Raw genomic sequence first — 49,853 nt, 5'->3', positions numbered from 1 at the left:
TGTCAGATACACTCTCCTTAACTTTGGTAGGTTATGGGTTGAGTATATCATGACATGTCCTTTTATAGTGTCTCGCTTAATTTTACAATCGAGGTTTGGAAAGAAGGGATTATTTGCAAAAGGTGGATCATGAATGGTTGGAAGCGGCAGTCGATCTTGGTCTGTCACCTCAACCATTTCATATTGAAATGGTATCTTCGGCTTCATTAGATGAATTGCAACAAAAAGGTTACGCCAAAAGACTCACATTACATAAACCTTCTCATGCATCAACTAAAGTGACCGAATTGTTTGATATTGTCGATCAAACGGTTTATATACGGGATGACCAACCAGAACATATCAAAATACTGATTACCGCACATTGCTTAGCACATGCAGATTTTATAAATCAAAACCATTATATAGTCACCATGATACAAGCATTTAAAGAACAATATCCTGTCATGCGACGACAATTTGAACAAGCAAGAGAACAACTAAGCCATTATGATTTCTTATCGTTAAATCATTCTTTATATGATTTATATCAATTTATTCATATTCATGAAGAGGACGTTGAGTGGATTCTAACGAACATGAATTTGAATGCGCCACTTGTGAAATTATGGCGTGTGTTCGATTTCGAAAATCTCTTATTTAAAACGATAGGCCAAACAAGTCTCATGAATGAAGGTTGGGCTACCTTGTATGAGCGTCTTTTATTAAGACATAATCATTCATACACCCCTGCTGTAGAAAAAGTAGTCAATGAAAAGAATCGCCCGTATCCTACTGGTATTAATTTATATCGTTTAGGTGAAAAACTATGGGAGGAAGTTGATGAAAACCAGCGTTTTAGAATACGCTCAATAGCAACTGACTCCTCTTTTTTAGAGCGATTTTACTCACCAACCATTCACTATAACGATCTTATATCAATCCTTCATCCCAGTCAGAAAGGAGCAAGAAATAACTATCCGTCTGTTAAACAACAGCTTCAAGTAACAGCTCGTTACCAAGGAAAATTACGGATTGATTTAGATCGTGAATCTACATTAAATAAAAATGAAGTCACTTTTCGCTACCCAAAAGAACAGTATCATGACATTAAAATCCGAAAAATCATTCAATCTCTAGAAGCACTATTAAAACACCGCGTTTATATAAAACCAATTTAATGGTCATTCACTAAGACTAATAGCCTGTGGTCATTGTTTGGATTTTAAGAAAAAATGCTCATAAAACATTGTCAATTACACCCCCCTATGCTAATCTTAAGTAAGAATTGTCGAATTTAGAAAATTCATTATTCAATGAACTTTTGGATTATTAAAGAAGTGGATCTAAAAAAGGGGGAGTAACGATGGGGAAGTTACAAAAATGGCGAGAAGAATGGCTTGAAAAAGGAAGGCGACGAAAACAATCGAAACGTGAAACTGAAAGCGATATACATAAAACAAGATTTTTTTCTAATTTATCAATTGGTAAGAAGTATGGTTTAGTTCTTATATTTACTTTATTACTGTTCACAATTGCTTCAGGAATTGTTTTTATGCAAGCTTACAATTCCGATCAGACTATTAATGAACAGGTAGGATTAAGTGAAGCAGCTATTGAAGTAGGTGAAATGGAATCCCTATTTCGTGGGAAAGATATTAGAATTAGTGATTATGTGATGTTGAAAACGAATGACCATATTAATGAATATCGTAGTATGAACGAGGAATTTGTGGCTATAGCTGAAGATGTTGGAAATCGTCTAGGTTCTGAACAGCAAGGCCTTCTAGATCAAATTTTAACGAACAATGAAGAAATTACGAATATTGTTGAAGAAGAAATTGTTTATGCTATTGGTGAACGTGACGAACAAGCAGCATTAGGTGGTCGTTCAAAAGTTGAATCTATTCGTACTGAAACGACTGGTATGATTGACGAGCTTCGTCAAATGGTGATTAATGATTTTAGCGCTTCAGCTGATGATACGCGCTCAGCTATGCTTGAGATTCAAACAGTTTTAGTGACGGGGATTATTGTTGCTGCAATTATTGCTATAATAGCACTAGTCTTAATTAGTCGAAATGTTAATAAAAATATACACTCTGTTGTTGAAGTCGCTGATCAAATTTCAGAAGGTGATTTATCAGTTGAAGATGTGCAATATCAAGGAAATGATGAACTAGGAAGACTAGCATCGTCGATTAATACCATGAAATCGAATTTACGTGAAATCATTTCAAGTGTTTCCACTGCTTCTGAATCCGTGACCAATAAAGGGGAAGCTATGACAGCATCGGCTCGAGAAGTTAGCGAAGGTAGTGAACAAATCGCTTCAACTATGCAGGAACTTTCGTCTGGGACTGAAACCCAAGCCCAAAGTGCTTCTGCTTTATCGGAAATGATGGAACAATTAGTACGGAAAGTACAGGCTTCATATGATGGTGGCGAACATGTTTCACACGCTTCAGAGGAAGTGTTAGAGATGACACAAGAGGGTCGATCGATGATGAGTGAGTCGGTTACTCAAATGAGTCAAATCCATCATATTGTTGAAGATGCAGTTGAGAAAGTCAAAGGTTTGGATCGACAATCAAACGAAATTTCTAAATTAGTCCAAGTGATTGAGGATATTGCTGATCAAACTAATCTACTCGCATTGAATGCAGCGATTGAAGCGGCACGTGCAGGTGAACACGGGAAAGGTTTTGCAGTTGTTGCTGATGAAGTCCGTAAATTAGCTGAGCAAGTCAGCCATTCTGTCGGTGATATCACAGGTATTGTTGGCTCTATACAAACAGAATCGAAACAAGTCACTCAGTCATTAGAATCGGGTTATCAAGAAGTCGAACAAGGCTCAGAGCAAATCAAACACACAGAGCAGACCTTTATTCAAATCAACGACGCTATTAATAATGTCGTGAGTCAAATTCAAGAGATTACGTCTAACTTAAAAGATGTATTAAATGATAGTCAAGAGATGAATAAGTCAGTCGAGGAGATTGCATCGATTTCAGAAGAATCAGCTGCTGGTGTGGAACAGACAGCATCATCAGTTGAAGAAACGAATAGCTCGATGGAAGAAATTTCTCGGGCGACTGATGATTTAACGAAATTAGCAGAAGACTTAAATAGCCAAGTTCAACAATTCAAGCTATAATAGAAGGAGAGACTGAAAATTCAGTCTCTCCTTTCTAACATTTTAAGCGAGGTGGTTGTGTGCGACTCGTATCGATCTGTCCCAGCAATACGGAGATCTTAGCGTATTTAGAAGCAACTGATCAATTAGTGGGTGTTGATGATGATAGTGATTGGCCTGAAGCTGTCAATGAATTACCTAGAGTAGGAAGAGATTTAAACATTGATATAGAAGCGGTCCGTGCATTGAAGCCAGATTTAGTATTGGCTTCATTAAGTGTACCTGGTATGGAACGAAATATTGAAAAACTAGATGAGGCTCAAATTCCTTATATTATTCTCGATCCTAATTCATTAGACGAAATTGCACAGGATTTACTGACAGTAGGGAAGGAAATAGGAAAAGAGGCTAAAGCACAAACAGTTTATGACCAATTTAAGTCCCACTTAGACAAATATCGAGCCATTTCCCGGGAAATAAAATATCCGAAAGCGTTATATTGGGAATGGTGGCCGAAACCATTATTCACACCAGGCAAACTAAACTGGTTATCTTACATAAGTGAATTAGCAGGTGGTTATAACATTTTCAAAGATTATGATCAGGCGAGTGTACAAGTAGAATGGGAAGAGGTATTAGAGCGAGATCCTGATGTCATTTGTATGGTATGGGTTGGTGTTCAAGAAGCTAAGATGAACCCAGCGATTATAAAAAAACGGGAACAAGCTAATACCTTATCAGCGATTCAAAACGAGAATATTCATGTGTTGGAGGAATATTTATATTGCAGGCCATCACCACGATTAATAGAAGGTTTAGAGAAAATTGCCTACTTATTACATCCGACGCATTATCCCAAACCAACTAAAGATTAAGATGAGAGAAGGTGTCAACATGGGGGAAACATCAATGATGACAGATGAGGGAGTTGAACAATCAAAACTACTAGCGATTAAGCGTGGTTCTTTTGCTGGATTTCCTATCTTTTTAGGTTATTTACCCATTGCGATTGCTTATGGTGTCTTAGCACAACAATCTGGTTTAACAACATTTGAGACAACGATGATGAGTGTTTTAGTCTTCGCAGGGGCAGCGCAATTCATGGCAGCAAATATGTTTGCTCAAGGGGCTATGCTCGTACAAATTGTCATTGCGACATTCGTTTTGAATTTTCGTCATTTCATTATGAGTATGTCCTTTATTAATAAGGTTCGAGAGTTTCCGATGCGATGGAAATTCGGGTTAACATTAGGTTTAACAGATGAAACATTTGCCGTATCATCCTTAAATGGTCATGAAGCTAAGAAAGAACATAGTACTTTTTATTTTTTAGCTTTAATTTTAATAGCTTACATAGGATGGGTGTTTGGAAGCTTTTTAGGAGCTATATTAGGTGATGCTCTACCTGCAACATTAAGTGACAGTATGGGGATCGCTTTATACGCAATGTTTATAGGATTGTTAGTGCCATCGATTAAAAAAGAATGGCGTGTTGGGATCATTGCAGTAGCTGCAATGGGTGTTAATTATGTTTTAATGAATATACTTGCAGTTGAAGTAGGCTGGGCTATTGTCATTTCAACGATCTTAGCAAGTTTACTTGGAATTGTCGTCATGAAGGAGGATGAGGCATGATTATAGCAACAATTATAGGTATGGCGATTGTGACGATGGTGCCTCGGTTTATTCCGGCTTTTATTATGGAGAAGGTTCAACTTCGCCCTTGGCTCAATCGTTGGCTAAATGCGATTCCATTTGCAGCATTAGGGGCTTTGATTTTTCCTAGTATTCTAACGGTAATACCAGATCAGCCTTGGATTGGTTTAGCAGGAGGTTTAATAGCTGTTGTTATTGCATTATTTAATGTAAATGTTATCTTTGCAGTGTTAGGTGCAATTGCGACCGTATTTTTATTGACTTTTTAAAAAAGAGTGAGGGATACTCATGAACATAAGACGAGCACGTGTTGAAGATGCTGAACAAATTGCAAAGGTTCATGAACAAACATGGATTGAAACATATCAACCGATCATTGAACAAGATGATTTGCAACAAATAACGTCATTTGAGTACCGTAAGATTATGTGGGAGACCGCATTACAAACGAATCATCACGTATTTGTTCTAGAAACGTTATATGAAGAGATTGTAGGCTTTATTGCAGGAGGTAAAGTAAGGACAGATTACTTAGAAGTTGAAGGAGAAATTTATAATATATACGTGTCACCTGATTATCAAGGTGGTGGCTATGGAAAAGAACTACTACGTGCTTTTGTAGAGGAATGTGAGACGATCGGCTATCAATCGCTACTCGTGTGGATCCTAACCGATAACCCGAATGGAGAATTTTATGTGCGCTTGGGTGCGCGGCCGATGGAGGCAGAAAACGTGACGATTGGAAAGGGTACCTATGAAGAAACGGCATATGGGTGGTATGATCTCCAGATGTTAAAGCAACTTTTGGAATCTTCACATTCTAAGTCTTAAATTTTATGCTCATAACAAGATTTAATATTAAGCTGTGAGAACAATTTAATAAAATTGCTAAAACTTACTAGTCCCAAGCTAGTAAGTTTTTTTTATGTAAAATTAAAAAAAGTATATATAAAATTGCATAAATTTTCTTACAACCCCCAATAATGATTGGTCGAATTTCGTAATGTATAAGTAATAATACATAGAAAGGATGATCACATGAAAATGAAATCTTTTGTCTACTCATTATCAGCCGCAACGTTGACGGGAGCTCTGTTTCTATCTCCAATCGGCACATTTGCGAACGAAAGTGTAGATGATTCTGAAACAACAGAACAAGACCAGGATGAACAAAAGGAAGAAAAGGCAATTGAAGAGCAATTATTTACTTATTACACACAACTATCTGAGGAATTGTCGAAAGCCATCGAAAATGAAGACACTGAATTAGCTCAAGACATTTTAGCTTGGTCAGTAGAAGAACTTGAATCTGCTTATGAAGCTTATGAATCAGGCGATCTCGAAACAGCCCAGACAAAACTAAACGAAGTTTTAGCTGTATTAGAGGAAGCAAGACAAGCAGAGGAATCTGAAGAATCAGATGAAACTAACAATAAAGAAGGCACAGAAGAAGAGGACGAATCATCTAATGAAGAAGAGAAAGAAGAAAGTGATGAGGAAGAATCTTCTGATGAAGAACAAGTTGGACAAAATGTATTGTCTCTAGCAACAGCAATGGAAGATAAGAAGAACCCAGTTGCTAAAGCGGCCCTAAAACGTAATATTGAGCGTTCATTAGAGCGTTTAGAATCGAAATATGATGACGATCGTTTAGCATCATTATATGAATCGTTAAATGAAATTACTGATGAATTTGCAGAAGATAACAGTGAACAAGATGAATCCACTGATAATAAAGAAGAAAATAACCAAGAAGACTCAACTGAAGAAGAGCAAAACAACGATGAAGGCACATCAGAAGAGGAACAGAACGATGATGGAACTGAAGATAATAAAGAAAATGAAGAAGTAGCACAAGAAGAAAAGACTAAATCAGATGAAGAACAAGACGAAACAAAAGGTGACGTCACACAAAATCAATTAGTGGAAACAAATGAGGAAAATGAAGAAAAAGATGAACAAAAAGAGCAAAAAGAAGAAAAAGGTAAACAAGGACCGCCGGAATTTGTGAAAGAAAAGAAAGAAAAAGCTTCAGAAAACAAAGCCCAAGGAAAAGCAAAAGGTAAGGGCAAAGCTAAAGGCAAAGGCAATGGAAAAGGCGGACCGAATGGCAAATAATCGCGGATCACTTTGCTAGGCAAAGTATCTATATAACACCTCTCTCCCAATAAGCTAGACCCTGATGTTTTTAAACATCAGGGTCTTGTTTTTAGTTAAAAAATTTGGTTAAAACCTAACACGCGAAAAGAAAATTTGAATAAATTACATTAAAGGTTCAGAAAATTGTTGCAATTATCTTAAAAATTTAGGATAATAGAAAAAAGGAGTAAGGGGGAAGGGGCCATGAAAAAACAAGTTACCTCTTATGTACTCGTGAAAAATCAGTTTCCAAGTGAAACGACATTCAAAGCGTATCGTGACATTCCTTATGAGGTTAAGTTAGCATCACGACTATTCTTAGATGAAATAACTTACACCTTTAACAAACAACGTCTTGAAGAACAAATCAATGATGCGCTTGACACTGGCGATGTTCAGTCATTCAATGAACTTAGCCAACAGTATGGTAAATATGTAAAATAAGCTGAAATGGACTCAGAAGCTGCCTGATTTTAGGCAGCTTTTTATTGTGAAATGAGTACGAATTTGTATGACGTATGTTAAAATTGTGTCGTAAATAATCAAAACTTAACAATGTAAAAAACATTGAAGAGTGATTTGAATTTAAAAAGAAAATGATAGGGGAATGATTGTGAAACGTATTATAGGCATCTTTGGTATGGTATGCATCATTGGAGTGATGAGTGCATGTCAAACAGAATCCGAAGTAAAAACAGGACAAGAAGTAGCAGCAAGTGAAGAAGCCTTAGAAAACAAATCCAATATTGAATTATCGGGTGATGATGAAACAAATGAAGCTAATGAAGAACAAAAATCAAATGAAACAAATGGTGGGGATGTAAAAGTAGTTGATGAACCAACGGCTATGGATGTTGTTGTTAATAAGCAACGGAAGTTACCAGAGGGTTATGAACCACCTGATTTAACAACACCAAATGTTGAGTTTCATGTTGTGAATAATGAGCGCAAATATATGCGAGCTGAGGCCGCTAAAGCACTCGAAGATTTATTCCGAGCAGCTGAACAGCAAGGTCATCAATTAGTTGGCATTTCAGGCTATCGTTCTCAACAAACACAAGCTGCAGTATTTGCTTCTAATGTTGATCGAAACGGTCGTGAACATGCCCTGCAATATTCCGCTCAACCAGGTCATAGTGAACATCAGACAGGATTAACAATGGATATTTCAACAGCACAAAATGATTACGCTCTTACAGAATCATTTGGTAACACAGCAGCTGGACAGTGGGTGGCAGATAATGCGCATAAATATGGTTTTGTCATTCGTTATCCTGAAGGAAAGAGTGATATAACAGGCTATGGTTATGAACCTTGGCACTTACGTTATTTCGGAGAATCAATTGCGACAGAAATTCACGAGGCCGATGTGACAGTGGAAGAATATTATGGTTTAGTTGAGTAAATCGTTTAAATTCACAGAAAAAATGCTTATAATAAATAGTGGTTATGTTCGTAAATTTAAAGGAGGATCTAATCATGGAATATCGTATTGAACACGATACATTAGGTGAAATGAAAGTACCAGCCGATAAGTATTGGGGAGCACAAACGCAGCGTAGTTTACAAAATTTCCCGATTGGTAATGAAACGATGCCAAAGGAAATTATTGAAGGTTTTGCTACTCTTAAAAAGAGTGCTGCTCGGGCAAATGAATCACTTGGTTTATTAGACCAGGATAAGGCTAATGCTATTGCACATGCTGCTGATCGTGTATTAGCAGGGGAATTATTTGACCATTTCCCACTTGTTGTGTGGCAAACAGGTAGTGGGACACAATCGAATATGAATATGAACGAAGTGTTAGCTTTTGTAGGGAATGAGTGGTTAGCACAACAAGGAAAAGACACACGTCTACATCCGAATGATGACGTCAATAAATCACAAAGTTCTAATGATACGTATCCGACTGCATTACATATCGCAGCCGTTAAAAAGGTTGAGGATCACGTATTACCAGCTTTAATACAGATGAAAAACACATTAAAAGAAAAATCTGATGCATTTTATGACATTGTGAAAATTGGCCGTACGCATTTACAAGATGCAACTCCACTAACTTTAGGACAAGAAATTAGTGGTTGGCATCGTATGTTAGAAAAAACAGAATCCATGATCAATGATTCATTAAAATATGTACGTGAAATTGCATTGGGTGGAACGGCTGTTGGGACAGGGATTAATGCTCATCCTGATTTTGCTGAAGTCGTTGCAGATAAAATAAATGACGAAACGAATGGCGAATTCATCTCAGCACCGAATAAATTCCATTCTTTAACGAGTCACGACGAACTTGTGCATACACATGGAGCACTTAAAGGTTTAGCAGCTGATGTGATGAAGATTGCTAATGATGTGCGCTGGCTTGCTAGTGGCCCGCGCTGTGGTATAGGTGAAATTGAGATTCCAGCGAATGAACCAGGAAGCTCAATTATGCCGGGTAAAGTTAATCCAACACAGAGTGAAGCGATTACGATGGTTGCAACACATGTAATGGGTAATGACGCTGCCATTGGTGTTGCAGCAAGCCAAGGTAACTTTGAACTTAACGTTTTCAAACCTATGATTGCTTATAACTTCTTGCAATCTTGTCAACTTCTTGGTGACAGCATGAAGTCATTTGACGAGCGCTGTTTAGTAGGACTAGAACCGAATGAAAAAGAAATTAATAAAAATGTTAACGATTCACTTATGCTAGTGACTGCATTGAATCCTCATATTGGTTATGAGAACGCAGCAAAAATTGCCAAACACGCTCATGAGCATGATCAAACATTGCGCGAAGCGGCGGAAGATACAGGGCTGCTCTCGGGTGAGGAATTTGATCGCCTTGTTAATCCTAAAGAAATGACAAAACCTAACGCAAAATAACAAGATTTACCGTTATAATTGAAAGCCTCCTGTTTACAATAAAGGTTACACAGGAGGTGAACAACATGGCGCAAAACAACAATTCAAATCAACTCGTTGTACCTGGTGTTTCACAAGCTTTAGATCAAATGAAAACGGAAATCTCTCAAGAATTTGGTGTACAGCTTGGACCAGATTCAACGTCACGTTCAAACGGCTCTGTTGGCGGTGAAATCACAAAACGCCTAGTTCAAATGGCTGAACAACAAATGGGCGGCGGACCACAAGCCTAGCCATGAGAAACGGATTGAATAGGATGAGGAGGGTCTTACTAAAATAAGACCCTCCTTTTCTATTGTGATAACGAATAGCACAATTAAAAGCCTAATAATCAAGGGAAAATATATACTTATACAGCGATTTTAAGTTGATATACGGCGAAAACTGACCTTATACAGCGATTTTTCCAATCGATACAACGAAATACAAAGCATATACGGCGAAAACGAAATTCGGGTGTAGATCATAAAATTGAGCTAGGCCGCGGCCTAGCTCTCATCGTCATCTGCTTTTGCAAATGGTTTATTATTTCGACGAATGTCGTGAGATTGTTCGATTTGACTTTGACCATCTTTAGGATTCACTTGGCCACCAGCTAACCCTTCATTTAACATGCGTTCGACATCTAAATCGAATTCGCTTCGCGGGTCTTTTTCTTGGTTTTTCTTAGATGCCATCCAACACCCTCCTTTATCGTTTAGGTTAACCTGATACAAAAAAATCATGTGTGTAAAATCGCAATGCTAAATCAAATATGCTACAGTATGTAAAGTGAGATTTGTTATGAAAGCTGGTGATAATATGACTGTACTTTTAGTGCTAATGATGGTAGTTGTAGGCGCATTAATAGGTGGCATGACGAACCACTTAGCGATTAAAATGCTATTTAAACCATATAAGGCGAAATATATTGGTCGTTTTCAATTACCGTTTACACCAGGATTGATTCCCAAGCGCCAAGAAGAGTTAGCTGAACAACTGGGTTATTTAGTAACATCACATTTAGTGACACAAGACGCTTTAAAAGAAAAGTTAGTCAGTCCATCGTTCAATCAACAAGTGACAGAAGCTGTATCGCTTAAATATGATGAATGGTGTGAATCTGAAAAACGCACAATCGATCTTTTAAATAATGTGAAATCAGACTGGTCAGCGGAGCAAATTGAGGCCAATTTAACGAAGAAGATTGCTGAACAATTACGCCATATCTATGACCGTGAACAAACGAAGACGTTGCATGAAATATTGCCTGATCAACTGACGCAGACGATCGATGAATCTTTGCCTCAAGCAACACGATATTTATTAGAACAAGTCGATCAATACGTGAATAGTCGAGAAGGTCAAAGAAAAATATCTGAAGCGGGGGCTAGTTTCTTACAAAGTCAAGGCTTTCTAGGAAATATGGTGTCGAATTATTTAGGTGAAGAAGGACTAGTTGAGAAGATTACTCCTGCGATTAATCAATTCATCCGTTCTGATGATACACATGAGACGGTGGAAACGATGCTTCGAGCCGAATGGCATAAGTGGCAGCATCTTGATCTTGCAAGCATGCGACACAAGTTATTGCACGATCAGATTGAAGATCAAATGGCCAATTACATCGTTAATGAATTAGATATTAGGAAATACTTACATGAACCCGTTTCAACATGGTTAAAGACATTCGAATATCAAGCAAAACACGATATTATCCCTAACCTTGTCACGCTCATGCTTAATCAAATAGCTGCTCATCTTGAAACCATTATGAAGCAAATCGATTTAAGTCAAATGGTAGAAAAGCAAGTCAGTCAATTTGATGTGAAACGTTTGGAAAAAATGGTCTTAGACATTTCAAGACGTGAATTAAAGATGATTACGTATTTAGGAGCTTTACTTGGTGGTACAATTGGCTTAGTGCAAGGGTTGATTGTGATTTTTGTCGGATAATTGAGTTTTGACTATACAGCAGGGTAAATCTCTGTTAAAGTAGGGTTCGAATATGTGCAAGTTTCTAGGAGGTATATTGTGTCAAATATTTATGATTTAGCTTACGATTTAGAAAAAGGACTTCGCGAAAGTGAAGAATTCCAAGCGCTAAAAGAAGCGTATGAAAAAGTAATGAACGATCCAACAACGAAGCAAATGTTCGATAACTTCCGTGATACACAGCTTGAATTGCAACAAAAACAAGCTCAAGGTGAAGAAATCACACAAGAAGAAGTTGAAAATGCTCAACAAGTTGTTGAACTTGTTCAACAAAACGAAGATATTTCTAAGCTTATGGAAGAAGAGCAGCGCCTTAATACATTAATTGGCGATGTCAGTAAGATTATCACGAAGCCGTTAGAAGAACTTTACGGTGAAGATGAACAACAACAATAAATAATGATAGGCTGTCGCAACTGCGGCAGCCTCTTTTTGTCTTATCGATGAAATAACACTAAACGTCCATCTGGTGATACACAGCGATGAGTCGACTCTTGATAGCCGTGTTCAGCTAGACGTTCTTTACCAATCTTTGATGCTTCCTCATCGTTTTGTGCTTCAATTGTATCGTCTAATAAGTTCTCTCCCTTTTGTGAAAAAACCGTTAAAAAATAAGTCTTCATGTTTGTCCTCCTCAAGTTTAGTTAGGCTACTTTAACTATATGGAATTTCCGTAGTTTTGTAAATAGTCTGACGCCTTAAAAGCATTTAATAGTAATCGAACGTGCATTCGCTTTTATCTTTTGGTAAAATACATAGTAAGGAGGATCACGATGAAACAGCCGATTCGATTTATACATACAGCCGATTTACATTTAGACAGTCCTTTTAAAGGGATGCGTGAAGTACCAGAAAATATCTTATATGATGTGCAGAACGCGACGTTAAAGGCGTTTGAACGTTTGATTGAACTAGCGGTAAATGAACAAGTTGATTTTGTAGTAATTGTTGGCGATCTATTTGATGTTCAGTCCGCTTCTTTAAAATCACTTGTAACGCTAAAACGAGGACTATCACAACTAAATACGTACGGGATTAACGTTTATATTAGTTTTGGTAATCATGATTACGATATGATGCGTAAAGTTGATTTAACACTACCAGAAAACACATATATTTTTCCAACCGAAGAAGTGTCGGTGACAACATTCAGAAAAGGCGAGACTGAAGCTCACTTATATGGGTTCAGTTATGAATCCAGAGCAGTAAGAGAACCAAAAGTGCATGAATACGAGCGAATTGACCGGTCGGGTTATCATATTGCGACTTTACATGGGAGTCTAAAATCAAATGAAGAGCACGATCAGTACGCGCCATTTCAGTTGGAAGATTTGAAAGCAAAACCATTTGATTATTGGGCGCTCGGGCATATTCATAAGCGTGATTTATTAGCGCAAAGACCTTATATCGTCTATCCAGGTAATATCCAAGGTCGTCATATGAAGGAAACAGGGGAGAAAGGTTGTTATGTTGTGGAATTAACGGAACAACAAACTAACCTCTCCTTCCATTCATTACATGATGTGCTTTTTTTAGATGAACAAACGACCGCCTCATCAAGTGATAAAATCGACGATCTTGTCAAAGTGTTGGCTGATTATAAGGATCAATTAAGGCATCAACACGGTAAGGTTTGGTTACGTCTTCAAGTCATCGTACCAGATATTCTTCAAGGCTATGAAACAGAGTTGTTACAGTGGCTAAATGAGCAGGAAAATCAAGCATCTAACTGGATATGGTTAACTTTTTTAGAGTTAAAAACGAGTGTTTCCTACGATCGTAACCAGCTTAAACAATCGAATCAATTTGTTGGTGAAGTGATTAAATTATCAGAGGAACATGATAAAAACCAAGTGACGACTTATTTAACCGATTTACTTCAACATCGCCAGTTCAAAGATCATATCGGAACATTTAGTGATGAAGAACTATCAGATATTCAAGACCAAGCAGAACAATTAGTCATCAATCAATTACTGAATGATAGAAGGGATTAATGTGTGGATTAAGCAATTAGAAGTGGTGTCATTTGGGAAATGGCATCAAAAAACGATCGATTTAACAAGTGGATTTAATTATTTATACGGTAATAACGAGTCAGGTAAATCATCACTACGATCATTTATCACGTATATCTTATTTGGATTATCAGCTTCTGAGCGTGAACAATATACGTCATTATTGGATGGGCAACTAGGTGGTCGGCTCATTTTAACAGATGGAGTAGATGAATACACGATTGAGCGATTTTCTCATCGTAATCGAGGTAAGAGAGTAGGATATTTAGCTGGAGAAGTCGTTCAGGATAAAGAAGTCGAGCGATTATTGGATCATGTGGATCATTATATCTATCAAGCCATTTTCTCCTTCCAGGATCGTGATCTTGAAGCCATTCGACATCAACAGTCAGATGACATTGGGAAAGTATTATTCAATTTAGGTTTAACAGGCTCTGAAGATATTGTTGAGATTGAACAAGGCTTAACGAAAGAGAGCGATAAACTGTTCAAGAAACAAGGTCGTAAACCTCCTATTAACCAAGCTTTGCAGCAATTAAAAGCTATCAATGAAGAAATTGAGAAAGCACAAATAAAAGAACAAGAACACGCTACACTTTATCAAGAAGCCAAACAATTGGAATTAGATATCCAAGCATTAAAAGATGAAGATGAACAGTTGAATCAACAAATCAAAGATAATCAACAATTGCTTCAAGTTTCTTCTTCCATTGATCGTGTTCAATTACTGGATCAGGAAATGGCATCATTGCTCAATCATTCACATTTGTCCCAAGATGTCATTGATCGATATGAGGATGTTAAAGCGAAACGTCAAACCTATGATGACCGCGCTCGAGCGATTATGGCTAAGATGAGTGAAGCGAAAGAAGAACGTAATCGGCTAATGGCTCAATCAAAAAAAGCCCATTTTCCATTCACACTTGATGAAATACAAGCGTGGACGGTGGAATGGGAATATAAGAAACAGCAGTATGATGATTTATCTAGTCAAATTCAATCAAAACGCGCACAATTACAAAAGCTGAATTTGCCAGTTGATGAATCTGAATTAAGATCATTATCTGTAAGTGATTATACGAAACAAACATGGTCACGAATTGCTTATGACTTACATGCGAATGCAGAAAAATTAAGTGACTTAGAACGTCGTAAACGAATTAAATTAGATGAATTGAGATCATTAGAATCTAAGCAGCAAGATAATCAAAAGAGATTACTGACAGAAGAGGAACGTGCTACGAACTCACGAAAACTTGAGCATGTTAACCAACAGATTTTTATTGGTCAAACTGGTGCCTCACGTGGTAGCTCTTCACGTAACCGTCAAACTTCTTTAAAACAGACATCATTTATGGTAGGTAAATGGTTGGCGCTTGCTTTAGCGATTGGGTTTGTATTAACTGGTGTCATGGGTTGGATGAATGTTTTTAGTTATATGTATGCTGGCATCAGTGGGGTAGCAGTTTATGTCCTGCACATTCGACTGCAGCGAAGCAATGATCAACAGGTAAGTCATTCAGGTAACTCAGAAGAAGAGGTATATTTAGAACAAGAAAAAAGCGAAATAGAACGTATCATAGCGAATGATGATCAGCTTATCAATGATAATCGCGACCTTCAAACCAAAATCGATTACGTGAACAGTGAATTACGTGAAGTTGAAAGTGGACGATTGTCGATTGAAGAAATCATTGATGATCTTGAATTCAAACAAAACCAAGAAATTAATCAACATCCTTGGTTAGAACGCTATGAACTCGAACAATGGGAAGATATCGCCCAACAATTGATTAATGCTAAACATATATTGAGTGATATCGATCAATTAGTTGAATCACAACGAACGACCGAATCTTCACTAGACTATATCAAGGAACAAATGCAACGCTTTTTATCTTATTATGTGAATGATTTGAATTGGCGCGACGACCAAGCTGGCTTATCATTAGTGCGTGAATATTTAAATCAAGAACGTGATATAACAAATCAAATAGATCAGCATCATCATTGGTTAGAAGAATTAGAGAAGCAATTACAAGAGTTAAAAGACGAATATGCCCCATATGAACAAGCAATGGAGGATATGTTGTCGGAAATTGATGTAGAAAATGAATCGGAGTTAGAAGATGTCATTCAGGCGTTTGCCACTTATCAAGAGAAAGACCAGAAGAGGACGGAAGCATATAAAGCTGTTAAACAATTATTCGGTGACAGTACAGAAGAGGTGATTGCTCAGTCTTATAACTGGGATCACTTACAAGAGGTGCTTCAGAACAATCGACATCGAAAAGAGACAGGAGAGGCACAGTTAGAGGAAAAACGACAACGCCTAGCTGATTGTACGGCACACATTAGACAAATAGAAGAAGATGGTCGATTATCTGATCTTATTCATGAACGATCGAAAATTGAAGATGAAATTAAAACATTGTCAAAACAATGGGCAGCTTTAAAAGTAGCTAAAGGACTTATTCAAGACACAAAGTCAAAGTATCAATACGATTACTTACCTCATGTATTGACTCAAACCTCTCAATTGTTTAATAAATTGACTCAAGGAATCTATCAAACCGTTCGATTTTCCCAAGAGGAATCTTTAATGGTACAGCGATATGATGATGTATGGTTTGATGTGAGGCAATTGTCAGACGGGACTGCTGATCAACTCTATGTTGCTTTAAGGTTCGCTTTAAATGAGTCTTTAAGAGATACCAAAGCATTTCCGTTTATATTGGATGATGCGTTTGTCCATTTTGATCATGAACGCAAACAAGAAATGATGAGGATCCTATCCCAGCAAGCAAAGAAACAACAAATTATTTATTTTTCATTTGAAGAGGGACCATCATCTACACCTTATCATGTGATACATTTAAATTAGCGAAGAAGATAATAGTTTAATAAAAGGAGTGCGATGATATGACACAAGGCGTAGCTAATCGAGAAGTTGGAGATCAATTTGAAGGTTACTTATTAATTAAATCCGTTGATAAAGGAGTAGCGAGTAATGGTAAGCCCTTTTTAACGATTGTGTTTCGGGACTTAAGTGGTGAAATCGAGGCTAAATTGTGGGAAGCGGCGAAAGAAGACGAAGAAATGTTTCTTGCGGAATCAATCGTTCATGTGCAAGGTGAAATTCGTCAATTTCGCGGCAAGCATCAATTGAATATACGCCAAATTCGTCTGGCTAATGAGATGGATGGTGTTAAAGTAGAAGACTTTATCGAGAAAGCACCTGTCGATTTGGAAGAAATGAAAGATTATTTAACACAAACCATCTTTGCGTTGGAAAACCCTAATATTCAACGGATCGTCAGACAGATTTTGAAAAAGTATAACGACGATGTGTTTGTTTACCCAGCTGCAACAAAGAATCATCACGAATATGCTTCTGGACTGATGCACCATGTTATTAGCATGCTTAAAATCGCTCAATCACTCAAGACGCTCTATCCTAATTTAAATATGGATTTATTGTATGCGGGTATTATTTTACACGATATCGGTAAAGTCAAAGAGCTATCTTCACCAGCTTCACCATCTTATACACTTGAAGGTAAAATGCTTGGTCATATTTCAATGATGGTCGAAGAAATTAAAGTGACGGCTCAAGAATTAGGGATCGAAGGTGAAGAAGTGATGCTACTACAACATCTCGTTTTAAGCCATCACGGTAAAAATGAATGGGGAAGCCCGAAAACGCCGATTGTTCGTGAAGCTGAAATATTGCACCAAATTGATATGATTGATGCTAAGATGAACATGATGAATCGGGCACTTGAAAAAGTGGAACCTGGTGAATTTACTGACCGTATTTTTCCAATGGAGAACCGTCAATTTTACAAGCCAACAATTTAGGTATATAAAAAGTTCCGAAACAGCTTTTAGACATGTTTCGGAACTTTTCTGTGTTAACTATATTATTCGTCTTCACTTTCGTTTTCTGAATCAAAGATATGGTCTAAGTCATCGTCTTGTATGGACACATCAGCTTCATTCATCACGTCATCAATAATTGAATTGAGTTCATCTTGTGAGACTTGAGAAGCTAATAATGACTCTCGAATTTGACTTTCCATGTTTTCGAAAGAATCTAATTCCACATCAGCTTCACGTTTGTCCTCAACTAAAATTACGTGCCAACCATGCTGTGTTTCGACAGGCTCACTAATTTCCCCGACATCTAGTGAGAAGGCTGCGCGTTCAAATGGTAATACCATGTCACCGCCAGTGAAATAGCCAAGATCACCACCTGAGCTAGCAGAACCGTCAGTTGAGTACTCTTCAGCAAGAGCAGTGAATTCTTGACCATCTTCATATTTTTGAATGACTTCTTCTGCAGTGCTTTTGTCCTCAACTAAAATGTGGCGCGCTTTTACTTCTTGTTGCATATTTTCATAACGCATGCGCACATCTTCATCTGAAACATCTAGGTCATCCGTTGCTGCTTTGAATTCAAGTTGACTCATATAAAAGTCGTTACGAAAATCTTCTTCATTTTCATAACCTTGTTGGGCTAAGAATTGTTCGAATTGAGGCCCTAATTGTGATTTAAATTCTTCTATATCTTGGTCAACTTCTTCTTGAGACACGTCATATTGCGATTCAAGAACCATTTCTTTCGTAATTTGCTCTAATACTTCCTCGCCGTGACGTTCTTTCAGTTCATTATAGAACTCGTCCTTTGTGATATCACCTGATTCAGATTCTACAACTACTTCCTCCTCTGATTGACAGGCAGTAATAAATAAAATACTTGCAAAGAGTAGTACGATCAGTTTTTTCAACTCTGATTCCCCCATTTTTCTATATGTACAATCATAACTATACCATAAATATTTTAAAGTGGCATTAATCAAGTTGACACATGCCTATTCGCTTGAGCTTTCACAACCATACAATAAGATAGATATGGATTAGGGGGTGAAAAAATGAGTTATGGAAAAGATTATTACAGCGGATTTTCTCTAATTGTTGTGCTGTTCATTTTACTCATCATTGTGGGCGCCGCTTGGTTCTAGAAACTCATAAAAAAGGTTGATCTTCATTTGAAGATCAACCTTTTTTTATAGAAAATTCACTTCATAGTAAGATGAGATGAGTAAGACAAGCATTGAAATGTTAATCATACGATAAACTTTAACGCTTTTTTCGTTAGACATCTCAGATTTTGTACAGAATTTCTGGGTCATCGTATTAAATGCATAAAAAATAAACAACGCAAATGGTACATAAAACAGTAGCAATGTTTCCCCTCCTAATGACTTACGATCATACTACGCTTGTGGAGACTGAACGAGAATATCATAATTGTGTTTTGACTTTTCTACAATACATTGTTTTGGTGCTCTAATAAAGAATGATAACATTAACCAATCTGTAAGGGAAATACCCAGATGAATCGCAGTAAATACAATCAAGATTGGATAAAATGTCGGTAATACGATTGCGCCAGCTAACAATGGTAGTGTCAGCACAATGGTAGGTGCTAACATCATAATAATGGACGTGCGTTTCGATAAACTTGAACGCATCTTAAATTTTAACATTGGTATATAGCGGTATTTAAAATACCATTTTAACGTAAATTCCTTACTCGTAAAGGTAAGTGGAAAAGCGTGAGCTAATTTATGCAAAATAGGTAATGTTAATAGCCCTAACAAAACTTGCCAAAGTGCGGGTTCATGTAACGACACATTATGGTGAATAATCGAAAATGGAACAAATAGGACTATAAATGACATAATACTGAAAAAAACCGATAAGATTTTCAGTCGATTATGGCCGAATTCTTTTGAAATGTTGATCGTTTTCCAACAAGTCATGATAGGGCCTCCTTTATCTTTGAATTTAGGCGTTGCGTAGCCTTGTAACGACTATTACAAGGGTGATAATACGCCTTACAAAGAAAAAATTCAACCCTTTTGACAAAAAAATTACACCTTCTTAATATTCCGCTTTAATACTTGCGATGGAGCGGTCTAAAATGTCTAGATATTCCTCGCCATAAATCTCTTTCACAATAGCTTCTAACTCTTGGAATTCGGGAAATCTACCATATAAATCTTTTAAAGGTAGTGAAGCTTGCATAACGGTGTTTTTATCTGTTCCTTGAGCATGGGCTTCCATCGTTTCTTCAAAAAGACGTTTGCCGGACTCTGTTAACTCAATATACGTATTTCGTTTATCTTCTTCACGTTTTGAAAATGTGAGGAGCTCACGTTCTTCAAGTTTTTTGGAAAAATTAAAAGCTGTAGACACATGCATAATCCCAAATTTAGATATTTCCGATATGCTTGCGCCATCTAAATGATAACAGATCCATAGTATATGATGTTCGTTTAAGTTTAAGTCGAATGGCTTCACCCAGTTTTGCCAATCTTTTTCGATTTGCTTCCAAACAGCCTTCGTTAACTGTGCCATTTTGTGTGAATAAAGAATAGCTTCTTGTAATGAATAATTTTGTTCACTCACGACAACGACCCCTTTTTATTGGTATTAAAGTATATCTTTATAGTTTACCCGAAATGACTCATGGAGTAACGCTATTTAATGATAAAGTTCAATTTAAGACTTCAGTGTGTATGACTTGAGTTTTGTTATAGTTTAACATAATATAAAGAAAACGAGTTGTAGGAATTTTTTAACATCCAACAACTCGCTTTAGTAATTATTAGTATTCTTTATGTAAGTCGTTAAAAACATCTTCTAGTGCATCGTGAAATTTTAAAGCTTCTTGTAACTTAAGATTTGTTTGTTTATCTTTTTCTGATTTTTTACAGAATTGTTTCTCAATCTGTTCTAGATTAGCTTTTTGTTTGGCAATGGCTTCTAACCAGCGATTAACATAAGCGTTCATGAACTTCTCATAGAGATCCTTTTCAGCCTGGTATAAGTCTTTTCGGACACCTTTCTTCCAAACACGTTCTACTAGATTGAAGTTTAGTAAGGTGTGAATGGCATTGCTCATAGCAGTCTTGCTTTTTCCTAGAGCATTTTTCATATCATCCAACGTCATCGGTTCTTCACTTAAGTAGAGAATAACAAATAATTGTGATTCTGTTGTGTTTAACGAAAACATCTCTAACGTTTTCGAAAACTCGCTAATCATATTGTAATGAAAAGCTTCAAGGTCTTCGTCCCTTTCTTTTGATTGCATACCAAAGAGCCTCCTTAGGACATCTAATTTCAATCTACACTACTTTCGTACAAAAACAAACCAGGAAAATTGATAGTATTTGCTAGTATAAGAGAGAAAAAACTAGTATTTCGTCTGATAAGTTTGTTCAGTTTTAACTTTACGGAATAAATAGAGCTATGTCGCTCTATGTCCAAGTTGAGTTTTTTTGTCGAAAGTAATATAGTTAGAAGAGTGATTGTTACAAAGTGATTACAACATAAGTTATATGATTAAAGTGATTGAGGAAGAGAGAGGTGTAAACCAGTGCCGATTAAAGTCGAAAATTTATCGAAGATTTTCGGTAAGAGAACAAAAGAGGCAACAAAATTGTTAGACGAAGGTTACTCCAAAGAAGAGGTCCTCGATAAAACCGGTTGTACTGTCGGTGTTAACCGAGCAACTTTTGAGGTAGAAGAAGGAGAAGTCTTCGTAATCATGGGTCTTTCAGGTAGTGGTAAGTCGACATTAGTACGACTTTTAAACCGCTTGATTGAACCGACAGAAGGTAGCGTTGAAATCGACGGACAAAATCTAGCTACCATGAATAAAGAAGATTTACGTGAAATCCGTCGTACGAAAATGAGTATGGTATTCCAACGTTTTGCGTTATTCCCATTCAGATCTGTGCGTGAAAACGCAGAATTTGGCCTTGAAATTCAAGGTATGGATAAAGAAGAACGTTCTAAAAAAGCTGAGGAAGCACTTGAACTCGTTGGTCTAGGCGGTTATGTTGAACAGTTGCCAAGCCAATTATCAGGTGGTATGCAGCAACGTGTAGGTCTTGCGCGTGCTTTAGCGAATGATCCAGAAGTTCTTCTAATGGATGAGGCATTCTCAGCATTAGACCCACTTATTCGTAAAGATATGCAAGATGAGCTACTAGATCTACAAGAAAAAATGCAGAAAACGATTGTCTTTATTACACACGACTTAGACGAAGCGTTACGTATTGGTGATCGTATTGCATTAATGAAAGACGGTTCGATTGTTCAAATTGGTTCTCCAGAAGAAATTCTGACTAACCCAGCGAACGATTACGTTGAGAAGTTCGTAGAAGACGTCGACCGTTCAAAAGTTTTAACAGCAGAACATATTATGAAACGTCCTGAGACTGTTGACTATGATAAACATGGTCCACGTGTTGCGCTAGAAAGAATGCGTGAACAAGGGCTTTCATCGATCTTTGTAACAGACCGTTCTCGTAATCTTAAAGGTTATGTAACAGCGGATGAAGCACGTCAAGCACGTGAAGATGGTGTTCAGAAACTTAGTGAAATTATGAAAACTGAGGTTCCATCTGTCGATAAAGAAACACAAATTAATGAGATTTTTAATATTATTCACGATTCACCCGTACCAGTCGCCGTGACAGAAGACGGAAAACTTCGCGGTATTATCGTACGTGGTGCTGTAATCGCAGCATTAGCTGATGGAAATGAGGTGGACGCAGACGATGCTTGATAATATACCACAAATACCAGTAGCAAAATGGATAGACCTTGGAGTAGACAAAATTACAGATTGGTTTTCATTTATTTTCGACCCTGTTCAAGAAGGGTTTGGGTGGTTGCTTGATACATCTGCTGAATATCTAAGCATGGTACCACCGATTATAATTATTATTCTTATTGCACTTATTGCCTTTTTCTTATCAGGCAAGAAGTTTGGTTTAGCAGCATTTTCAATTGTTGGTTTGATTTTTATTCATAACCAAGAACTTTGGGAGCAACTTATGTATACCTTCACATTAGTCTTCTATGCCAGTTTAATTTCTGTCATAGTTGGTATTCCTTTCGGGATTCTAATGTCGAAGAGTAACATAGCTCAAAATATAATTACACCGGTACTTGACTTCATGCAGACAATGCCGGCATTCGTTTACTTAATTCCGGCCGTTGCCTTCTTTGGTATCGGAATGGTTCCAGGTGTGTTTGCATCATTCGTATTCGCAACACCACCTGTTGTTCGTTTTACAAACTTAGGTATCCGCCAAGTTTCAGACGAATTAGTAGAGGCTTCAGACGCTTTCGGTACAACTGGAAGTCAGAAGCTCTTTAAAGTTGAATTACCAATGGCGAAAACAACGATTATGGCTGGTGTGAACCAGACTGTGATGTTATCACTATCAATGGTTGTTATCGCTTCGATGATCGGTGCGCCAGGCTTAGGCCGTGACGTACTATCTGCACTGCAACGTGCTGAAGCAGGAACAGGATTCGTTGCCGGTTTCGGTATCGTAATCCTTGCGATTATCATCGATCGCTTTACCCAAAGCTTAAATAAGGGTAAATAAATTAAGGAAGCTCTTCTCTCCTGTAATGGGAGAGGAGTTCCAATATATTATATTAAGGTAAAGGGGAGTTGTTTTAACATGTTAAAAGGAACATGGAAAAGCTTAGGCCTTGTAGCTATGCTTGCGTTAATCATGGTGATTGCCGCTTGTGGTAGTAGCGATGAAGGTTCTGGCTCAGATTCAGAAGGAAATGGTGAAGACACAGAACAATCAGAAGATAGCGGCTCAGATTCAGAAGGTTCAAGTGAATCTGGCGACATCACTCACGAAGGTGAAATTGAGCTAGTTTACGTTGAGTGGGCAACAGAGATTGCATCAACTCACGTAATTGGTAAAGTATTAGAAGATCTAGGTTATGATGTTACATTAACTCCACTAGATAACGCTGTTATGTGGCAGTCAGTTGCAAGTGGAGACGCTGATGGTATGGTAGCTGCTTGGTTACCAAATACTCACGGTAATCTTTACGAAGAGCATTCAGATTCAATGGTAGAACTTGGCCCTAACTTTGAAGGTGCTAAAATTGGTGCTGTTGTACCTGAATATGTGGAAGCAGACTCATTAGAAAACCTAGGTGAGTATGGTGATGAGTTTAATGAAACATTCACTGGTATCGAACCAGGTGCTGGTGTTGTACAAGCTACAGAAGATGCAGTGGAAACTTATGAAGGCTTAGATGGCTGGTCAGTCCAAACTTCTTCTTCTGGTGCAATGGCTACATCATTACAAGAAGCATATGAAAACGAAGAGCCAATTGTTGTAACAGGTTGGTCTCCACACTGGAAATTCGCAGAAATGGATCTTAAATATCTAGAAGATCCTGAAGGCGTTTATGGTGATGCTGAAACAATCGAAACAATGGTTCGTGAAGGCCTAGAAGAAGATATGCCGGGTGCTTACCAAGTACTTGACAACTTCAAATGGGGCGAAGAGAAGTTCAACTCAGTTATGTCTGAGATTCAAGCAGGAACTAGCCCTGAAGATGCAGCGGCTAACTTCGTTGAAAACAACCAAGACCTAGTTGACGAATGGACAACAATGGAGTAATTTACTCACAATAAAGGAGACTCTAACATACATGAACTTTAAAAAGGGAATGTTAATGTTAGTAGCATCCCTGGTCCTCACGCTTGTTGCGTGTGGATCAGATGATGCTTCTAGCGACGATAATTCTAATGAAGATGTCAATTACAGTGAAGAAGTAGAGCATACCATTATCGGGATTGAACCTGGTGCTGGTATTACGGTGACAACAGAAAAAGCAATTGAAGAATATGATAGCTTATCAGGCTGGAATTTAGAAGCGTCATCAACAGCTGCAATGATTACAGAATTAGAAGAGGCAATCAATGCAGAGGAACCAATCGTTGTTACTGGTTGGAATCCGCATTGGATGTTTGCTCAATTTCCAGATATGAAGTATTTAGAAGATCCTAAAGGGGTTTACGGTGAAGCTGAAAACATCGTAACTCTAGCACGTCAAGGATTGGAAAGTGATCATCCAGAAGCATTTAAATTGATCGATCAATTTAAGTGGTCAGTTGAAGATATGGAGCAAATTATGTATGACGCAAACCAGAATGATGAAGAAATCAGTACTGTTGCTGAAAAGTGGATAGAAGACAATGAAGATAAAGTATCTGAATGGACAGATGGCGTTGGTGAAGGTGATGGTTCGACTATTACCCTTGCATCAACACCATGGGATTCAGAACGTGCTTCTTCAAGTGTTTTAAAAATTGTTCTTGAGCAACAAGGGTTCGAAGTTGATGTAACACCTGTAGATCCTTCAATTGTGTTTGAATCAGTTGCGAACGGTGATGCTGATGCAACAGCAGCAGCTTGGTTGCCATTCACGCATGCTGATTTCTACGAAAGTGTTAAAGATGATGTAGTCAATTTAGGTCCGAACTTAGAAGGTGCTAAAATCGGTCTTGTCGTTCCGAGTTATATGGATATAGATTCTATTGAAGATTTGGAAGCAGCTGAATAATTGGATGACATTAGAATGATTGATATTTTGCTCTCTCTAACTTCGGTTAGGGAGAGTTTTTTATGAAAGGCTCTGTTTAAGTTCAGTGTTGAATTTCAAATGATGTAGCACTGAGTTGTTGAATTGTGAGGAGCGAAGGTGGTGACTCCTGGTCGACTAAAAGCGGTCACGTCCTGCGCCTGCGAGTACTCGGCGCAGAATAGTCGAAGAAGCTTATGAAATCAGCTTTTGTGACCAACGTCGACATTAGGCCATCCGGGCCGTCACAGGAATAGCACGAGTCTCGAGACCCCGCAGGCCACGCTTTTAGGCCGAGCGATGCACCTGCGTCTTCTAGCAAAGCTTCGAAGTAGGCTTCCTCGGTGCAAGTAACAAAGAAGCTTATTCGATGAAGTTGCCTGGCTCGAGCCGTGCCCCTGCATAGAAAACACTGTGAAAAACGAACGTAGTGAGGTTGAACAGATGTTGCACTTGTGCCCTGTGGGTAAAAGCGTCCACCGAAAGCGGATCACAATATCAACAACGGACTTTAATAGAGCGTAATGAAAAATGATTTAACTGAGCATTAATTAAAAACCTGCTCACCAAATAGCGAGCAGGTTAACAATCATGTCTGATTAGCATTTTGTTCTTTCATCTTTTCCTCTAATTCTTTAATACCTTCTTCGATCTGACGAAGGTGTTCTTGAAGATTTTCTTGATGCGGTTCAACTGTTGATTTCCAGCTTTCGACGGATGTTTTAATATCTTGAGATAGGTCTTTAAGAAGTTCTGCACCTTCTTTAGATGTCTGTGTTAGTTGTTCTTTAAGGTCAATTCCATTTTCCTTCAATTCCTGTGTGATTTCACGTAACCGTTCACTTTGCTCTTTGACACGTAAGCGCATATCACTGCCTGAGGAAGGTGTTGTTAATAGAGAGACAGATGCTCCAATCAATCCTCCTGTAAATACACCTAAAATTAATGACTTACTGTTTGGCATTGCGATTTCTCCTTTCGTCATCTACTGCTATTATATATGATATTCCCTGTCTACTTGCGCAATAATCTCTCTTATATCTCGTTTGAAATGGATTGTGCAATGTTTTGAAGTTGTTCTGGCGTGTAGTCATCACCGTGTGTCTGCCATTTAGATTTAAATCCGTCTGATTCATCGTAGCGTGGAATTAAATGAAGATGAACATGGAAAACACTTTGATCAGCAAATGAACCATTGTTATTAAGCATATTTAAGCCTTGTGGATTGAAGGCTGAACGGATTCCTCGAGCAATTTTAGGAACCGCTTTAAACAATTTAGCCGCTGTATCTTCATCTAAATCAAAGACATCTTCACAGTGTTTCTTTGGGATGACGAGTGTGTGTCCCTCTGTTACTTGGCTAATGTCTAAAAAAGCGTATACATCATCGTCTTCATAAATTTTGGCAGATGGAATCTCACCATCGAGAATTTTACAAAAAATGCAATCTGACATGGTCATCCTCCTAAGAAATATTCTTTCTTTTATTGTAACGTAAACATGTGTCGAATGTAAGAATAAACCGTCTAAACTAGTGAATTGTCTTAAAATTTTGGTATGATAGGGAAAGAGTTAGAGAAAAGAGGGATGGTATGAGTGATTTATTACAGATTGATGGACTTGTAGGTGGATATACGCAACAAAATGTATTACACGATATTTCGTTTTCGGTTAAACAAGGTGAAGTAGTTGGTTTAATCGGATTAAACGGAGCAGGTAAAAGTACAACAATAAAACATATAATCGGTTTAATGAATCCGAAACAAGGTTCGGTCACGATTAATGGTAAGCAAATGAAAGAAGATTTAGAAGCCTATCGTCAGGAATTTGCTTATATTCCAGAAATGCCGATGCTTTATGAAGAATTAACGTTAGAAGAACATTTGCGTTTAACGGCAATGGCTTACGGTTTAGATGAGGAAACATATGAGAGTCGCACTGAGTGGTTGTTAAAAGAATTTCATTTAGATAAAAAACGAAAATGGTTCCCTGTTCATTTCTCAAAAGGGATGCGCCAAAAAGTGATGATTATGTGTGCATTTTTAGTGGAACCATCACTTTATATTGTGGACGAGCCGTTTGTTGGTTTAGATCCATTAGCGATTCAGTCTTATTTAGATACGATGGAAGAGATGAAAGGACGCGGAGCAGGCGTACTTATGTCTACGCATATTCTGGCAACAGCTGAGAAGTACTGCGACCGATTTGTTATTATTCACCATGGTAAGATTAGAGCTTATGGTACATTAGATGAATTAAGAACTGAATTCAACATGCCCGGATCAAGTTTAGATGATATTTATGTGCAATTAACAAAGGACGATGCTTAATATGGATACCAATCAATTATGGAAAGAGCGGTTTCAGTCTCATATCAAAATGGTCAGCCGTTATATGCGATTAATTTTTAATGATCATCTAGCGTTTGCGATGATTTTCTTCGTCGCTGCCTTCGCATACTTTTACCAGGCATGGTTAGAAACAGTACCCGATACGTTTCCGGTTGAATGGGTTGTTGTTGGGATAGTCGGGGCATTATTAACTTACAGTCCAGTGCGAACATTTTTTAAAGAAGCTGATACAGTTTTTCTATTACCAGTTGAAAACAAACTGAAACCTTATGTCAGAAATGCGGTCATCTATAGTTTTGTCATGCAAAGCTATTGGATTGCGATTGCGTTATTTGCCTTAACGCCATTGTATTTGCAGATTTATGATCATGTCAGTGCGAGCTATATCTTGGTGATGATCGTTTTTGCGTTAGTGGTGAAAGTGGGCAACTTGTTTGCTACTTGGTTTATGCAAAAAACGCGAGATATGCGATATCATTATTTTGATATGGCGATAAGATTAATTATTAATGCATTTATTATGTATTTCTTAGCAATAGGCGTGCCGTATTATGCGTTAATAGGAGCACTTTTAATCGTAGGTGTTTGTTTTCTAAACTACCATAATCTTTATAAAGGGTTTACGCTGCCTTGGGATCGATTAATTGATCAAGAAGATGCGAAATTGCAATTTTTCTATCGGATTGCAAATATGTCGACAGACGTACCAGATTTAAAACGGAAACCAAAGAAGCGTCACGGTTTAGTTCGACTGATTACTGGTCGCATGCCGATTAGCCGAAAAGAAACGTTCAAGTATTTATATGCGATTACATTTATCCGAAGTGGTGATTATTTCGGAATGTATCTGAGGTTGGTCGCTTTAGCGTTGTTTTTCGTGTTTTGGGTGCCAGCATTTTGGGGCAAAATGTTGTTTGCGGTATTATTCTTGTTCATGTCAGGTTTTCAGTTTATCGCGATTTACAATCATCACAGGACAGTGGAGTGGTTGAGATTGTACCCAGTTGCGGTTGATGTGCGGCGTAAAGCAGTTCATCAGTTGATTTTAGTTATTATGGTTGTGCAAGTTGTGATTACGACGATCGGATTTGTGTGGGCTAGTGATTGGGTAAATGCACTTATTTATTTAAGTATTGCTGCAGCGTTTACCGTACTGTTCGAGGCCTTTTATGTGCGTGGACGAATTCGAGCGTTTAAGGGATAAAGTAATGAAGAGCATGTCCCAATGGGGATGTGCTTTTTTTATAGTAAATTTTAAAAAATACCAAACGATTTCTGAATTTCATCGTCTAATACTTAGAAAGAGGTTGAAAAGGGGGAAGTAGGGCTTGCGTGATCGAACAGAAGATGAACAGTTTATTGCCGTGGTGCAAGCATATCGTCAAGATTTATACCGAACAGCTTATGCTTTTTTGAAATCTGAAGAATCGGCACTTGAGGCACTGCAAGAAGTGACCTATCGAGCTTATAAAAAACGTAAACAAATTCGCCAGTCTAACTATACTAAAACATGGCTGATTCGTGTGATGATCAATTATTGCCAAGATGTTTTGAGGAAACAGACTAGAAAACCGACAATGGCCTATTATGATGAAATGACAGATGGATCAAAAGACTTCTCCGAGACGTTGTTGTTAGACTGGGCAATTCAAGAACTGCGTGAAGATGAGCAAACCTTAATTTTCTTAAAATACTTTCACGGATATACATATGAAGAATTAGCTAAACATTATGAGGTAGCTGAGGGTACACTGAAATCCCGAATCCATGTTTGTTTAGATAAATTAAGAGAGTTGTTAAATGAGAAGAAAGGGGGACGTCATGATGGCTGATCTCGAAAAAAAGTTAAATGATTGGGCAAATGAAACCGTAGAAGAATGGCCTTCAGATGAACGATTAAATCGGTCAATTGCAGATGGGTTGAAAATAAAAAAGAAACGTCATCAACGCCTAAAGCGAACGTGGCGTTCTACTATAGTAGCTGCAGTTATGATGTTTATGTTTGTGATTGGTGTTAATACATCACCTGTTTTTGCTGAACAAGTCTCTAAAGTGCCAGGTTTCGAACATTTAGTTGAGTTAGTTAAATGGGATAAAGGTCGACAAGCAGCTTTATCAGAAGGTTATTATGAAGAAATAGATCGATCAGTTGATTATGGAGACGTGACATTAACGATTGATGGAGTCATTCGTGATCAATATGGTATGGTTGTTTACCATACAATTGAAACAGAGGAGCCAATAGAAAGGTTGAATTTTTCGGATGTATCCATTAAACGTCAAAATGGCGAGGGTTTACCAGTAAGTTCCCTTGGTTTTGGTATGCCTTCTCAAAGCGAGACGAATTCGTATACGCATGAAACGGAGATATTTTTTAACGAACCAGTTAAGGATACAAAATTTGTGATAGAAGGCAAGGTCAAAGGGCGAGGATTGAATAAATCATTTATGATCTCATTCGAAGCAGAGAATAAAGCTGAACCAGTTCACTATGACGTCGATCAACCTTTTCAAGTTGGAAGCGAACAGTATCGAATTTCGGAAGTGATCGTGAATCCTCTTCGCACAGAAGTAAAAGTAGAGGTTCCTGAAAACCCTGAATGGGCGCTATTAAATTTCGAAGACCTTCGACTAATTAATGAGGAAGGTGAAGTGTGGGCAAGTATTCGAAATGGTGTGACTGGAACTGGCAGTTGGCGATCAAATGAATATGACGTTTTTTCTGTATTTTTGCAAAGCCATTATTTTGAACCGAATGATTCTCTGACATTATTATTTAATGAGTTGCAAGCTGTACCTATTGAAAATTCATATATTAAATTGGATTTAGCAAATGAGGAAATTTTGCACGATCCATTAGGTCAATTTGAGGCTGTAGAGAGATCGGGGAATGGTTTTAGAATGACAATCAAGGATCCTGAAGAACGATTTGGTTTTGGTCCATTCGGCCAGGTTCATGCTGAGAATGGTGATAAGATTGATAGTTCAGGGCAGTATATGCGTATGGAAGAAGAAAAACGAATACTTGGGAAAAAATTAGATCAAAATGTGTCAGCAGATATGAATCCAATCAAAGTTGAATTAAACTATTACCCGAATTGGATTCAAGAATCAACACGAATTGAGCTTAAATAAGAGGAGAAAAGCTTCCGAGTGGTTCTAAGGGGTTCCGTTTTCTTGGAGAAAATTGCAAAACACATGAATAAACACAACATTTTTTAAAGCATAAAACACAAACATTAACATCATTGACCTGATAGGGTTTTATACCTATCAGGTCTTTATTTAGCACCCTTTTTCACATTGTATTTTTAGGTTTTTTTCAAAACTAAAATTTTTTAGTAAGTATATATTGGTTAAAAATAGGCTGTGATTTCGGGTGTGAATTACCATGTGATTTTAATAGTTTTTATGAAGTTTAATGTAAGGAGTCACTACTGATTTCCCATATTTTTCTACATAAACATTAAAAATGTGGTAAGGTTAAATTATTAGTTATTCAACTAACGGGGCAGGGTAGTTGAATAAGGGTAGCAATAACAGGGACGTTAGTTTATTAAGGTATTTACATGCTAAAAGAACTTAGAAAATTAAAATGTACCGTATAGGGTAAACACTTTGAAAAAAGGATGGCTTTATGTGTAACGGGTTCCGTTATGAGGTGCAAAACAGGATAATTTACGTATGATATAGCATGTGAAGTTGAAGAAATGAATGAAGACATACAACAAATTATTGACGAGTTGTTAAGAGAACACGAAGATGAAATTGAAATACTAAGCCTCAGTTTAATTAAGGGGGCGATTATTAAAAAGGAAGTAGATACAATGAAAAAGAAAGTAATTTTTTCCTCTGTAATAATTGTTACATTGGTTTTAACGACATTGGGAGTTATTAAATACATAGATTTCAACAAAACTTGGGCAGTAGAATCATTTAATTTAAATGATAACGATTTTCCCCTTAAAGAGGAAAAAGCAATTAGAATTGCCGAACGATACACAGAGGGGTACTTAAGAACAAAGTTTAGTAGTGGGGTTGATGAATCCCTTTGGGACCCAGTTCCGGGTATTAAATGGTCTAATGATGAACATGAAGATATCGATGTAGTTCAAGATGAAGGGAACTATTTTAAAATTGAATTTCGTCATAGAGGAGACTTCTGTAAACAATTATTTATTAATATTGAAAAGGAGTCTGGTAATATTCTTAAAAAGGAAAGTGGCGATAGTGGTTCTAAAGCTTGTGAATAAGAAATCAAACTATAGCTCAGGCAATATAGTTTTTCTTATTTCATTAACGGGGGTGTTATTTGAAGAAGAAGCATCGCTATTAGTATTATTTAAAAATATAAATCATATTACAAAAGAGGTGCGAAAAGCATCTCTTTTTTGTTGTTATTTTTGGTCTATTTTATACATAAATCAAAGTGAAAAAACCGCTGTGATTTAGTTTGTGAATTAAACTTTTCTCCAAAGTAACGGAACCCCTTAGACTGAGTCGGAAGCTTTTCTCTTGTGCAATAAAGTAATAAGATTAATACCTCTATTTATGAAATAAGTCTGCTTACTTTTGAAATAACTGCACTCTTTTTTGAGATAAGTTGAGCATTAATGAAATAACTCGTTTGAGTTATTTCATTAATGGAGAGAATAATGAGATTAATAGGACTTTTGCCCATTAATGCGTTCATATGCTGATGTTCACAAAGTAGGACAGGAGTGTTAAAATCATTTGGGTTATCATAGAGAAAGAAGGGACAGCATCATGGTCGGACAGAAAAAGAAATCTGAACTATCCATAGTCGAACAAATTTTATACATTATAGTCGGATCCGTTATTGTTGCGTTTGCCTATAATGGTTTCTTATTACCGAATTACGTTGCAGCAGGTGGCGTTAGTGGTATTAGTACATTACTTGAAGCGCTATTCGGACTTGAGCCTGCCTATGTTATTTGGGGTATTAATATCCCGCTTTTATTCGTTGCTTACTATTTCCTTGGTAAAGGCTCTGCATTTCGTTCATTGACAGGATCTATTGCTTTACCATTTTTCGTTTATCTATCTCGAAATATGGCACCGTTTGTGGATGATCCGTTATTAGCGGCTCTTTTCGGTGGATTAGGTGTCGGCGTTGGTTTAGGGATTGTCTTTTTAGGCGATGCATCAACTGGCGGGACAGCCTTGGGTGCACAGCTCATTAATAAGTACACGAACTTATCGCTTGGTGCAAGTATTGCTATGATTGATGGCTTGATTGTCTTGTCTGCGATTATCGTATTTGATATCGAACTTGGTTTGTATGCTTTAATGGGCGTATACGTCACCAGTAAGGCGATTGACCTGGTTCAAACTGGCTTTAATAAAACGAAAACAACGCTCATTATTTCGAATGAATATGTTGATGTTCAAGAAGCAATCTATACACGAGTGGACCGCGGCGTTACGCGTTTGGCAGCACAAGGTGGTTTTACAGAGGTGGAACGCCCTGTCTTAATGTGTGTCGTTAATCAATCAGAAATGGCTATGCTAAAACGAGCGGTGAAAGATGTCGATCCTGAAGCGTTTGTCATCGTAACGGACTCAGCGGAAGTATTGGGTCGCGGATTTTATGATCCCGCTTAATTTGATTGTATTAATGTATGAGTCGAACGCTAATATTTCATCATAAATTATGAATGTGATAAGATTAGTCTTGAACTTATTTATATTTTTCGAGGGAGCGTTATACGATGCAAAAGAACGCTGGATTAGCAGCTGTTTTATCATTTTTATTTTCAGGTTTAGGTCAAGTTTATAATGGTGAAATCGGAAAAGGCGTCATCTTCATGGTGGCTTATGCGATTTCTGCTTTATTGATATTTGTTATCATTGGCTTTATTACAACGCCAATCATCTGGATTTGGGGCATGATCGATGCACACAAATCAGCCGAACGGATTAATCGTCGGTACGAATCAGAACAACGTATTTCATAATTTTAAAGTATAGTTAATCAGGCGGCTCATCTTGTGGGTCGTCTTTTTTATGTAATAGAAATTTGTTTGATCGTAATATGATTGAATGGAGTGGCTTGAATTTTAATTGAGTCTGTTTATGAATAATTGTGCGAATATCCAATTAAATGAGCGAGATTTAAAATAAAAGTGTGCTTGATCGATTAATTGTGCGAGTATTGAGATATAAGAGCGATTTCTCGAATAAAAGGGCGACTTCTCGAATAATAGAGCGGTATCAAAAATAAAAGAGCGACATTCAGCAATAAACGATCGAATAAAAAACGCCTAGCTTTTTATTAGCTAGGCGTTCATCTTTATGCTTGGTGATCTTCTTGATAGCGTTTGACGCCGTGGACGAGTGCTTTAGCAGCAGTTGGTAAAGCGCGTTCGTCAAAGTTGAATTTCGGATGGTGGTGCGGATAATCATGGCCTTCGATATTCGCTCCTGTAAAGAAGAAGGCGCCTGGGCGTTCTTCTAAGTAATAAGCGAAGTCTTCGCCACCCATCACGGGATCGACCGCTTCAGATTCAGTGACGCCAGGAATATCCGTTGCATCGTCAATATAATATGATGCTTCATTTTCGTGGTTCACAACTGGTGGGTAGCCTTTCACGTAATCGAGCTCATAGCTAGCCCCGAAGCTTGTAGCGATTCCGTCTAAAATATTGTGCATCTCTTGAATGATATCGTCTTGTACCGATTTATCCAAAATACGGACAGTTCCAGTTAGAGACGTCGTATCAGGAATGACGTTAAATGCATTACCGCCTTCAATTTTACCAATACTTAAGACAGCAGGTTGAAGCGGATTAATGCGACGACTAACAATTTGTTGTAATTCTACTATTGCTTGGCCTGCCATTGCGACGGGATCTTTGGTTTGGTGTGGCATTGCGCCGTGGCCACCTTTACCTTGGAATGTGACTGTAAATCGATCAGCCCCAGCCATAAATGCTCCATATGTCGCTTCGATTTTGTTCAGCTTACTTGTTGCCCATAAATGGGTGCCAAATACAGCATCAACACCTTCTAGTGCACCATCGTCAATCATTGGCTTAGCACCACCTGGAGCGAATTCTTCAGCAGGTTGGTGTAAAAAGACGAGTGTACCAGGGATTTCATCTTGGAATTCGAGTGCCGCTTCAGCAACTGCAAGTAATGAAGCTGTGTGGCCGTCATGTCCACATGCGTGCATCACGCCGTCGACTGTTGATTTATAAGGGACTTCATTTTCCTCATGTATTGGTAAGGCGTCGAAATCAGCGCGTAGTGCCACTGTTTTACCTGGTTTGCCGCCTTCTAATGTCGCGACTAAACCATAACCTCCAATATTGTCTTGATAAGGTATACCTAACTGGTCATAACGATTTTTAATAAATTGAGCTGTTTCTTTTTCTTCAAATGACAACTCAGGATGTTGGTGAAGGTAACGACGATCTTCTACCATTTGGTCGTACATTTGATCAAGTTTTTCGTAAAATTGTTCCCACATATCATTAGCTCCCTTCTCTCTGAACGTTAAAGCTATTATAACAGATTTTTCGTGACACGTAATAAGTTTTTAGCATGAAAAAAGGCAACTCCCTTATAAAAGGAAGTTGCCTTTGATTCCAACACGACTTATTTGAAACTTGGATCATCTAAAAGACGTTGAATGTCTTCTTTATGCTTTGTTTCATCTGAAATCATATCTTCTAATTTAACAGCTAATTCAGTGTAGCCGAGTTGATCAGCTTGCTTCTTGCGTTCTTCATAGCGGTCGATCGTATCTTTCTCAGCAGCTAATGCATCTTCCAACATTGGTTTAACATCTTCATATCGTTTAACTTCAGCTGGGGATGTGGTTGGGTCACCACCTAGAATTTTAATTTTCTCTGATAAGTATAAAGCGTGACCTGCTTCATCCTGAACCTCAGCTTCGAAAAACGGTTTTAAAACTTCACGGTATAAACCAGATACAACTGCTGCATTGTAAGTATAACGAATCATCGCACCATATTCTTCTGCTAAGTCTTTGTTTAAACCATCAATTAACTTTTGTACATCTTGTTCCATTATTGATCACCCTTCCTTTGTGAGTATCTATAATTACAATACCCGAATAATATTTTGATTAAACAAGCTAGTAAAAACCTGAACGTAAATCTTTTGTCGAAATTCGTCCACTATAATATAATAGTGAAGGGTTTTCCTAACCGAACAGAATGATAATTGAGGTGGCATTATGGCCGTTATAAATAAATTAAACCAATTCCTTGGTAAATGGCGTTACCTGGTTTATAGTGTGGTTGTTTTAGTGTTGTTAAGTTTGATTGGTTATTTGGCCATTGTGCTAGGAGGTCGATTTGTTGTAGATGAAGAACATTTCGTTTTCGATGAATCGACGGTCTTAACAACCGAAAACGGAGAAGACATTATAAAATTATATGATGAAAATAGAACCTATGTCCCGCTGGATACGATGCCTGATCATGTGACTGAGGCCTTTTTAGCAATTGAAGATCACCGTTTCTATGATCATAATGGTGTTGATTTTTGGGCAGTAGGTCGTGCTGTTTGGCGTGACATAGCAACCATGAGTAAAGCAGAAGGTGCGAGCACAATCACGCAACAGCTTGTTAAAAATGTGTCCCTTACGAATGACCAGACTTGGATGCGTAAGACAAAAGAAGTCATGGGTGCGATTTATCTCGAACGACAACGGACAAAAGATGAAATATTAGAGTACTACTTAAATGAAATCTATTTCGGTAATGGCATTCATGGGATTGAAGAAGCGGCTCAAGCCTTTTATTCGAAATCTGTATCAGAATTAACCTTATCAGAGGGGGCAACACTTGCTGCGATGCCTAAAGCGCCGAATTATTACGATCCTAGTGAACATCCAGAGCGTGTCGAAGAACGTCGGGACATTGTACTGAGTCAAATGGAGAATCATGGTATGCTTCAAGCAGAAGAAATGCGGCAAGCGCAAGGTCGTACGCTCGGTCTTGATTTAGGTGATACGGAATCAAAACCTGCCACTAATAGTTATGTTGATCTCGTTCTGGACGAATTAGAACATGATTATCATTTGTCACGGGATGAAATATATACAGGTGGATATGAGATTACAGTTGGATTAGATCCTAGCATGCAAGAAACCGTGCATAGCCGCATGCAACAAGAGGACTATTTTCAGGGTTCTACTGATCAGGTAGAAGGTGCGACTGTTTTAGTCGATCAAACTAATGCTGTGATTCGAGCGGCTGTAGGTGGACGTGACCGTGAACAGGGTGATTTAAATCGTGTGCAAGTGAGGCGACAACCTGGTTCGACGTTTAAACCACTTGCTGTTTACGGGCCAGCTTTAGAAGAGAGTTTATACCATCCCTATAGCTTAATTCCTGATGAACAGAGAGATTATGATGGTTATAGTCCTGAAAATGTGGATGGTCAATATGCTGGTGAAGTAACAATTTACGATGCATTAGTTCAATCGAAGAACGCACCAGCTGTGGCATTGTTAGATGAGCTTGGTATAAGTCAAGGATTATCTTATCTCGAAGACATTGGCTATTCAATTGAAAATAACGGCTTATCTGTTGCGCTTGGTGGATTAGAAGAAGGGTTAACACCAATTGAATTGGCAGGCTTATATCGAAGTTTTGCCAATGAAGGGAGATATATAGAGCCTTACAACATTCTAGAAGTTAAGAATCGTTATGGCGAAATTATGGAGTCGCCAGATCGAAACAGCCAACAATTATTCTCACCACAGACGTCATGGAATCTAACGAGAATGCTTGAAGCTGTCGTGGAAGATGGGACGGCTAGTGGTGGTCAGTTTAACAAAGATTTAGCTGGTAAGACGGGCTCTACCCAACATCCACATGTGTCTGGTGGTGTAAAAGATGCCTGGTTTGTCGGATTTAATCCTGATTATGCCGTGGCCAGTTGGATTGGTTATGATGTCAGTAATGAAGAAAATTACTTAACAGCTGGAAGTCAGCTTGCTGTGTCATTGGTTGATGGCGTGATGTCTGACTTGGACCAATCGCATAACCTGACAGCATCATTTACGGTGCCTGAAGGTGTAGATGATTTAGAAGGCCCCATTCGACTGCCTCAAATTGATGACTTAGAAGCAAGTGTGTCACTTGGATTTTTGAGTGGTGTAGATGTCCAATTAATTTGGACTCATAACGATGACCGGGTGCGTTTTGATGTATATCGCGTAACAGGAGATCAGGTTGAAAAGATAGGTTCAGTCACTGGGGAAAATACCTATCAAGTCAATGATACCCAAATGTTTAACAATCCGTCATATTACGTGGTACCTGTGAACCCTTTAAACGGTTCAGAAGGCGAGCCGTCTAACCGTGATCAAGCGTTCTAGATCAGAGTGAGGCAAATTGATGACAATTCAGTGCTGTTACTATACACACTGCGAAAATTGATTTATATTGTAACTAGATGGAATAATGAAGGGTGAGTCGAATGACGGAGTTCAACGATACGATTTTAAAAGCTTATCATGGTGAAAAAACGGACTACACGCCGTTATGGTTTATGCGCCAAGCGGGACGTTCGCAGCCAGAATACCGTAAACTGAAAGAAAAGTATTCTCTATTTGAAATTACGCATCAACCCGAATTGTGTGCGTATGTGACAGAACTGCCAGTGATCAACTACAACACAGACGCGGCTATTCTCTATAAAGATATCATGTCGCCACTTCCTCCAATGGGTGTTGATGTCGAAATTAAAAAAGGTGTCGGACCGGTGATTTATAACCCGATCCAATCGAAAATGGATGTCGACAAGTTAGATGATCTAAACCCAGAAGAAGATGTGTCATATGTTTTAGAAACGATTCGGATTTTGACGGAAGAGAAGTTGAATGTGCCGTTAATCGGCTTTAGTGGTGCACCGTTTACGTTAGCAAGCTATATGATTGAAGGCGGCCCGTCGAAACAGTACAATAAGACAAAGGCAATGATGTACGGGGATCCCGAGACATGGTTCGCATTAATGGACAAGCTTGGTGATATGATTATCACATATACGAAAGCACAAATCGCTTCTGGCGCTAAAGGGATTCAAATCTTTGACTCATGGGTCGGTGCTGTTAGTGCACAAGATTACCGCGTCTTTATTAAGCCAGTGATGGAGAAGATTTTTAATGCGCTAAAAGAAGAAGACGTACCAACGATTTTATTCGGAATCGGCGCGAATCATTTGTTGCTTGAGTTTAATAGTCTACCATGTACGACAGTTGGCTTAGATTGGCGTACATCGATTACCGAAGCGCGTGATATGGGCATCACAAGTTCGCTTCAAGGAAACTTAGATCCAGCTGTGTTATTAGCAGATTGGGACGTCATCGAAAAGAGAACGAAAGCAATTTTAGATCAAGGAAAAGATATTCCAGGCTATGTGTTTAATCTAGGACATGGCGTTTTTCCAGAAGTGGATCCAGAAACGCTGAAACGCTTAGCGGCGTTTGTCCATGACTATACTTCAAAGTAAGAGGAGTTGAATGAATGATGGCAGAGAAAACAGTAGGACTACTCGTCATGGCGTATGGTACGCCTTACAAAGAAGAGGACTTAGAACGTTATTACACACATATTCGTAAAGGGAAGCGCCCGACCGATGAGATGATTGAAGATCTCCGTAGTCGTTATGAAGAGATTGGTGGCATTTCACCACTTGCGCGTATTACACGTGAGCAAGGTGAATCTTTAGAAGCGAAACTTAACGCAGAACAAGATGATGTTGAATTCAAGCTGTATCTTGGTTTAAAACATATTGATCCGTTTATTGAAGACGCAGTTCAACAAATGGCAGAAGACGGCATTGATGAAGCTGTCAGTATTGTATTAGCGCCGCATTATTCGACGTTTAGTATTAAGTCTTATAATGGCCGTGCCCAAGAAGAAGCAGACAAGCATGGTATTCAGCTGACGTCAGTTGTCGACTGGTATGATGAACCAGGCTATATCGAATTCTGGGTTGAACAGATTAATAAAGTATATGGTCAAATGACAGAAGAAGAGCGTCATAACGCATGCTTAATCGTATCAGCACACAGCTTGCCAACGAAGATTATCCAAGAAGGTGACCCTTATCCTGACCAATTACAACGCACAGCGGATCTAATTGCTGAAGGTGCAGGCATCCAGGATTATGAAATTGGTTGGCAAAGTGAAGGGAATACACCTGATCCATGGCTAGGCCCTGATGTGCAAGATCTAACACGCGATTTATTTGAACAAAAAGGATATACAACATTTGTTTACGCCCCTGTAGGTTTCGTAGCTGATCACTTAGAAGTGTTATATGACAATGACATCGAGTGTAAACAGGTATGTGATGAGGTAGGTGCATCCTATTATCGTCCAGAAATGCCAAATGCCAATCCGAAGTTTATTAACACACTATCTAAAGTCGTTCTCGATACGATGAAAGGGTAATGTCTTATGGCAGAGCGCAAACAAATTGCGATTATAGGCGGCGGGATAACGGGATTAACCGCCGCTTATTATTTGCAGAAGAATAATGTGGAAGCTGATATCACACTGTTTGAAGCGTCTGATCAATTAGGTGGCAAAATTTCAACTATTGAACGTGATGGTTTTACGATTGAGCGTGGCCCGGATTCATTTTTAGAACGGAAAAAGACAGCGAAAACGTTAGCACAAGATTTAGGGTTAGGCGATCGACTCATTCGAAGCGCGACAGGAAAAGCGTTTATTTTATCTCAAGATGAGTTGCATCCCATGCCTGCTGGGGCGGTTATGGGTGTTCCTACGGATATGAAGACGTTCATGCAGTCAACGTTGTTTTCGGCTTCGGGCAAATTGAATGCCTTAAAGGATTTCGTTACGAGTAGAACTGAAGTGGACGGCGATATTTCTGTTGGACACTTTTTCCGCCGCCGATTAGGTGATCAAGTGGTTGATCGTTTGATTCATCCATTGATTTCAGGGATTTATGCCGGCAATATTGATAATCTAAGTTTGCAAGCAACGTTCCCACATTTCTTACAGACGGAACAAAAATACGGCAGCTTGATTCGTGGCTTACAAAAAACAACGCCAAGCCAGCAAACGTCTGGCAAGAAACAAGGTATGTTTTTAACATTGGATGGCGGTTTGCAGACACTAGTAAACGGTTTAGCGGACGCGCTTGAGTGTGACGTGCGAACGTCGAGCCCAATTGAACGTGTGTCGAGGCAGGATGGTCGTTATATGATTGATATTGAGGGAGAAGAGGATTCTTTTGAAGCGGATTATGTGATTGCAACGACCCCTCATGAGGTCACAGCTCAGATGTTTTCTGATGTGTCGTTTATGGACGATTTCCAACAGACTAAGAACACGTCGGTTGCGAATGTGGCGATTGCGTTTGACGAAGAATCCGTGAAGAACTTACCTGACGGAACAGGTTTTGTTGTGTCACGTAAAGAAGGCTACCGAATTACAGCATGTACATGGACGCATAAGAAGTGGCCACACACAACACCAGAAGGTTCGGTTCTCTTACGTGCTTATGTTGGAAAACCAGGTGATGAAGAGGTTCTTGAATTATCAGATGATGAAATTGCTGATTTAGTTATTGAAGATTTGAAGAAGATCATGACAATCGAAGGAGAGCCTCGTTTTCATATCGTGACGCGCTGGTACAATGCGATGCCACAGTACACAGTTGGCCATTTAGACCGCGTCAAAAAATTAGAAACACATCTAGAAAATGAGTTGCCAGGCGTGTTTGTTATTGGCAATACCTATCGAGGCGTAGGATTACCTGATTGTATGGACCAAGCGATTCGTACAGTTAAAACAATCGAAACACTCGAATCCTAGCTTGGCTTGTTAATTTATTAGATAATTCCTTGAATTTATTAAATAATTCAACTGATTTATGAGATAACTGATAAGTAATTAAATAACTTCATGAAGTTATTTAATTACTGGCTTGATTTTTGAAATAAATAGAGGCATTTATTTCAAAAGTTAAGCGTAGGCCCTTTATAACACATAAAAAAGTGCTCTAACGTGAATTAGAGCACTTTTTTAATAGATGGTTGCAGTTGGCTTATGAAATCGGGTCACATTTCTCACATTTGTTTGTGTAGCAATCAGCCTGTTCGTTCATGTCCTTATTACAGACAGTACATTGCTTTTTCGGTAGGTTACGGAAAAATTGGACAGGTGACATTAACATGAAATGACCTCCTCAAGATTTTGAGTTTTTAGACAATTTCTTTATACTCATACTATACTGTATTAATACAGATTTGTGAACCGTATATCTGTTATATAACTAAAAATAGGAGGAAATACCTATATGAAGTGGACAGCCATTGGCACTTGGGGAGCCTATCCTGAGGCGGAAAGTGCGACATCATGCTATTTAGTTGAAAAAGACGGTTTTTCAGTTATCATCGATATGGGAAGTGGTGCGTTGTCACGACTGCAACAGTATATAACAGTAAATGAAATAGATGCGATTGTTATATCACATTTCCACCATGATCATGTGGCAGACATTGGTCCATTCCAGTATGCCTGTCTCGTTAATGAACAGATTGGAACATTGAATGGCCGCGTGCCAATCTATGCTGCAGCAGATGGTGATACAGATTTCGATGTGTTGGATCATGTGGCGACAGCTGGGCGTGGATATGACCCCGATAAACCATTACATCTCGGGCCGTTCACCTTTAAGTTTATGAAAACAAAGCATCCTAAAACGTGTTATGCTATGCGCGTGACAGATGGTGAAACAACGGTTGTCTATACGGCTGACACAGCTTTTTTCCCTGAGTTAACTGGCTTTGCGAAAGACGCTGACTTGTTGATTGCGGAAAGCAGTTTTTACGATGGAATGGATGGAAGTGGCCCAGGCCATATGACGAGTACGGAATGTGGTAGATTAGCTGAAGATGCAGGTGTGGAAAGACTTTGGCTGACCCATTTACCCCATTTCGGGCAGTTAGCGGACTTGGTAAGTGAAGCTAATGCGGTTTACAGCGGCGAGGTCGAGTTAGCACGTGAAGGGTTAAGTTTTAATTTGCGAAGATAGGCGAATTTGCTTATACTTTTAATAGATATATAAAATGAAGGGAGCTTCACCATGTTATATTTTATCGATAACCAAGGTAATAACGATCCATATTTGAATTTAGCGATTGAAGAGTATGCCCTAAAACATTTGAACATTGATGATGATCAACAATACTTACTGTTTTACACGAATAGTCCGTCGATTATTATTGGTAAAAACCAAAACACAATCGAGGAAATTAACACTGATTTCGTCGACGAGCATGATATTACAGTCGTCCGTCGCCTATCAGGGGGTGGCGCGGTTTATCATGATTTAGGAAACATAAGTTTTAGCTTCTTAGCAAAAGACGAAGGCGATAATTTTACAAACTTCAAGAAGTTTACTCAGCCAGTAGTGGACGCGCTTCAACAGCTTGGCGTTAATGCCGAATTGTCCGGTCGTAATGATATTACGGTAGATGGACGGAAAATTTCGGGTAACGCGCAGTTTACGACGAAAGGGCGCATGTTTAGCCATGGAACGCTCTTATTTGACTCCGAAATTGAAAAAGTGGTTCGTTCATTACGCGTGAAGTCCGAGAAAATCCGTTCTAAAGGAATTAAGTCGATCCGTAGTCGTGTGGCGAATATTTCGGAATTTCTTGAGGACGATATCACGCTTGAAGACTTTAGACAATTGCTATTAAAGTATATCTTTGATGTTGATGATTTAAACGATGTACCAGAGTATAAGTTGACAGAAGATGACTGGGCTAAGATCCGTGAGATTTCAGAAGCGCGTTATCAGCGTTGGGACTGGAATTACGGAAAATCACCTGCATTTAACATCCAGCATACGAAGCGTGTAGAAGGCGTCGGCTCATATGACGTGCGTCTAGACGTGAAGAAAGGCGTTATTCAAGATGTGAATATCTTCGGTGACTTCTTTGGAATTGGTGAAGTGAGTGACGTGGAAGATGCGCTTAAAGGTGTTCGCTATGACCGCGAAGCGATTGAAGAAGCGTTACGTGATATCGATGTTCAGCATTATTTAGGTAAAATTCCAGACGAAGAGTTCATGGCATTAGTTTATTAAGATTAAATGGTAGGAAAAACCCCGCCAGCTAGTTGGCGGGGTTTAATATATCACAAGGATTGTTAGACAATCTGCGGGAATTGTAAAACAAAGTAGCGAGATTGTTAAACAATCTCACTACTTTGTGAAATAACTGATTAACATTGTTAAATAATATAAGAAGATTGTTTAACAATGTTCAAAAACAACATCTAATTTGTTTTAATATTGATTATGAGAAGCGTCTTGTTTGGTCTCATGAACGGTGCCACGTGGGTGTTCAGGTGGAGCATAAATCGAATACAATTTAAGTGGTGAACGCCCGATATTTGTTAAGTTATGCCATTTGCCAGCCGGAATAAAAATGGCATCATTGTCACGTACTTCGCGTTCGAAATTCGGTCGGTCTCGGCGGTCGCCCATTTGAACTAGGCCGCGTCCACCTTCAATTCGAATAAATTGGTCATGGTTTTGGTGTCGTTCTAAGCCAATATCATCCCCTGGAGCAATGCTCATTAGGGTCAATTGCAGATACTCACCCGTCCATAGCGCTCGGCGGTAATAAGGATTCATCATTGTCGCGCGTTCTATATTGACGACATATGGATTTGGTCCGTAATCAACACGGTCTTGTGGCGGTTGCCAACCTCCGCCTGGTTGACCATTCCAACCCGGCGGACCCCAACCTGGTTGATTCGGGCCACTCCAACCAGGCTGGTTTGGACCACCCCAGTCTTGCTGGTTGAATCGAAAATCATAATAATTCGGGTCAAAATACATATTATGCTAAACTCCTTTCTAGATCGTCTCTTGTTTAACCTATGCACATGTCTTGGCGAAAGGGATAGAAATTGGAGAGAATAGGCGAGTGTAGCAGTGGTAATTTGGCGAGGAGAAGAATGTTATGTGACAAAGTTACTCTTTTATTTAACAAATGATCGATATTGTTTAACATTTATGATAGATTGTTAAACAAAGTTCTGAGATTGTTAAACAAAGTTGCAAGATTATCTAACAATCTTGTTGAGGAGGAGGTGTTACGATGAGTGGACAAAAACGTGAAGCGATTAAACCAGGAACTACGGTCGATATCGTTTTGAAACAAGACCAGCGATCAGGCAAATTGACTCGCGGAACAGTCAAAGATTTGTTAACTAAATCAGCATCCCATCCACACGGGATAAAAGTTCGTTTAGAAGACGGCCAAGTCGGGCGAGTAAAAAACATCATTACAGATTAGTTTTAACTTGCTTAGATAACCGAAATAATTTATAATAAATTCAGACAATTTAATGAATGATTATTCATTCAACATTGCGCCCAAGATTGAAAGGGCTTACATATCTAAGGGAGGTTGCAAGATGAATTTAAGTGATCAACTATCATTAACCGCAAAAGATCATCTATCGAAACCGGCTTACATTTTCAATGGGGAAGCGACAGACTACAAGACATTAGAGGGTTCTGTGACGAAATTCGCCTCAAGTCTTGAATCTCTAGGCTACCAAAAAGGAGACCACGTCGCGCTAGTCGTCGGCAACACACCTCATTTCGTGATTGGCTTATACGGTGCGCTCCGCCTCGGATTAACCGTCGTCCCAGTGAACCCACTTTATACAGGAAATGAACTGTCTTATATCTTAAATAATGGCGATGTTAAAGGGGTTATCACGCTTGATGTCTTGCTTGAAAAATTTGAAGCAATCGATGACCAACTGAACATCAAGGATTATATTGTCGGAGAAACCGATCCACAACTTAGAGACCGCCAGTCACCACTAGAAAATAAAGTGCACTCTTTCATGAATCTCGTGCAATCAGGCAGTTTAGAATTCAATCGTCCAACGTTAGACGATGATGATACCGCTGTCATCCTCTACACATCAGGTACAACGGGCAAACCTAAAGGTGCCATGCTCACACATAAAAATTTATACTCAAACGCAAAAGATACAGGAAATTATCTTCAGATTGATGAAAACGACCGTGTGATCGCAGCATTACCGATGTTCCACGTGTTCTGTCTAACTGTTGCACTCAACGCACCATTAGTCAGCGGTTCAACAGTATTAATCGTGCCTCAGTTCTCACCAGAAACAGTGTTTAACATCACGCGTGAACACAGTGCGACTGTTTTTGCTGGCGTTCCGACAATGTATAATTATTTATTACAATATCCTAACGAAGACGAAAAAGACTTCTCTAGCATCCGCCTTTGTATCTCTGGTGGTGCATCGATGCCTGTTGCATTATTAGAGAAGTTCGAACAACATTTCGACGTGCAAGTGTCAGAAGGTTATGGCTTATCTGAAGCTTCACCCGTGACAGCATTTAACCCACTAGATCGTCCACGCAAAGCTGGTTCAATCGGCACGGATATTACAAATGTGACGAATAAAGTTGTTGACCAAAATGGTGAAGAAGTGCCACGTGGGGAAGTCGGTGAACTTGTTGTACAAGGGCCTAACGTCATGAAAGGCTATTACAAGATGCCTGAAGAAACACAAGCCTCGATCAAAGATGGTTGGCTTTACACAGGAGACATGGCACAACAAGATGATGAAGGCTATTTCTACATCGTTGACCGCAAAAAAGATCTGATCTTAGTCGGCGGTTATAATGTCTATCCGCGTGAAGTCGAAGAGGTGCTCTACAGTCATGACAATATTACCGAGGTCGCTGTAATCGGTGTTCCAGATGAGAACTTAGGAGAAGCGGTTGTCGCCTTTGTTGTCTCGAATAATCCAGAACTAACCGAAGCAGAATTACGTGAATTAAGCGAGGCTCAACTTGCTAAATACAAACAACCGAAGCAAATTAACTTCTTAGATGAATTACCAAAAAATACAACCGGTAAAATTTTAAGACGAAGCTTACGTGACCACGTCGCAACAAATTAATAAAGGAAGCGTTTACACGGGTTCTCTGGCTAATCAAGCCAGAGAATCTTTTTTATATTAAGGGTTGATTTTCCCCAGACGCTCTCATATAATGATAAACAATATTCCGAAATTCTTTAACACGTCAAAGCGTGTATGCAAAAAAGGGGAGAGCTAATTTATGAAGCGTTTATTGTTAATGGTAGTGATGATCAGCACCTTAAGTTTAATTGTCGCGTGTGGTGGCGACAGTGAGTCAAACAGTGACTCAAGTGATAGTGAATCGAATGGAAGTAGTTCTGAAGAAAGTTCAGGTAACAGTGGCGTATCGGAAGAAGAAGCCGATTATGTTGTCGGGGTCTCACAAATTGTTGAGCACCCGTCACTCGACAGAGCAACAGAAGGGTTCCAAGATGCTCTTGATGAAGCGGGCTTAAAAGTGTCATACGATGTATCCTTAGCTCAAGGAGATAATCAAAACGCGCAACTGATCGCTGAACAATTTGTAAGTGATGAAGTTGATTTAATCTTCGGTAACTCAACACCGAGCGCCCAATCAGCCGTCAATGAAACAAGTGATATTCCGATTGTTTTCACATCTGTAACAGATCCAGTTGGTTCAGAGTTAGTCGAATCAATGGATAATCCAGGAGGTAATGTGACAGGTACAGCCGATTCCCATCCAGAATCTGTTCCGAAAACAGTTGAGCTTATTAAAGACATGGGCAAAGAATCAATTGGCCTTATTTATAACTCGGGTGAACAAAACTCCGTAACACAAGTTGAAAACGTGAAAAGTGTTGCAAGCGAGCATGATCTCACAACAGAAGAAGCAACGGTTTCCTCCTCATCAGAAGTCATGCAAGCCGCTCAATCATTAGCAGGAGATGTTGATACGTTCTTAATCGTGACAGATAACACGGTCGTTAGCGCACTAGAGTCCGTCTTATCCGTCGCACAAGAAAATGACGTTCCTGTCTTTTCAAGTGAACTAGATTCTGTATCACGCGGGGCGTTTGCTGGATTTGGTTTCGATTATTACGACATTGGTTTTGAAGCAGGTGAAAAAGCGGTGCAAATTCTAGAAGATGGCGCCAATCCTGGTGACATCGAAGCCAATTACCCACAAAATCTGAAGCTCCACATTAACGAAGATGCTGCAAGCGAAATGGGCGTAGAGTTAACAGACGACTTAGAAGAACGAGCAGCGGAGATTGTGTCAACGGAAGAAGGTGAGTAAGTCATGTTACAAGCATTATACGGTGCAGTTGAATCAGGATTAATTTACGCGTTAATGGCATTAGGTGTCTATATATCCTTTCGATTGCTTGATTTTCCAGACTTAACAGTTGATGGCTCCTTTGTGACAGGGGGAGCTGTAACCTCAGTCATGGTCGTGAGTGGTGTCGATCCATTTACCGCGACTTTAGCTGGCGCAGCGGTCGGCTTTCTCGTCGGTTGTATTACGGGGATTCTGCACACGAAAGGCAATATTAATCCGTTATTAGCGGGTATTTTGATGATGGTCGCCCTTTATTCGATTAACTTGCGAATTATGGGTCAGCCGAATATACCACTTTTAAATGAAACGACTGTATTTACGGTGGTGGAAAATTGGTGGCAAACCTTGAACTTGCAAGGGATCGTGATGGCACCGTTTGAAGCGCTTGGCATTGCCGCTTACGTTCCGAGTTCATTAGATGTGCTTGTAGCCGCAACTATTCTTATGGTCATTGTGAAAAAGTTACTCGATTTCTTCTTACGTACAGAAGCGGGTACGACATTGCGCGCAACAGGTGATAACCAGACAATGGTACGCAGTTTCTCAGCAAATACAAACGTCTATATTGTCGTCGGCATAGGTGTATCTAACATGCTTGTCGCCTTCAGTGGCTCGATGGTGGTCCAACATAACGGATTCGCAGACATTAACTTAGGCGTAGGCATGATCATTATTGGTCTTGCTTCTGTGATTATTGGTGAAGTGCTCTTTAGTTTTGGCTCGGATAAAATTGTTCGTACCACACTTGCTGTCATTTTAGGTGCCATTGTATACCGCATGATTTATGCGGTCGCGCTACAAGTTGATTTCTTAGAGGCGAGTGATATGAAACTCATTACAGCACTCATTGTTGTCGCAGCGCTCGTCGTCCCGAATTGGCTCGGTCAAACGAATGCGAAACAGCAGTATAAAAAATCGAAAGCAAACGCAGCGAAACAAGAAGCACGTCAAGCTGATGCGGAAGGGGAGAAAAGTCATGCTACAGCTCAATCACATTCATAAAACGTTCTACCCGAACACACCAGATGAACGCCAAGCGCTCGTTGACTTGCATCAAGAGCTTTCAGGCGGCGATGTTGTCACAATTATCGGTAGTAACGGGGCTGGTAAATCGACATTGTTAAACACGATCGCAGGCTCGATTGTGCCTGATGAAGGCGATGTCGTCATTGACGGAAACGACGTCACGAGGCTTTCCGAACAGAAGCGCGCCGCCTATATCGGCCGCGTCTTCCAAGATCCGAAAGCCGGCACAGCACCAGGGATGACGATTGAGGAAAACATGATGATCTCACTCGGTCGCACGAAACGACGCAGTCTATTCCGCGGCGTAACGAAGCAACTACGCCAACAATTCCGCGAGCACTTAGCAACACTCGAAATCGGTCTTGAAAATCGTTTGAATACCAAAGTCGGCTTATTATCCGGCGGTGAACGGCAAGCGTTGTCACTCTTAATGGCAACCTTTACCGAACCAAAAATTTTGCTACTCGACGAGCACACCGCAGCGCTTGACCCGTCGAAAGAAGAATTGATTTTACGCTTAACCCGCGATTTAGTCGAACGCCATCAACTGACAACTGTGATGGTCACACACCAAATGGAGCAAGCGATCGCATTCGGCAATCGCCTCTGGATGATGGATGAAGGCAAAGTCATATTCGAAGCCAATGACGAGACGAAACAAGACCTAACAGTAGAAGACCTTCTCGATCAGTTCCAAGCCATTCGTGGTAAGAAAATGGCCAACGATCGTGCGTTGTTAACGAAATAAGAGATATGAACGTCCGGCTGGGGTAGTCGGGCGTTTTTCATGTTTCAGACCGAAATGATTCATTAAATTTTTAATCAATTGTTGATTTTTAGCTCATCAAGTGATTTACTATCTATATAAAATCAGAGGAGGTGAGGGAGTTGTTTTCTAAAATATTT

The 49,853-nt window shown here is 39.0% G+C and carries 53 protein-coding genes (1 of these 53 only partly in view); 40 read left to right on the top strand and 13 right to left on the bottom strand.

The window, feature by feature from the left end; translation table 11 throughout:
• Positions 1-113 precede the first annotated feature (113 nt).
• The 11 genes from FHR85_RS10115 (at position 114) to FHR85_RS10065 (ending at position 10,053) form a co-directional block, all read left to right on the top strand.
• The gene (locus tag FHR85_RS10115) at positions 114-1,160 is read left to right on the top strand and encodes a SpoVR family protein (protein WP_167262820.1); all 1,047 of its coding nucleotides are present in this window, start codon (positions 114-116) and stop codon (positions 1,158-1,160) included.
• Between the two features lie 185 nt (positions 1,161-1,345).
• Entirely contained in the window at positions 1,346-3,136 is a 1,791-nt protein-coding gene (locus FHR85_RS10110; protein ID WP_167262818.1) for a methyl-accepting chemotaxis protein, read from the top strand.
• A 59-nt stretch (positions 3,137-3,195) separates the two neighbouring features.
• Positions 3,196-3,990 carry a helical backbone metal receptor gene (locus FHR85_RS10105; protein ID WP_167262816.1) on the top strand — a complete coding sequence of 265 codons (795 nt, stop codon included), beginning with the start codon at positions 3,196-3,198 and terminating at the stop codon, positions 3,988-3,990.
• A gap of 19 nt (positions 3,991-4,009) precedes the next feature.
• Positions 4,010-4,750, top strand: coding sequence for an AzlC family ABC transporter permease (locus FHR85_RS10100; RefSeq protein WP_243864223.1), 741 nt, complete (start codon positions 4,010-4,012; stop codon positions 4,748-4,750).
• Entirely contained in the window at positions 4,747-5,040 is a 294-nt protein-coding gene (locus FHR85_RS10095) for an AzlD domain-containing protein (protein WP_167262814.1), read from the top strand. Before FHR85_RS10100 ends, FHR85_RS10095 begins: the two co-directional genes overlap by 4 nt.
• A gap of 19 nt (positions 5,041-5,059) precedes the next feature.
• On the top strand, positions 5,060-5,602 hold the full coding sequence (locus tag FHR85_RS10090) for a GNAT family N-acetyltransferase (protein WP_167262812.1): 543 nt from the start codon (positions 5,060-5,062) through the stop codon (positions 5,600-5,602).
• Between the two features lie 207 nt (positions 5,603-5,809).
• Positions 5,810-6,889 (top strand): putative sodium/potassium/calcium exchanger, encoded by a 1,080-nt coding sequence (locus FHR85_RS10085; RefSeq protein WP_167262811.1) that lies wholly within the window; start codon positions 5,810-5,812, stop codon positions 6,887-6,889.
• A gap of 225 nt (positions 6,890-7,114) precedes the next feature.
• Complete coding sequence (locus FHR85_RS10080; RefSeq protein ID WP_167262809.1) at positions 7,115-7,354, top strand: IDEAL domain-containing protein; 240 nt, start codon at positions 7,115-7,117, stop codon at positions 7,352-7,354.
• A gap of 163 nt (positions 7,355-7,517) precedes the next feature.
• Positions 7,518-8,315 (top strand): M15 family metallopeptidase, encoded by a 798-nt coding sequence (locus FHR85_RS10075; protein WP_167262806.1) that lies wholly within the window; start codon positions 7,518-7,520, stop codon positions 8,313-8,315.
• Between the two features lie 74 nt (positions 8,316-8,389).
• Positions 8,390-9,781, top strand: a complete 1,392-nt coding sequence (gene fumC / locus FHR85_RS10070) for a class II fumarate hydratase (RefSeq protein WP_167262804.1) — start codon at positions 8,390-8,392, stop codon at positions 9,779-9,781.
• Positions 9,782-9,846: 65 nt separating this feature from the next.
• A complete protein-coding gene (locus FHR85_RS10065) occupies positions 9,847-10,053 on the top strand; it encodes an alpha/beta-type small acid-soluble spore protein (RefSeq protein WP_167262802.1) in 207 nt (68 codons plus the stop codon).
• 255 nt (positions 10,054-10,308) lie between these two features.
• Here FHR85_RS10065 and FHR85_RS10060 read toward each other — a convergent pair whose 3' ends face one another.
• Complete coding sequence (locus FHR85_RS10060; RefSeq protein WP_167262801.1) at positions 10,309-10,497, bottom strand: hypothetical protein; 189 nt, start codon at positions 10,495-10,497, stop codon at positions 10,309-10,311.
• Positions 10,498-10,621: 124 nt separating this feature from the next.
• Between FHR85_RS10060 and FHR85_RS10055 the strand changes: the two genes are divergently transcribed.
• Positions 10,622-11,755 (top strand): DUF445 domain-containing protein, encoded by a 1,134-nt coding sequence (locus tag FHR85_RS10055; protein ID WP_167262800.1) that lies wholly within the window; start codon positions 10,622-10,624, stop codon positions 11,753-11,755.
• Between the two features lie 78 nt (positions 11,756-11,833).
• Positions 11,834-12,190 (top strand): YlbF family regulator, encoded by a 357-nt coding sequence (locus FHR85_RS10050; protein WP_167262799.1) that lies wholly within the window; start codon positions 11,834-11,836, stop codon positions 12,188-12,190.
• 41 nt (positions 12,191-12,231) lie between these two features.
• On the opposite strand, the gene FHR85_RS10045 is transcribed toward FHR85_RS10050, so the two are convergent.
• Positions 12,232-12,417, bottom strand: a complete 186-nt coding sequence (locus FHR85_RS10045) for a YhzD family protein (RefSeq protein ID WP_167262798.1) — start codon at positions 12,415-12,417, stop codon at positions 12,232-12,234.
• A gap of 150 nt (positions 12,418-12,567) precedes the next feature.
• Here FHR85_RS10045 and FHR85_RS10040 point away from each other — a divergent pair, with 150 nt between their 5' ends.
• From FHR85_RS10040 to yhaM, 3 genes are read left to right on the top strand one after another with little or no spacing between them, the layout of a single operon-like run.
• Positions 12,568-13,791 carry a metallophosphoesterase family protein gene (locus FHR85_RS10040; protein ID WP_167262797.1) on the top strand — a complete coding sequence of 408 codons (1,224 nt, stop codon included), beginning with the start codon at positions 12,568-12,570 and terminating at the stop codon, positions 13,789-13,791.
• A gap of 1 nt (position 13,792) precedes the next feature.
• The gene (locus FHR85_RS10035; protein ID WP_167262796.1) at positions 13,793-16,696 is read left to right on the top strand and encodes an AAA family ATPase; all 2,904 of its coding nucleotides are present in this window, start codon (positions 13,793-13,795) and stop codon (positions 16,694-16,696) included.
• Between the two features lie 38 nt (positions 16,697-16,734).
• A complete protein-coding gene (gene yhaM / locus FHR85_RS10030; protein ID WP_167262794.1) occupies positions 16,735-17,673 on the top strand; it encodes a 3'-5' exoribonuclease YhaM in 939 nt (312 codons plus the stop codon).
• Positions 17,674-17,735: 62 nt separating this feature from the next.
• Here the strand turns inward: yhaM and FHR85_RS10025 are convergent, their stop codons facing one another.
• Positions 17,736-18,602, bottom strand: a complete 867-nt coding sequence (locus FHR85_RS10025; protein WP_167262792.1) for a peptidylprolyl isomerase — start codon at positions 18,600-18,602, stop codon at positions 17,736-17,738.
• Between the two features lie 144 nt (positions 18,603-18,746).
• Between FHR85_RS10025 and FHR85_RS10020 the strand changes: the two genes are divergently transcribed.
• Complete coding sequence (locus FHR85_RS10020; RefSeq protein ID WP_167262790.1) at positions 18,747-18,836, top strand: YjcZ family sporulation protein; 90 nt, start codon at positions 18,747-18,749, stop codon at positions 18,834-18,836.
• Between the two features lie 45 nt (positions 18,837-18,881).
• On the opposite strand, the gene FHR85_RS10015 is transcribed toward FHR85_RS10020, so the two are convergent.
• The 4 genes from FHR85_RS10015 to FHR85_RS10000 form a co-directional block, all read right to left on the bottom strand.
• Positions 18,882-19,061: a hypothetical protein gene (locus FHR85_RS10015; RefSeq protein ID WP_167262788.1), complete on the bottom strand. Its 180-nt coding sequence runs from the start codon at positions 19,059-19,061 to the stop codon at positions 18,882-18,884.
• A 30-nt stretch (positions 19,062-19,091) separates the two neighbouring features.
• Entirely contained in the window at positions 19,092-19,640 is a 549-nt protein-coding gene (locus FHR85_RS10010) for a DUF3267 domain-containing protein (protein WP_167262786.1), read from the bottom strand.
• A 121-nt stretch (positions 19,641-19,761) separates the two neighbouring features.
• Positions 19,762-20,289: an HTH-type transcriptional regulator Hpr gene (locus FHR85_RS10005; protein ID WP_167262784.1), complete on the bottom strand. Its 528-nt coding sequence runs from the start codon at positions 20,287-20,289 to the stop codon at positions 19,762-19,764.
• Between the two features lie 199 nt (positions 20,290-20,488).
• Positions 20,489-20,974 carry a GbsR/MarR family transcriptional regulator gene (locus FHR85_RS10000; protein ID WP_243864221.1) on the bottom strand — a complete coding sequence of 162 codons (486 nt, stop codon included), beginning with the start codon at positions 20,972-20,974 and terminating at the stop codon, positions 20,489-20,491.
• A 285-nt stretch (positions 20,975-21,259) separates the two neighbouring features.
• Here FHR85_RS10000 and FHR85_RS09995 point away from each other — a divergent pair, with 285 nt between their 5' ends.
• From FHR85_RS09995 to FHR85_RS09980, 4 genes are all read left to right on the top strand, one after another.
• Positions 21,260-22,456: a betaine/proline/choline family ABC transporter ATP-binding protein gene (locus tag FHR85_RS09995; protein ID WP_167262782.1), complete on the top strand. Its 1,197-nt coding sequence runs from the start codon at positions 21,260-21,262 to the stop codon at positions 22,454-22,456.
• A complete protein-coding gene (locus FHR85_RS09990) occupies positions 22,449-23,288 on the top strand; it encodes an ABC transporter permease (RefSeq protein ID WP_167262780.1) in 840 nt (279 codons plus the stop codon). Before FHR85_RS09995 ends, FHR85_RS09990 begins: the two co-directional genes overlap by 8 nt.
• Positions 23,289-23,366: 78 nt before the next feature.
• On the top strand, positions 23,367-24,335 hold the full coding sequence (locus FHR85_RS09985; protein WP_167262777.1) for a glycine betaine ABC transporter substrate-binding protein: 969 nt from the start codon (positions 23,367-23,369) through the stop codon (positions 24,333-24,335).
• Positions 24,336-24,366: 31 nt separating this feature from the next.
• Complete coding sequence (locus FHR85_RS09980) at positions 24,367-25,281, top strand: glycine betaine ABC transporter substrate-binding protein (RefSeq protein WP_167262776.1); 915 nt, start codon at positions 24,367-24,369, stop codon at positions 25,279-25,281.
• 607 nt (positions 25,282-25,888) lie between these two features.
• Here FHR85_RS09980 and FHR85_RS09975 read toward each other — a convergent pair.
• Together FHR85_RS09975 and FHR85_RS09970 are read right to left on the bottom strand one after the other, a co-directional pair.
• The gene (locus FHR85_RS09975) at positions 25,889-26,263 is read right to left on the bottom strand and encodes a YtxH domain-containing protein (protein ID WP_167262774.1); all 375 of its coding nucleotides are present in this window, start codon (positions 26,261-26,263) and stop codon (positions 25,889-25,891) included.
• Positions 26,264-26,334: 71 nt separating this feature from the next.
• Positions 26,335-26,754, bottom strand: a complete 420-nt coding sequence (locus tag FHR85_RS09970; protein ID WP_167262772.1) for an HIT family protein — start codon at positions 26,752-26,754, stop codon at positions 26,335-26,337.
• 137 nt (positions 26,755-26,891) lie between these two features.
• On the opposite strand from FHR85_RS09970, the gene FHR85_RS09965 reads away from it, so the two are divergent.
• The 7 genes from FHR85_RS09965 to FHR85_RS09935 all read left to right on the top strand — a co-directional run bounded on the left by FHR85_RS09965 (position 26,892) and on the right by FHR85_RS09935 (position 33,628).
• A complete protein-coding gene (locus FHR85_RS09965; RefSeq protein ID WP_167262770.1) occupies positions 26,892-27,629 on the top strand; it encodes an ABC transporter ATP-binding protein in 738 nt (245 codons plus the stop codon).
• 1 nt (position 27,630) lies between these two features.
• A complete protein-coding gene (locus FHR85_RS09960; protein ID WP_167262768.1) occupies positions 27,631-28,854 on the top strand; it encodes an ABC transporter permease in 1,224 nt (407 codons plus the stop codon).
• Between the two features lie 124 nt (positions 28,855-28,978).
• Positions 28,979-29,482 carry an RNA polymerase sigma factor gene (locus tag FHR85_RS09955; RefSeq protein WP_167262766.1) on the top strand — a complete coding sequence of 168 codons (504 nt, stop codon included), beginning with the start codon at positions 28,979-28,981 and terminating at the stop codon, positions 29,480-29,482.
• Positions 29,475-30,785, top strand: coding sequence for a DUF4179 domain-containing protein (locus tag FHR85_RS09950; protein ID WP_167262764.1), 1,311 nt, complete (start codon positions 29,475-29,477; stop codon positions 30,783-30,785). Before FHR85_RS09955 ends, FHR85_RS09950 begins: the two co-directional genes overlap by 8 nt.
• A gap of 575 nt (positions 30,786-31,360) precedes the next feature.
• Positions 31,361-31,903 carry a hypothetical protein gene (locus FHR85_RS09945; protein ID WP_167262762.1) on the top strand — a complete coding sequence of 181 codons (543 nt, stop codon included), beginning with the start codon at positions 31,361-31,363 and terminating at the stop codon, positions 31,901-31,903.
• 514 nt (positions 31,904-32,417) lie between these two features.
• Positions 32,418-33,275 (top strand): YitT family protein, encoded by an 858-nt coding sequence (locus FHR85_RS09940; RefSeq protein WP_167262760.1) that lies wholly within the window; start codon positions 32,418-32,420, stop codon positions 33,273-33,275.
• A gap of 107 nt (positions 33,276-33,382) precedes the next feature.
• Positions 33,383-33,628: a TM2 domain-containing protein gene (locus FHR85_RS09935; RefSeq protein ID WP_167262758.1), complete on the top strand. Its 246-nt coding sequence runs from the start codon at positions 33,383-33,385 to the stop codon at positions 33,626-33,628.
• Between the two features lie 335 nt (positions 33,629-33,963).
• Here the strand turns inward: FHR85_RS09935 and FHR85_RS09930 are convergent, their stop codons facing one another.
• Both FHR85_RS09930 and FHR85_RS09925 read right to left on the bottom strand, forming a co-directional pair.
• Positions 33,964-35,142 carry a M20 metallopeptidase family protein gene (locus FHR85_RS09930; RefSeq protein WP_167262756.1) on the bottom strand — a complete coding sequence of 393 codons (1,179 nt, stop codon included), beginning with the start codon at positions 35,140-35,142 and terminating at the stop codon, positions 33,964-33,966.
• A 128-nt stretch (positions 35,143-35,270) separates the two neighbouring features.
• Positions 35,271-35,705, bottom strand: a complete 435-nt coding sequence (locus FHR85_RS09925; protein ID WP_167262754.1) for a ferritin-like domain-containing protein — start codon at positions 35,703-35,705, stop codon at positions 35,271-35,273.
• A 169-nt stretch (positions 35,706-35,874) separates the two neighbouring features.
• On the opposite strand from FHR85_RS09925, the gene FHR85_RS09920 reads away from it, so the two are divergent.
• The 4 genes from FHR85_RS09920 to hemY all read left to right on the top strand — a co-directional run bounded on the left by FHR85_RS09920 (position 35,875) and on the right by hemY (position 41,500).
• Positions 35,875-38,028 (top strand): transglycosylase domain-containing protein, encoded by a 2,154-nt coding sequence (locus FHR85_RS09920; protein ID WP_167262753.1) that lies wholly within the window; start codon positions 35,875-35,877, stop codon positions 38,026-38,028.
• A 101-nt stretch (positions 38,029-38,129) separates the two neighbouring features.
• Positions 38,130-39,161, top strand: a complete 1,032-nt coding sequence (gene hemE / locus FHR85_RS09915; protein WP_167262751.1) for a uroporphyrinogen decarboxylase — start codon at positions 38,130-38,132, stop codon at positions 39,159-39,161.
• A 17-nt stretch (positions 39,162-39,178) separates the two neighbouring features.
• Positions 39,179-40,108, top strand: coding sequence for a ferrochelatase (gene hemH / locus FHR85_RS09910; RefSeq protein WP_167262833.1), 930 nt, complete (start codon positions 39,179-39,181; stop codon positions 40,106-40,108).
• A gap of 6 nt (positions 40,109-40,114) precedes the next feature.
• Complete coding sequence (hemY, locus tag FHR85_RS09905) at positions 40,115-41,500, top strand: protoporphyrinogen oxidase (protein WP_167262749.1); 1,386 nt, start codon at positions 40,115-40,117, stop codon at positions 41,498-41,500.
• Between the two features lie 232 nt (positions 41,501-41,732).
• On the opposite strand, the gene yhfH is transcribed toward hemY, so the two are convergent.
• Positions 41,733-41,855 carry a protein YhfH gene (gene yhfH / locus FHR85_RS09900; protein WP_424923985.1) on the bottom strand — a complete coding sequence of 41 codons (123 nt, stop codon included), beginning with the start codon at positions 41,853-41,855 and terminating at the stop codon, positions 41,733-41,735.
• Between the two features lie 129 nt (positions 41,856-41,984).
• Between yhfH and FHR85_RS09895 the strand changes: the two genes are divergently transcribed.
• A complete protein-coding gene (locus FHR85_RS09895; RefSeq protein WP_167262745.1) occupies positions 41,985-42,722 on the top strand; it encodes an MBL fold metallo-hydrolase in 738 nt (245 codons plus the stop codon).
• A 51-nt stretch (positions 42,723-42,773) separates the two neighbouring features.
• A complete protein-coding gene (gene lplA / locus FHR85_RS09890; RefSeq protein ID WP_167262743.1) occupies positions 42,774-43,781 on the top strand; it encodes a lipoate--protein ligase in 1,008 nt (335 codons plus the stop codon).
• A gap of 201 nt (positions 43,782-43,982) precedes the next feature.
• Here lplA and FHR85_RS09885 read toward each other — a convergent pair whose 3' ends face one another.
• Positions 43,983-44,540 carry a cupin domain-containing protein gene (locus tag FHR85_RS09885; protein WP_167262741.1) on the bottom strand — a complete coding sequence of 186 codons (558 nt, stop codon included), beginning with the start codon at positions 44,538-44,540 and terminating at the stop codon, positions 43,983-43,985.
• Between the two features lie 262 nt (positions 44,541-44,802).
• Here FHR85_RS09885 and FHR85_RS09880 point away from each other — a divergent pair, with 262 nt between their 5' ends.
• From FHR85_RS09880 to FHR85_RS09855, 6 genes are all read left to right on the top strand, one after another.
• Entirely contained in the window at positions 44,803-45,000 is a 198-nt protein-coding gene (locus FHR85_RS09880; protein ID WP_167262739.1) for a YwbE family protein, read from the top strand.
• 121 nt (positions 45,001-45,121) lie between these two features.
• The gene (locus tag FHR85_RS09875; RefSeq protein WP_167262737.1) at positions 45,122-46,660 is read left to right on the top strand and encodes a fatty acid--CoA ligase family protein; all 1,539 of its coding nucleotides are present in this window, start codon (positions 45,122-45,124) and stop codon (positions 46,658-46,660) included.
• Positions 46,661-46,820: 160 nt separating this feature from the next.
• Positions 46,821-47,879, top strand: a complete 1,059-nt coding sequence (locus FHR85_RS09870; RefSeq protein WP_243864220.1) for an ABC transporter substrate-binding protein — start codon at positions 46,821-46,823, stop codon at positions 47,877-47,879.
• A gap of 3 nt (positions 47,880-47,882) precedes the next feature.
• Positions 47,883-48,923 carry an ABC transporter permease gene (locus FHR85_RS09865; RefSeq protein WP_167262735.1) on the top strand — a complete coding sequence of 347 codons (1,041 nt, stop codon included), beginning with the start codon at positions 47,883-47,885 and terminating at the stop codon, positions 48,921-48,923.
• The gene (locus FHR85_RS09860) at positions 48,898-49,695 is read left to right on the top strand and encodes an ABC transporter ATP-binding protein (RefSeq protein WP_167262733.1); all 798 of its coding nucleotides are present in this window, start codon (positions 48,898-48,900) and stop codon (positions 49,693-49,695) included. The genes FHR85_RS09865 and FHR85_RS09860 overlap by 26 nt, the downstream gene beginning before the upstream one ends.
• Before the next feature lie 140 nt (positions 49,696-49,835).
• Positions 49,836-49,853, top strand: partial view of a TrkH family potassium uptake protein gene (locus tag FHR85_RS09855; RefSeq protein WP_243864219.1) — the start only. It continues 1,344 nt past the right edge of the window; the window shows 18 of its 1,362 coding nt (coding positions 1-18); the start codon lies at positions 49,836-49,838; the stop codon falls past the right edge of the window.

This window comes from Alkalibacillus almallahensis (assembly GCF_011761495.1).
Classification (GTDB): Bacteria; Bacillota; Bacilli; order Bacillales; family Alkalibacillaceae; genus Alkalibacillus; species Alkalibacillus almallahensis.
Note: the sequence above shows the minus strand (reverse complement) of the source record. Positions and strands in the feature narration are given on the sequence as shown.

What these genes read in the sequence shown, in the direction of transcription:
- FHR85_RS10110 (WP_167262818.1), top strand. Translation starts at nt 1,346, where the DNA reads ATGGGGAAGTTACAAAAATGGCGAGAAGAATGGCTTGAAAAAGGAAGG.
- FHR85_RS10100 (WP_243864223.1), top strand. Translation starts at nt 4,010, where the DNA reads ATGGGGGAAACATCAATGATGACAGATGAGGGAGTTGAACAATCAAAA.
- FHR85_RS10095 (WP_167262814.1), top strand. Translation starts at nt 4,747, where the DNA reads ATGATTATAGCAACAATTATAGGTATGGCGATTGTGACGATGGTGCCT.
- FHR85_RS10090 (WP_167262812.1), top strand. Translation starts at nt 5,060, where the DNA reads ATGAACATAAGACGAGCACGTGTTGAAGATGCTGAACAAATTGCAAAG.
- FHR85_RS10085 (WP_167262811.1), top strand. Translation starts at nt 5,810, where the DNA reads ATGAAAATGAAATCTTTTGTCTACTCATTATCAGCCGCAACGTTGACG.
- FHR85_RS10080 (WP_167262809.1), top strand. Translation starts at nt 7,115, where the DNA reads ATGAAAAAACAAGTTACCTCTTATGTACTCGTGAAAAATCAGTTTCCA.
- FHR85_RS10075 (WP_167262806.1), top strand. Translation starts at nt 7,518, where the DNA reads ATGATTGTGAAACGTATTATAGGCATCTTTGGTATGGTATGCATCATT.
- fumC (WP_167262804.1), top strand. Translation starts at nt 8,390, where the DNA reads ATGGAATATCGTATTGAACACGATACATTAGGTGAAATGAAAGTACCA.
- FHR85_RS10065 (WP_167262802.1), top strand. Translation starts at nt 9,847, where the DNA reads ATGGCGCAAAACAACAATTCAAATCAACTCGTTGTACCTGGTGTTTCA.
- FHR85_RS10060 (WP_167262801.1), bottom strand. Translation starts at nt 10,497, where the DNA reads ATGGCATCTAAGAAAAACCAAGAAAAAGACCCGCGAAGCGAATTCGAT.
- FHR85_RS10055 (WP_167262800.1), top strand. Translation starts at nt 10,622, where the DNA reads ATGACTGTACTTTTAGTGCTAATGATGGTAGTTGTAGGCGCATTAATA.
- FHR85_RS10045 (WP_167262798.1), bottom strand. Translation starts at nt 12,417, where the DNA reads ATGAAGACTTATTTTTTAACGGTTTTTTCACAAAAGGGAGAGAACTTA.
- FHR85_RS10040 (WP_167262797.1), top strand. Translation starts at nt 12,568, where the DNA reads ATGAAACAGCCGATTCGATTTATACATACAGCCGATTTACATTTAGAC.
- yhaM (WP_167262794.1), top strand. Translation starts at nt 16,735, where the DNA reads ATGACACAAGGCGTAGCTAATCGAGAAGTTGGAGATCAATTTGAAGGT.
- FHR85_RS10020 (WP_167262790.1), top strand. Translation starts at nt 18,747, where the DNA reads ATGAGTTATGGAAAAGATTATTACAGCGGATTTTCTCTAATTGTTGTG.
- FHR85_RS10010 (WP_167262786.1), bottom strand. Translation starts at nt 19,640, where the DNA reads ATGACTTGTTGGAAAACGATCAACATTTCAAAAGAATTCGGCCATAAT.
- FHR85_RS10000 (WP_243864221.1), bottom strand. Translation starts at nt 20,974, where the DNA reads ATGCAATCAAAAGAAAGGGACGAAGACCTTGAAGCTTTTCATTACAAT.
- FHR85_RS09990 (WP_167262780.1), top strand. Translation starts at nt 22,449, where the DNA reads ATGCTTGATAATATACCACAAATACCAGTAGCAAAATGGATAGACCTT.
- FHR85_RS09985 (WP_167262777.1), top strand. Translation starts at nt 23,367, where the DNA reads ATGTTAAAAGGAACATGGAAAAGCTTAGGCCTTGTAGCTATGCTTGCG.
- FHR85_RS09980 (WP_167262776.1), top strand. Translation starts at nt 24,367, where the DNA reads ATGAACTTTAAAAAGGGAATGTTAATGTTAGTAGCATCCCTGGTCCTC.
- FHR85_RS09975 (WP_167262774.1), bottom strand. Translation starts at nt 26,263, where the DNA reads ATGCCAAACAGTAAGTCATTAATTTTAGGTGTATTTACAGGAGGATTG.
- FHR85_RS09970 (WP_167262772.1), bottom strand. Translation starts at nt 26,754, where the DNA reads ATGTCAGATTGCATTTTTTGTAAAATTCTCGATGGTGAGATTCCATCT.
- FHR85_RS09965 (WP_167262770.1), top strand. Translation starts at nt 26,892, where the DNA reads ATGAGTGATTTATTACAGATTGATGGACTTGTAGGTGGATATACGCAA.
- FHR85_RS09960 (WP_167262768.1), top strand. Translation starts at nt 27,631, where the DNA reads ATGGATACCAATCAATTATGGAAAGAGCGGTTTCAGTCTCATATCAAA.
- FHR85_RS09950 (WP_167262764.1), top strand. Translation starts at nt 29,475, where the DNA reads ATGGCTGATCTCGAAAAAAAGTTAAATGATTGGGCAAATGAAACCGTA.
- FHR85_RS09945 (WP_167262762.1), top strand. Translation starts at nt 31,361, where the DNA reads ATGAATGAAGACATACAACAAATTATTGACGAGTTGTTAAGAGAACAC.
- FHR85_RS09940 (WP_167262760.1), top strand. Translation starts at nt 32,418, where the DNA reads ATGGTCGGACAGAAAAAGAAATCTGAACTATCCATAGTCGAACAAATT.
- FHR85_RS09935 (WP_167262758.1), top strand. Translation starts at nt 33,383, where the DNA reads ATGCAAAAGAACGCTGGATTAGCAGCTGTTTTATCATTTTTATTTTCA.
- FHR85_RS09930 (WP_167262756.1), bottom strand. Translation starts at nt 35,142, where the DNA reads ATGTGGGAACAATTTTACGAAAAACTTGATCAAATGTACGACCAAATG.
- FHR85_RS09925 (WP_167262754.1), bottom strand. Translation starts at nt 35,705, where the DNA reads ATGGAACAAGATGTACAAAAGTTAATTGATGGTTTAAACAAAGACTTA.
- FHR85_RS09920 (WP_167262753.1), top strand. Translation starts at nt 35,875, where the DNA reads ATGGCCGTTATAAATAAATTAAACCAATTCCTTGGTAAATGGCGTTAC.
- hemE (WP_167262751.1), top strand. Translation starts at nt 38,130, where the DNA reads ATGACGGAGTTCAACGATACGATTTTAAAAGCTTATCATGGTGAAAAA.
- hemH (WP_167262833.1), top strand. Translation starts at nt 39,179, where the DNA reads ATGGCAGAGAAAACAGTAGGACTACTCGTCATGGCGTATGGTACGCCT.
- hemY (WP_167262749.1), top strand. Translation starts at nt 40,115, where the DNA reads ATGGCAGAGCGCAAACAAATTGCGATTATAGGCGGCGGGATAACGGGA.
- yhfH (WP_424923985.1), bottom strand. Translation starts at nt 41,855, where the DNA reads ATGTCACCTGTCCAATTTTTCCGTAACCTACCGAAAAAGCAATGTACT.
- FHR85_RS09895 (WP_167262745.1), top strand. Translation starts at nt 41,985, where the DNA reads ATGAAGTGGACAGCCATTGGCACTTGGGGAGCCTATCCTGAGGCGGAA.
- lplA (WP_167262743.1), top strand. Translation starts at nt 42,774, where the DNA reads ATGTTATATTTTATCGATAACCAAGGTAATAACGATCCATATTTGAAT.
- FHR85_RS09885 (WP_167262741.1), bottom strand. Translation starts at nt 44,540, where the DNA reads ATGTATTTTGACCCGAATTATTATGATTTTCGATTCAACCAGCAAGAC.
- FHR85_RS09880 (WP_167262739.1), top strand. Translation starts at nt 44,803, where the DNA reads ATGAGTGGACAAAAACGTGAAGCGATTAAACCAGGAACTACGGTCGAT.
- FHR85_RS09875 (WP_167262737.1), top strand. Translation starts at nt 45,122, where the DNA reads ATGAATTTAAGTGATCAACTATCATTAACCGCAAAAGATCATCTATCG.
- FHR85_RS09870 (WP_243864220.1), top strand. Translation starts at nt 46,821, where the DNA reads ATGAAGCGTTTATTGTTAATGGTAGTGATGATCAGCACCTTAAGTTTA.
- FHR85_RS09865 (WP_167262735.1), top strand. Translation starts at nt 47,883, where the DNA reads ATGTTACAAGCATTATACGGTGCAGTTGAATCAGGATTAATTTACGCG.
- FHR85_RS09860 (WP_167262733.1), top strand. Translation starts at nt 48,898, where the DNA reads ATGCTACAGCTCAATCACATTCATAAAACGTTCTACCCGAACACACCA.